Annotated in this window: 41 protein-coding genes, 1 tRNA gene, 1 pseudogene and 1 riboswitch (2 of these 44 only partly in view); of the genes and pseudogenes, 10 read left to right on the top strand and 33 right to left on the bottom strand. The window is 49.7% G+C overall.

The genetic code is table 11. From position 1 onward, the window contains the following. From BLU99_RS06555 to BLU99_RS06545, 3 genes and pseudogenes are all read left to right on the top strand, one after another. Window positions 1-459: the end of an AraC family transcriptional regulator gene (locus BLU99_RS06555; protein ID WP_091900375.1), read on the top strand. 702 nt of this gene lie to the left of the window's left edge; 459 of the gene's 1,161 nt are visible here — the last part of the coding sequence; the start codon falls outside the window, past its left edge; it ends in the stop codon at window positions 457-459. A gap of 6 nt (window positions 460-465) precedes the next feature. Next, on the top strand, window positions 466-2,124 hold the full coding sequence (locus tag BLU99_RS06550; protein WP_091900374.1) for a beta-N-acetylhexosaminidase: 1,659 nt from the start codon (window positions 466-468) through the stop codon (window positions 2,122-2,124). An 82-nt stretch (window positions 2,125-2,206) separates the two neighbouring features. Then, window positions 2,207-3,283, top strand: a pseudogene (locus BLU99_RS06545) (PIG-L family deacetylase); the annotation flags it as partial. Here the strand turns inward: BLU99_RS06545 and BLU99_RS06540 are convergent. Then, entirely contained in the window at window positions 3,241-4,545 is a 1,305-nt protein-coding gene (locus tag BLU99_RS06540) for an MATE family efflux transporter (RefSeq protein WP_091900372.1), read from the bottom strand. The pseudogene BLU99_RS06545 and the gene BLU99_RS06540 sit on opposite strands and share 43 nt — an antisense overlap. 119 nt (window positions 4,546-4,664) lie before the next feature. Further along, window positions 4,665-4,851, top strand: a riboswitch (cobalamin riboswitch). Window positions 4,852-5,166: 315 nt separating this feature from the next. Here BLU99_RS06540 and BLU99_RS06535 point away from each other — a divergent pair. Continuing rightward, window positions 5,167-5,970, top strand: coding sequence for an alpha/beta hydrolase family protein (locus BLU99_RS06535; protein WP_091900371.1), 804 nt, complete (start codon window positions 5,167-5,169; stop codon window positions 5,968-5,970). Between the two features lie 91 nt (window positions 5,971-6,061). On the opposite strand, the gene BLU99_RS06530 is transcribed toward BLU99_RS06535, so the two are convergent. The 7 genes from BLU99_RS06530 to BLU99_RS06500 all read right to left on the bottom strand — a co-directional run bounded on the left by BLU99_RS06530 (window position 6,062) and on the right by BLU99_RS06500 (window position 19,659). Further along, the gene (locus BLU99_RS06530) at window positions 6,062-8,824 is read right to left on the bottom strand and encodes a porin family protein (protein ID WP_255397476.1); all 2,763 of its coding nucleotides are present in this window, start codon (window positions 8,822-8,824) and stop codon (window positions 6,062-6,064) included. 383 nt (window positions 8,825-9,207) lie between these two features. Next, window positions 9,208-10,467 (bottom strand): DUF2264 domain-containing protein, encoded by a 1,260-nt coding sequence (locus BLU99_RS06525; RefSeq protein ID WP_091900369.1) that lies wholly within the window; start codon window positions 10,465-10,467, stop codon window positions 9,208-9,210. Beyond that, window positions 10,464-12,227 (bottom strand): heparinase II/III family protein, encoded by a 1,764-nt coding sequence (locus BLU99_RS06520; protein ID WP_255397475.1) that lies wholly within the window; start codon window positions 12,225-12,227, stop codon window positions 10,464-10,466. The genes BLU99_RS06525 and BLU99_RS06520 overlap by 4 nt, the downstream gene beginning before the upstream one ends. A 116-nt stretch (window positions 12,228-12,343) precedes the next feature. Then, window positions 12,344-13,492, bottom strand: coding sequence for a glycoside hydrolase family 88/105 protein (locus BLU99_RS06515; protein WP_091900368.1), 1,149 nt, complete (start codon window positions 13,490-13,492; stop codon window positions 12,344-12,346). A 171-nt stretch (window positions 13,493-13,663) separates the two neighbouring features. Continuing rightward, window positions 13,664-15,340, bottom strand: a complete 1,677-nt coding sequence (locus tag BLU99_RS06510; RefSeq protein WP_091900367.1) for a RagB/SusD family nutrient uptake outer membrane protein — start codon at window positions 15,338-15,340, stop codon at window positions 13,664-13,666. A 14-nt stretch (window positions 15,341-15,354) separates the two neighbouring features. Next, window positions 15,355-18,405 (bottom strand): SusC/RagA family TonB-linked outer membrane protein, encoded by a 3,051-nt coding sequence (locus tag BLU99_RS06505; RefSeq protein ID WP_091900366.1) that lies wholly within the window; start codon window positions 18,403-18,405, stop codon window positions 15,355-15,357. A 135-nt stretch (window positions 18,406-18,540) separates the two neighbouring features. Continuing rightward, window positions 18,541-19,659: a glycoside hydrolase family 43 protein gene (locus tag BLU99_RS06500; RefSeq protein ID WP_091900417.1), complete on the bottom strand. Its 1,119-nt coding sequence runs from the start codon at window positions 19,657-19,659 to the stop codon at window positions 18,541-18,543. Between the two features lie 298 nt (window positions 19,660-19,957). Here BLU99_RS06500 and BLU99_RS06495 point away from each other — a divergent pair, with 298 nt between their 5' ends. Then, a complete protein-coding gene (locus BLU99_RS06495; RefSeq protein ID WP_091900365.1) occupies window positions 19,958-23,947 on the top strand; it encodes a hybrid sensor histidine kinase/response regulator transcription factor in 3,990 nt (1,329 codons plus the stop codon). On the opposite strand, the gene BLU99_RS06490 is transcribed toward BLU99_RS06495, so the two are convergent. The 11 genes from BLU99_RS06490 to pyrE form a co-directional block, all read right to left on the bottom strand. Next, window positions 23,940-24,338: an acyl-CoA thioesterase gene (locus BLU99_RS06490; RefSeq protein ID WP_091900364.1), complete on the bottom strand. Its 399-nt coding sequence runs from the start codon at window positions 24,336-24,338 to the stop codon at window positions 23,940-23,942. The two genes, BLU99_RS06495 and BLU99_RS06490, sit on opposite strands and share 8 nt — an antisense overlap. Window positions 24,339-24,363: 25 nt before the next feature. Beyond that, entirely contained in the window at window positions 24,364-25,065 is a 702-nt protein-coding gene (locus BLU99_RS06485; RefSeq protein ID WP_091900363.1) for an HAD family hydrolase, read from the bottom strand. After that, window positions 25,062-25,481 (bottom strand): Fur family transcriptional regulator, encoded by a 420-nt coding sequence (locus tag BLU99_RS06480; RefSeq protein ID WP_091900416.1) that lies wholly within the window; start codon window positions 25,479-25,481, stop codon window positions 25,062-25,064. The genes BLU99_RS06485 and BLU99_RS06480 overlap by 4 nt, the downstream gene beginning before the upstream one ends. A 57-nt stretch (window positions 25,482-25,538) precedes the next feature. Continuing rightward, on the bottom strand, window positions 25,539-27,107 hold the full coding sequence (locus BLU99_RS06475; protein ID WP_091900362.1) for a YifB family Mg chelatase-like AAA ATPase: 1,569 nt from the start codon (window positions 27,105-27,107) through the stop codon (window positions 25,539-25,541). A gap of 27 nt (window positions 27,108-27,134) precedes the next feature. After that, window positions 27,135-28,145: a DUF4369 domain-containing protein gene (locus tag BLU99_RS06470; RefSeq protein WP_091900361.1), complete on the bottom strand. Its 1,011-nt coding sequence runs from the start codon at window positions 28,143-28,145 to the stop codon at window positions 27,135-27,137. Further along, entirely contained in the window at window positions 28,146-29,816 is a 1,671-nt protein-coding gene (locus BLU99_RS06465; protein ID WP_091900360.1) for a tetratricopeptide repeat protein, read from the bottom strand. A 23-nt stretch (window positions 29,817-29,839) separates the two neighbouring features. Further along, window positions 29,840-29,925: transfer RNA gene (locus BLU99_RS06460), tRNA-Leu, on the bottom strand. 113 nt (window positions 29,926-30,038) lie between these two features. Next, window positions 30,039-30,656, bottom strand: coding sequence for a hypothetical protein (locus BLU99_RS06455; RefSeq protein ID WP_091900359.1), 618 nt, complete (start codon window positions 30,654-30,656; stop codon window positions 30,039-30,041). Beyond that, window positions 30,653-31,984 (bottom strand): argininosuccinate lyase, encoded by a 1,332-nt coding sequence (argH, locus tag BLU99_RS06450; RefSeq protein WP_091900358.1) that lies wholly within the window; start codon window positions 31,982-31,984, stop codon window positions 30,653-30,655. The genes BLU99_RS06455 and argH overlap by 4 nt, the downstream gene beginning before the upstream one ends. An 83-nt stretch (window positions 31,985-32,067) precedes the next feature. Continuing rightward, window positions 32,068-32,499 (bottom strand): SRPBCC family protein, encoded by a 432-nt coding sequence (locus BLU99_RS06445; RefSeq protein WP_091900357.1) that lies wholly within the window; start codon window positions 32,497-32,499, stop codon window positions 32,068-32,070. Between the two features lie 83 nt (window positions 32,500-32,582). Next, window positions 32,583-33,212: an orotate phosphoribosyltransferase gene (gene pyrE, locus BLU99_RS06440; protein WP_091900356.1), complete on the bottom strand. Its 630-nt coding sequence runs from the start codon at window positions 33,210-33,212 to the stop codon at window positions 32,583-32,585. A 266-nt stretch (window positions 33,213-33,478) separates the two neighbouring features. Here pyrE and BLU99_RS06430 point away from each other — a divergent pair, with 266 nt between their 5' ends. Next, window positions 33,479-33,853, top strand: coding sequence for a hypothetical protein (locus BLU99_RS06430; RefSeq protein ID WP_218128539.1), 375 nt, complete (start codon window positions 33,479-33,481; stop codon window positions 33,851-33,853). Window positions 33,854-33,882: 29 nt separating this feature from the next. Here BLU99_RS06430 and BLU99_RS06425 read toward each other — a convergent pair whose 3' ends face one another. The 3 genes from BLU99_RS06425 to prmC are packed head-to-tail and all read right to left on the bottom strand — an operon-like array spanning window position 33,883 to window position 35,898. After that, on the bottom strand, window positions 33,883-34,584 hold the full coding sequence (locus tag BLU99_RS06425) for a ComF family protein (RefSeq protein ID WP_091900353.1): 702 nt from the start codon (window positions 34,582-34,584) through the stop codon (window positions 33,883-33,885). After that, on the bottom strand, window positions 34,571-35,065 hold the full coding sequence (locus tag BLU99_RS06420; protein WP_091900352.1) for a regulatory protein RecX: 495 nt from the start codon (window positions 35,063-35,065) through the stop codon (window positions 34,571-34,573). The genes BLU99_RS06425 and BLU99_RS06420 overlap by 14 nt, the downstream gene beginning before the upstream one ends. Further along, window positions 35,062-35,898: a peptide chain release factor N(5)-glutamine methyltransferase gene (gene prmC, locus BLU99_RS06415; protein WP_091900351.1), complete on the bottom strand. Its 837-nt coding sequence runs from the start codon at window positions 35,896-35,898 to the stop codon at window positions 35,062-35,064. Before prmC ends, BLU99_RS06420 begins: the two co-directional genes overlap by 4 nt. Before the next feature lie 58 nt (window positions 35,899-35,956). Here prmC and ribD point away from each other — a divergent pair, with 58 nt between their 5' ends. Next, window positions 35,957-36,877: a bifunctional diaminohydroxyphosphoribosylaminopyrimidine deaminase/5-amino-6-(5-phosphoribosylamino)uracil reductase RibD gene (gene ribD, locus BLU99_RS06410; protein WP_091900415.1), complete on the top strand. Its 921-nt coding sequence runs from the start codon at window positions 35,957-35,959 to the stop codon at window positions 36,875-36,877. 28 nt (window positions 36,878-36,905) lie between these two features. On the opposite strand, the gene BLU99_RS06405 is transcribed toward ribD, so the two are convergent. The 4 genes from BLU99_RS06405 to BLU99_RS06390 all read right to left on the bottom strand — a co-directional run bounded on the left by BLU99_RS06405 (window position 36,906) and on the right by BLU99_RS06390 (window position 41,310). Then, window positions 36,906-37,316: an RNase H family protein gene (locus BLU99_RS06405; RefSeq protein ID WP_091900414.1), complete on the bottom strand. Its 411-nt coding sequence runs from the start codon at window positions 37,314-37,316 to the stop codon at window positions 36,906-36,908. An 80-nt stretch (window positions 37,317-37,396) separates the two neighbouring features. Next, window positions 37,397-39,175 (bottom strand): arginine--tRNA ligase, encoded by a 1,779-nt coding sequence (gene argS, locus BLU99_RS06400; RefSeq protein WP_091900350.1) that lies wholly within the window; start codon window positions 39,173-39,175, stop codon window positions 37,397-37,399. A gap of 173 nt (window positions 39,176-39,348) precedes the next feature. After that, window positions 39,349-39,723: a hypothetical protein gene (locus BLU99_RS06395; RefSeq protein ID WP_091900349.1), complete on the bottom strand. Its 375-nt coding sequence runs from the start codon at window positions 39,721-39,723 to the stop codon at window positions 39,349-39,351. A 12-nt stretch (window positions 39,724-39,735) separates the two neighbouring features. Continuing rightward, window positions 39,736-41,310: a hypothetical protein gene (locus BLU99_RS06390; protein WP_091900348.1), complete on the bottom strand. Its 1,575-nt coding sequence runs from the start codon at window positions 41,308-41,310 to the stop codon at window positions 39,736-39,738. 334 nt (window positions 41,311-41,644) lie between these two features. Between BLU99_RS06390 and BLU99_RS06385 the strand changes: the two genes are divergently transcribed. Beyond that, entirely contained in the window at window positions 41,645-42,736 is a 1,092-nt protein-coding gene (locus tag BLU99_RS06385; RefSeq protein ID WP_091900347.1) for a TIGR04133 family radical SAM/SPASM protein, read from the top strand. Window positions 42,737-42,742: 6 nt separating this feature from the next. Beyond that, on the top strand, window positions 42,743-43,216 hold the full coding sequence (locus BLU99_RS06380; protein ID WP_091900346.1) for a radical SAM-associated putative lipoprotein: 474 nt from the start codon (window positions 42,743-42,745) through the stop codon (window positions 43,214-43,216). Window positions 43,217-43,401: 185 nt separating this feature from the next. Here BLU99_RS06380 and BLU99_RS06375 read toward each other — a convergent pair whose 3' ends face one another. Beyond that, on the bottom strand, window positions 43,402-43,752 hold the full coding sequence (locus BLU99_RS06375; protein WP_091900345.1) for a hypothetical protein: 351 nt from the start codon (window positions 43,750-43,752) through the stop codon (window positions 43,402-43,404). A 345-nt stretch (window positions 43,753-44,097) separates the two neighbouring features. Between BLU99_RS06375 and BLU99_RS06370 the strand changes: the two genes are divergently transcribed. Continuing rightward, entirely contained in the window at window positions 44,098-45,600 is a 1,503-nt protein-coding gene (locus BLU99_RS06370) for a tetratricopeptide repeat protein (protein ID WP_091900344.1), read from the top strand. 115 nt (window positions 45,601-45,715) lie between these two features. Here BLU99_RS06370 and BLU99_RS06365 read toward each other — a convergent pair whose 3' ends face one another. From BLU99_RS06365 to dapB, 6 genes are all read right to left on the bottom strand, one after another. Next, on the bottom strand, window positions 45,716-47,686 hold the full coding sequence (locus BLU99_RS06365; RefSeq protein WP_091900343.1) for a RagB/SusD family nutrient uptake outer membrane protein: 1,971 nt from the start codon (window positions 47,684-47,686) through the stop codon (window positions 45,716-45,718). Between the two features lie 22 nt (window positions 47,687-47,708). Next, window positions 47,709-50,765, bottom strand: coding sequence for a SusC/RagA family TonB-linked outer membrane protein (locus BLU99_RS06360; protein WP_255397485.1), 3,057 nt, complete (start codon window positions 50,763-50,765; stop codon window positions 47,709-47,711). Window positions 50,766-50,924: 159 nt separating this feature from the next. After that, window positions 50,925-54,827, bottom strand: coding sequence for a hybrid sensor histidine kinase/response regulator transcription factor (locus BLU99_RS06355; protein WP_091900341.1), 3,903 nt, complete (start codon window positions 54,825-54,827; stop codon window positions 50,925-50,927). Between the two features lie 97 nt (window positions 54,828-54,924). Next, complete coding sequence (locus BLU99_RS06350) at window positions 54,925-55,533, bottom strand: WbqC family protein (protein WP_091900340.1); 609 nt, start codon at window positions 55,531-55,533, stop codon at window positions 54,925-54,927. After that, window positions 55,520-56,950: a signal peptidase I gene (gene lepB / locus BLU99_RS06345; RefSeq protein WP_091900339.1), complete on the bottom strand. Its 1,431-nt coding sequence runs from the start codon at window positions 56,948-56,950 to the stop codon at window positions 55,520-55,522. Before lepB ends, BLU99_RS06350 begins: the two co-directional genes overlap by 14 nt. A 79-nt stretch (window positions 56,951-57,029) precedes the next feature. Continuing rightward, window positions 57,030-57,671, bottom strand: partial view of a 4-hydroxy-tetrahydrodipicolinate reductase gene (gene dapB / locus BLU99_RS06340; RefSeq protein WP_091900338.1) — the 3' portion only. It continues 72 nt past the right edge of the window; only the last 642 of its 714 coding nucleotides appear in the window; its start codon lies beyond the right edge, outside the window; it ends in the stop codon at window positions 57,030-57,032.

Here is a 57,671-nt window from a genome sequence, read left to right as displayed (position 1 = left end):
GATGTGGAGAAGGCCGGCTACGAGACTGCCGATCTGATCATGAAGATGAAGGAACACTGGGACATGAAGCCCAATGATATCATCGTTCATGATACCGGCATCACCGAGCGGACCTCTACCGACATCTTTGCTACGACCAATCCCAATGTGTTAAAAGCGTTGTGGTATATCCACACAAATATCTCTCATCCAATCTGTGTCGGCGATGTCGTCGCACAGGTGTCAGTGTCGCGTCGCCTCCTGGAACAAGAGTTCCGGGAGGAGACCAGCGTCACCATCTACGACTACATCTCCAAGCTCCGTATGGAGAAACTCGCCCAACTGCTGCTGACAACCAACGAGCCACTCGACATGCTGGCTGTCATGGTCGGCCTCAACGATGCCAAGAACCTGGCTCGTCAGTTCAAGGCATATAAAGGGATGACACCACTGGAATATAAGAAAAAATATAAAATCTGACCAACAATGAAAAGAATCTATTCGCAGGTCTTCCTGACCATCGGCATCCTTTGTTCAACGGTGCTGACCGCCCATGCACAGGTCACCGCAGATTATCAGGTGGTACCTCTCCCTGACCAGATCGTCATGCAGAAAGGGAAACCGTTTGTCCTTGACAAGAACACCGTCATCATAGCCGATAACGACGGAGCGATGACACGCAACGCCCAGTTCCTCCAGGAGTACATCCGTACCAACACCGGTATCGAGGTGCAGATGGGAAGCGGTAAGGTGAAGAACGCCATCACGCTCCGACTGGACCAGACCGTCCCGTCGAAGGAGGGCTATCGTGTCAGCATCAGTCAGAAAGGCATCAGCATCAGCGGTGCCACACCAGCCGGTGTCTTCTACGGCATCCAGATGCTGAGAAAGGCTATCCCTTGCGACACGGTCAGTGAGCAGGTGATCCTGCCAGCCGCCGACATCACCGACAGTCCACGCTTCGGTTATCGGGGCATGCACCTTGACGTGTGCCGTCATTTCTTCGACACGGACTTCGTCAAGGAATACATCGACCTGCTGGCCTTGCACAACATGAACGTGTTTCACTTCCACCTGACAGACGATCAGGGCTGGAGAATAGAGATCAAACGCTACCCCAAACTCACGGAGGTCGGTGGCTACCGTTCAGGAACTGTTCTGGGCCGTAACTCAAGCGTCGACGACCATACCCGTTACGGTGGCTACTACACCCAGGAGCAGTTGCGCGATATCGTGAAGTATGCCGAGGAGCGCCATATCACCGTCATCCCCGAAATCGAGATGCCCGGTCATACGTTAGCCATCCTGGCCAGCTACCCGGAGCTCGGCTGTACCGGTGGACCCTACGAGGTAGGTCATTTCTGGGGTATCTATAGCGATATCCTCTGTGCCGGTAAGGAGGAGACCTTCGCCTTCATGGAGGGGGTGCTCGACGAGGTGATGGACATCTTCCCGTCAAAGTATATCCATATCGGCGGTGACGAGGCACCCAAGACGAAATGGGAGAAATGCCCTCTCTGTCAGAAGCGTATCGATGAGGAGCAGATCAAGAGCGATGGTAAGGTCAGTGCAGAGGATCTGCTACAGGGCTATTTCACCCGTCGCATCAACAAATACCTGACCCAGCATGGGCGCCGTCTCATCGGTTGGGACGAGATTGCCGACTTCGGCATCGACACCACCGCCACCATCATGTCGTGGCAAGGATCGGAGCCAGGCATCAAGGCCGCAGCGAAGGGCTTCGACGTGATCATGGCTCCGTCGGACTATGCTTACTTCGACAAATACCAGATCGATGACGACTACTTCGAGCCGAAGCTCATCGGCGGTTGTCTCACCGTAGAGAAAGTGTACAACTACGAGCCGCTGAGCGATACTGCAGCCCCACAGGATGCCAGCCATATCCTGGGTGTTCAGGCGAACCTCTGGACGGAGTATATCCCCATCAAGGAACTGGCCGAGTATCAGGTGCTGCCACGTATGGCAGCCCTGGCGGAAGTGCAATGGCTGGATCCCGCGAAGAAAGACTACCAGCAGTTCCTCCCGCGTCTCGACAGACTGGTACAGCTCTATCGCAAATACGGCCTTACCTATGGCTTGCATGTATGGCCCGAGCTATACAAACAAAACAGAGAAGTTTTTTAAATACCAAAGCACTATATATATGAACTTAAACCTCACTTCTCAGATTAAGATGCCCGACCACAAGCTGCGCCGCCAGGTTATCGAACTGTGCCAGAAAGTCGGGAAGCCTTTACTCAAGCTGTCCACAAAAGATTATGTGGACAATGGTCTGGGTCAGCTCGTCAAAGAGTTTGACGGTCAGGCCGGTCTGGTAAACATCGAGGTGTTCAACGAACTGCAGCACACCATCACCGGCTGGCCCGGTGGAAAGCCCGACGTCGACGACACCTACCGTCCGGAGCGCGCCACGCCCTACCCCAAGCGTGTCATCGTCTTCTCCCCACACCCCGATGATGATGTCATCTCCATGGGTGGCACCATCCGTCGACTGATGCAGCAGGGACATGACGTGCACATCGCCTACGAGACATCCGGCAATATCGCCGTCGGCGACGAGGAGGTGACACGCTTCATGCATTTCATCAACGGTTTCAACAAGATCTTCGCCAACGGCTCCGACGAGGTAATCAAGTACAGCTACCAGTCGGTGAAGGCCTTCCTGAAACAGAAGAAAGAAGGTGATCTCGACAATGAGACGGTGCTGCGCCTGAAAGGCCTCATCCGTCGTGGCGAGGCCCGACTGGCCTGTGGCTACAACGGCATCAACAGCGATCACATCCACTTCCTCGACCTGCCCTTCTACGAGAGCGGCAAGATCGAAAAGCTGCCGATGTCGGAGAACGATGTGCTACCGATCCAGCAACTCATCGCGGAGGTGAAGCCTCATCAGATCTACGTGGCTGCCGACCTGGCCGATCCTCATGGCACCCACAAGAAATGTACCGACGCCGTTCTGGCTGCTATCGACGAGGAGAAGAAAGCGGGTGCAGAGTGGCTGAAGGACTGCCGTGTATGGATGTACCGCGGTGCCTGGGCAGAATGGGATGTGGCCGACATTGAGATGTGCGTGCCGATGAGTCCGGAGGAACTACGTGAGAAGCGTAATGCCATCCTGCGCCATCAGAGTCAGATGGAGAGTGCCCCGTTCATGGGTAATGACGAGCGATTGTTCTGGCAGCGCGCCGAGGATCGCAACCGCGACACGGCGAAGCGCTATGATGATCTCGGTCTGGCATGTTACGAGGCCATGGAGGCCTTCGTGGAATACCATATCGTCTGAATACCCCCTCTCATGAGTAGATAGATAACCATGGCTAACCACAGGCCATGGTTTTTTAGTATGCCGGCCGTCAGCCCGTAGATGACGAAGAACAATAGGGCCGATACCAACGACGATACCAGCATCCCTCTGGTGGCTGTCATCCCGATGAACAGCCCATCCCAGATGAAGGCCGCCGCTCCGGCAGTTGGTATAAGCCAGACCCACCACAGATAGTCGTACGAGGTTGCCAGCACCTGTGGCTCGTCGGTCAGGATACCCACGATCGCTTGTCCTCCCACCACATACAACAAGGTAAAGAACACGGTCATCAGCACAGCCCAGCCAAACAGGTGGCGGACCGTCTCACGGAACACCAGTTTGTTGCCTGCCCCGTAATAACGGCCTCCCAGCGCTTCTCCGGCATAGGCAAAGCCGTCCATGAAATAAGAGAAGAACAGGTAGAGCTGCATCATTACCGTATTGACCGAAAGAATCACTGCCCCATGACGGGCACCAGCGGATGTAAAGAAGAGGTTCACCAGAACCAGGCACAGTGTACGGAGGAAGATGTCACGGTTGACATGGAAGAAACGGCTCATCGCCGTGCGGACGAACGCGCCTTGCAGAACCAGATAACAGCGCAGACGACCGTAGTAACGGAAGAACAGACCTACCGCCATGAGGAAGCCCGCATACTGTGCGATGACCGTTCCAAGGGCCACTCCCTCGATCTTCATGCCGAATCCATAAACCAACAGCAGACTCACCAGGATGTTGATCACGTTCTGAGTGATGGAGATCAGCATGGGAATACGGGTGTTCTGCATGCCGATATACCAACCCGACAGACTGAACAGTCCCAGAGAGGCCGGAGCGCCCCAGACCACAATGTAGAAATAGGTGGTGGCCGATGGCTGCACGTCGGCTGTCGGACCGATCAACCAGAACATCATGAGCCGCAGTGGCACCTGGAGGACCAACAGGACAAAGGCAATACCCAAGGCGATGGCCATCGAGCGTAACAGTAAACGTCCAACCTCCGGGAGGTCACGCCGACCCAAGGCCTGTGCTGTCAGTCCACTCGAGCCCATCCGCAGGAAACCGAAAAGCCAGTAGACCAGGTTGAAGATCATCGAGCCGACCGCCACCGCCCCGATATAGACGGCACTACCCATGTGTCCCACGATGGCCACATCGATCATCCCGAGCAAGGGCACGGTGATATTCGATATGATCGATGGCAAGGCGATCTGCAAGATCTGTCGGTCTCTCTGATTCATTCGTATGCAAAATTACGAAATATCGCACTCCCACCGCACATTTTGCAAGAAAAAGTGCATTTTTTCTCGTTTTTCTTGTTGAATTAGACAATTTTATCTATCTTTGCACCCGACAGCCCGAAAAGCTGTCCCATCAGGGTTTGCTTAACCGCAATTAATTGGGAACGTGAGTGAGAATCTCCGACTGTCCCGCAGCTGTGAGCTCCCGTATGGCTCTGAAGTGAGAAAAGCCATTGCCCATCAGGGCGAGAAGGTACTTCAGGGTGGAGCGAAGTCAGAAGACCAGCCTTGAATGGAAGAAGCCGACAATCCTCGATGTAAGGATGAGAGGCAAAACGAATGCCTTTGTTGGGAAAAGTCAGTAATAGTTCTGGAGTTCGTGTGGACTCTTTGTAACGTTACATACGTGTATTATTATATAGGTTTGTGAAAGAGACCCAGCCGCGAGGCCCGGTCTCTTTTGATGTTTCTGTATTGCCTTACACGACACGGATGTATCATTTTAATACGTGAAATGACCGCATGACACTTTGAGCATGTCTAATCATACATTCCAGCCATCCTACTCCAACGTTTTCCGCTATCTTTGCAGTATTATTATCTTCACTAATCAATTAACATATGAACTGGAAAAAAAGACATTATCTACTACTGGGTCTGGTCTTCATGACCATCGGAGCATGGGCACAGACAGAAGAGTTATGGGTACAGAATGGGGAGCGTAACATCTATGGTGTGCTGAACCATCAGAAAGAGACAGGTAAAAAACAGCCATTGGCTATCATCGTGCACGGCTTTAACGGTTCACACGATTGGGGTCGCAACTACTTCGACACATTCAGCTCAATGGGTTATATGTGTTACACGTTTGACTTCCCCTGCGGATCGGCAAACAACAGGAGCGACAGCAACACGATGAACATGTCGATCATCGACGAGAAGCACGATCTGGAGGCCATCGTGAACTATTTCAAGAAGCGCCCGGATGTGGATGCCAGCAGGATCGTACTCGTGGGCGAGAGTCAGGGCGGACTGGTGGCGGCCCTCACTGCCGCTGAGATGCCAGAAGATATCAGTCAACTGGTGCTCGTCTTCCCCGCCATTGCCCTAGGCGACAATCACGACACCCGTCCTATAGAAAATATGCCGGACACCACCCGTATCTGGGATGTGCCTTTGGGTAAGCGCTACTTTATGGAACTGCGCGACATACACTCCTTTGATGTGATAGGACGCTACGAGAAGCCCGTCCTAATCATCCAGGGTGACAACGACAATGTGGTACCGCTCTTCAGCACACAAAGAGCCGCGAGGAGATATAAGGATGTCCGTATGCACATCATCCACGGCGCCGGCCACGGCTTCAATGCCAAGGAGTTTGAGGAGTCGCTTCAGCCAATCAAGAACTTTATCAAACACGATTAATTATCTGATTGCGGCAGATGCCATTATCAAAAGAGACCCAGCCTTATAGCTGGGTCTCTTTTGATATTCTATGATGAGCGACAAACAGCTATCATTCTTCACTTTTCTTTTTCGCTTTTACGAGGAAACGCCATGAGAGGGAAAGCATGTAGTACTGCGGGATACAGTTCCGCCAGGTCTCGGTTTTCCCCTGTGCGTTCATGATTAACTGTGTATTGGAGAACTGATGCAGGATATCGAATCCCTGTAGTCGCACAAAGAGTTTTCCTTTGCAAATAGCCTTACTAATCTGGGCATTCCACACCCAGTCGGTGGTGTTCATCTCCGTCTGATGATAGCCCCGACGAGCAAACATCGTAATGTCTGATGTGAGCTGTGCGCCCCACGGTAACTTCACCTGCGCATTAGCCCCCAGGCTGTAGTCGCCAGCCCGGATATGAGTGAAACCACTCCGTTTGCTATCAATGAGATAGTAATCGGCACCACCATGAAGCGTCAGCTCCAGGTCGTCGTTGGCACGATAGTTGAGCTTCAGCTCGTCGCCGATCTTCCAGTTGTTGACAATGCTGCGCACACTCTCCGCATATCCCTCAACACTGGCCATATCTACACAATGGTTATAGTTCACCGTCGATCTGTTCTCAAGGGAGAGCTTCTTATCCTTATCCAAAGGACCATAGATGCTCCAGCCACCATTCAGGTCCCAGTTGCCATTCACGCTGACCGGCCTCATCGTAGAGATACCCGACGACTTATTGAACGAGAGACTATAAGCGACGCTATGATCCGTCTGATGGTAGTTGGCCCACAGACTGAAGTTCAGTTTCTGATTTCTATGGGTTGAGAGGTTCAGATCCACATAGTAACGATGGAGATTCTTCAGATCCGGATTTCCCAAGAAGACAGATAGCGGGTTACTATCGTCGCGATAGTCGATCATCGACGTCAGGTCGGGGAAGTCGGACTTGATGCCAGCCGACAACATATACCCGATCTTTCCACTATGCGAGCGAAGACTGATATCCGGCTCGACGAAAGCCTTACTATGCGGCAGATGATAATGATCTGTACGCGTATAATGAAGGTGAGCATTCACCATCCTGACAGGCATATTAAGCAAGAACTCTCCGTTGATGGCTTTCAGCTGAAAGAGGAAGAAATGCAAGTTGAAGAGATGCTCGTTACGGTATTCGTGGTAGCGATAGCTGTTTCCCCTGTCGATGACCTGAGCGAGAGCCTCTCTGGTTGACGGAAGAACATCAAACCGACTGCTGTCTCTGCCGATGATCTTATCCAAACGATACAGGTCATTATAATGCTTGTTGTAAGTATAACGATATTTATATTGGGGCTGAATGGAGACACTGCGTATCTGCCAGTTATAGCTGAGTCCACCGGCAAGGCTTATCTCTTGCTGTGGCTTATGAAGATAACTATTCCGATAATCCATAGGCCTTCCTTCCCGGAAGAATCTTGCCTGATCGCGCGAGAATGTCTTCTGCTGGCGCCGGTTATAACCAAAGGAGGCTTCCACCCTGAACATGTCTGTCACAAAGGTACGGAAGCCGGTCTCCGTCCCGATGCTTACATTCAAGTCATTGCCGTGATGACTATTGTCGGATATCATCTGGTTGATTTCAGCCATAATATCGGATACCGTCTCTGCAGAATACCCCATACCCTGTGTCCGGGCATAGGAGAGATTGACATGATTGATAGATGTATACTTTTTGTCCTTGGTAGTATGATAGACGAAGTTATTGCTGAGACGATCTGTGCCACTGGTATTTTTCGACTGTCGAAGAAGATACGAATCATCGCCCTGAAGGTATGTCTGTGTCTCCTGCCTGGTCTCATTGTCGGCACCGACATGAGAGAACGTCAGCTCGTTGGTAACCCACTTATCATATCCATCAAGATAGTTGACATATGCCAGACCAGCGGTTTTTGTTGCCAACAGTCCGTCGGGTACGTCCTGCGGTCTCCATTCACCGCTGAGTTCTGCCTTCTGGTTGTCGTTCAGATTATTGATGTTATAATAGGCCCCTATCCGCTCCTTGTCGGAGAAGCGCATACCAAATCCCCGTGTCTTATAACGCTGGTGTGTCCCTACGCCGGCTTCTATATTTCCCATCCAGTTGGTAGCGTATTCCTTCTTCAGGCGCACGTCCATCACAAAAGAGTGATCGCCCATATTGCGCCCCATCATCGTTGAGGTCAGTCCTTCTTTGTTGTATACCTTGATCCTGTTAACCGTATATGCAGGCAGGTTCTCCAAGGCAACCTTAGGATTACCCGCAAAGAAGTCGTGACCATTAACCAGCAGGCTCTCAATATACTGGCCGTTGACATAGATCTTACCATCACTGGTCAGTTTTGCCCCAGGCAGACGGGCTATCAGTGCGTCAAGCATACTTCCTTCCGCCAGATTAAACGCAGTAGCATTATAGACAATTGTATCGCCACGCATGACCATCTTGATCTTCGTAGCCTTCACAAGCACCTCAGGAAGCTCGTGGGAGATCCTCAGCATACGGATAGGTTTAACAGGAATCATCATCTCACGATGACTACGGATATCAATGTTCATATAGGCATCATTATAATCGTCCATCGTCGCCTTCAGGATATAACGCCCTTTCTCCAATACCGTCTTGAGTTCATAAGAAGCCACCTCCTCACCCGTCATGGGATCGGTATAAAAGTTTTCCGCCTGTGTACTATCTATCACCGTACTGTCGGCAGTCATCAAGAAGATACGAGCCTTGAGTGACTTACCCGAGATATTGTCGACAGCCCTTCCGGAGATTGAATACTCATAGTCTTTTCCTTCAGCCTGCAGACTTTGGAACATGACGATCAAGAATGGTAAAATGATGCGAATAGCAGAACAAGAATAATGATACATATTTGGTTGAATGATTGATAATTGAATGCAAATATAGTAAAAGATCTTGAATCGACAAAGATTATTCGTTTCTTTCACGCCAATGAGTTCAAAGAACCACTTCGGTACATCAAACACTTTGAACGAAAAAAAGATGTAGGGAATGAGGGATGTGTATGGTCTGTCTTAACGTAAGAAGGCATCCCTGAGTGTCGTGGGAAGCATTGGTAATGATGTTATCGATGGTTTCTCTAAAAGTAAAACAACTTGTTTTGGTGTGAAAGGAGGCATCTCTTTACTTGTAAAAGACTATCTCCACGACACCAAAACAAGTTGTTTTACTGTAATGACTACCATTTGTCATGGGTACGGATATCATCGGACCAACGGTGATCCTTAGGGAACGGCTGTCCTCCCCATGCCTTCACTTGCGTCCAGGACTCGGGGGCATCGGTCCAGAAAGGATGGTCGGCAGGCAGTCCGAGCGGCATAAAGGCCAGACTGGTCATATAGAGTGAGCCGTTGTTCGTGTACCAGTCGGCGATATCGGGCTGCGAGCCACAGAAGCCGATGGTCAGATAACCACCCTCATTGAAGTTCTTCGGGACATCGAACATCCGATGGAACACCTTCGTGAGAGCCGCACGCACCTGTCCGTTGGAAAGCTCTGCCGGCAGTGTCTGATACCATGCCATCAGTGCCAGAGGCTGCATGACAGCCATCCTGTAGGGTATCGAACGACCGACAACGGGGAATGTCCCCTCCGGGGAGATGAACCGCTCCAGGATAATGGCGAACTTCTGGGCACGCTTCAGGGCACGGTCATGGTATTTCTGATAGTCGAGACGGGTATTCGCCTTGGCATCGACCATGGCCTGCAGCGTCTCCAGATACATGGCATGGAACACATAACTGCTATAGTAGTCGAAGGCGAAGACGGGACCGTCGGCATACCAGCCGTCGCCCACATACCACTCCTCGACCTTCCGGCAGGCGGTGTTCACACGGAACTCATCGTACTGGGCACCGGCCTTCGCCAACAGACTCTCGGTGGTCGCCGAGAAGAGGAACCAGTTGGTATAGGGCGGATCGATCTTACGCATGCCCTGGAACTCCTTGATATAACGCTGCTTGGTGACCTCGTCGAGCGGCATCCACAGGGTATCCCACGCACGGAGGAACGACTCGGCTATATAGGCGGCATCGACAAGATTCTGACCAGCCTTTCCCCAACAGAGGTAGTCGGGAGAATCAGGATCGACGGAGTTCTTATAGGCGGCCAAGGCCCACTCGCGGAGCTGACGGCGCTGCAGACCCTCTGCGGTATCATCGTCGGGCAGCGTGAGCCACGGGGCGATGCCGGCCATCAAGCGACCGAATGTCTCCATATAGACGACACTGCGGTCACGGTTGTCGAACGAGGGAGAGAACTCCGTCTGCATATTCTTCTGCAGCTCTCCTTTGGCCATGTTCTCCAGCACAGGCTGTGCCATCTGATAGGCAAGACTGCACCAGTACTCGCGCTCGGTCTGCACATGCTTCGCTTTCTTAGCGGCATGTAGTGGCAGAAGCAGCACGACGGCTGCTACCAGTAGTAAGGTTCTTTTCATTGGATCGTGTATTTGATTTGATTCTTTGTTTTCTTCGATTTCACCGTCATCACGATGCGATACATCTTCTCCCCCCACATTCCCTTTAGTAGTGGGTCGAGCAGATCGCTAATATCCTCAACGGTCACATCCAACTGACGGGTGTCGTAACGGATATGCTGGATGGCATCAGGACGGGTGGTCATCAGCATCAGTCGTGTTGGTTGGCGGTATGCGTTGAGCTCATAGTCCTCGGTGACAGATATTCCCGATTTCATCGCCTGAACCGTACGCCTCCATGTCTTCACCATGGCCTCCTGCGGATAGGCACCGGCGATGTCGAGCGTCAGTCGACCGTTCTGATGAGCAACCACCCTCGCCGCATAAGACTTCCCCTCTCTCTGGTCTATGCCATTGATCTGCGGCAGATTGTGATAGCCAGACTGCATCGTCCAGATATCATAGCGCCCATCACTGAAGGTCTTAGCGGTATACTCGCCCACACCGGGGTCGATCAATAACGGTTCCTCGCCCTCCCCACCCTTTGGAGAGGTATAGACGACGAACGAGCCCACATCATTGTGGTTATGACTCTCACCGTTGTTGCCACCCTTCATGGCAACGAAGTATGTCGGGGCCGTGGCATTCCCACTGCCACGACGGGCGGTCATGATCTGCAGATCGCTGAGCCACACGTCTTTCAGCAACGGCTCACGCGGCTTTTCTGCGATGAAATCGCGGATATGGCGTAGGAAGAAAAGCTCCCGACCGAGTGTCGGGAAGTTTCCGCTCCTGTCATAGAGGACTGCCGGATCAGTGAGCACCCCTTTGCGGTGACCCAGCCAGGCTCCGAACTCACGCATGGTCTTGTCGCCAAGAAAGAGACCAAAAGGGTAAACGATGTTCACCTGTTGCACAGCCTTGTTCTCGTGTGCATCGGCGAAGTTCACGCAGTAGTCGTTGCCGATATAGGTCTTATAGGCATAGGCGGCCATGTTTCTTATCTTACGGGCCTTCCCTTCTGCCACTACAGGGTCACCAGAAGCCCAACCATCTACCGTCAACAGGTTCAGTACCTCGAACATAGAGGCCGCCGCCCGATCCCAATAGCCAGCTCCCTCGTCACAGCCGCCATCCTCGGGATAGGCATCGATAAAGGCGTTGGTAGCTTTCCGTATCTGAGCGATGGCTTCAGTCCGACGAGTCTCATCCCTCTCACAGAGCAGCACACAGGTGAGCCAGTTGGAACAGATCCACGGGTTCCAGTTCATACCAGCCGTCTTCCACCAGTAGTCCCTTTCAAGAGCAGGCACAAGGATGCGCCGTTCTATCTCACGGTCTAACCGCCGACAGAGGTCGGGCGAGAAGGCGCCGAACGACTTCTCGAGCATATACCTGGTCCAGGCTACCAGACTGGCTGTCTCTGCGTTGAAGAGGTCGACCTCCTGTAGCTCTGGCTGTGGGACGGCCTTGCCATAGTGAGCGGGGATGCCCCACCAGGTCTCCTCGCAGAAACTCCCCATTCCATCGATGATGTCACGCAGAAACCGGCCGTCACCCTCCATAATCTCCGCCATGACAAGAGCCGCCAACTGACGACGCTTTTCGAAACAGAGACTTTCGTAGTTTACCCGGTTGCCCTTTGTCTTGAACTCAGCGAAGACCGTCCAAGGCAGCACCGTCCACGGTCTGTCAAGGTACTGCTCACCATACCTGATATAGCTCTGACGCATCTCCACGGGAATGGAGTCGCGCCAGAACGGGTTATCTGCCTGTGGCAAGAGTCTCGTCTGGGCGCTTGTCTTTGAAACACAGAAACACAGAGATACCAAGAAGAATGTACAGAATAGGCACACTCTGCATCTCCGTATCCCTGTGTTATTCTTGAGTAAAGACATCATCGACTGATATATCTCGTATATTCACATGCTGCCAACAGGAAAGCACCGACACCGAAATTCTGCTGCGAGTCGGCGTTGATGACCTGTCCGGGAATGGCACGGTCGCCGATGGGCTGCACATAGCCGATCTTCCCGTCGTGCTGCAGAGCCGTCTCCGTCAGATATCTCCAGGCTCTCTCTATCACCGGAGCGAACTCCTTCTTCTGGAGATAACCGTGGTTCACTCCCCAGAGCAGACCATAGCAGAAGAACGCCGTACCAGAGGTCTCAGGACCTGGCGCCTGACGAGGATCCATCATCGAACGGGTCCAGTAGCCCTGCGGCTGCTGTAGCTTGGCCACCGTCCGGGCCATACGTGTGAACTTCTCTACGAAGAACGGCTGACGGACATAAGTCTCTGGCGTATCTTGCAGCACCTTAGCCAGTCCGGCGAGCACCCATCCGTCGCCACGCGCCCAGAAATCCTTCTTACCGGCTTCGGTCTTATGCTGCGGATAGACATACCGGCCGTCGCGGTAGTACAGGCCCGTCTCTGCATCCAGCATGATACTGTCGCTGTAGAGGATATTCTCGTAGAGCTTACGGAGATACTTGGTGTCACCCGTCAGACGATACATCTTCGTCATCACAGGCATCACCATATAGAGGGCATCGGCCCACCACCAGTAATCGTGCACCTTCGAGTCGGCCTCATAGCCCATCACTTCCTTGGCACGAGCCACCTTCTTCTCGTCTTTGGAGAGGTTATAGAGATCGATATACGTCTGGAAGCATATCTGCCAGTCGCCGAAGAGCACGTAGTCCTGTCCTTCGCCATACTGTTTGTATTTCCAGTTGGCAGGATCAGGTTCGGCAGCTCCCTTCCACTGGTTGTGCTCCGCCCAACGGATGCTATAGTCGAGCATCTGCTGATCCTTCAGCAACTTATAGACCTCCATATTCCCTGTATGGTAGGCAGCATTGTCCCAGAAAGAGCGGACCTCTGCCGGATTATTCGTCTGCCAGTAGGTGTTCACCTTCCGGATGACATCCTTCACCTCGTCGACCGTCCATACCTTGCTCTGAGAAGATAAAGGCCGACGGGCATAGCCCGGGGATAGCGCCAGTACAGAAAACAATGCAGTAATATATAATAATTTCCTCATTTCTGTTATGATTAATGTCTAGTCTCTGCAAATATACAAATAATCTGCAGAAAAAACGTGTCATCAGAAAACTGTTTCCTTAAAAAGGGACAGTCTACATCACGCAGACTGTCCCTCAGCCTTAGAAATGCTAACTAATAACCTAATTATGTATGAACTTAATGTATATGCTTAATAGCCGGGATTCTGCTCCAGCACAGCATCCTTGTTCAGCTGGATCTCTGACAGAGGTATCGGCAGCAGGGTGTGCGTGGCGGGATCGAAGCCGCTGATAGCCTTGCTCGGTGTGGTCTCTGCCCATTCCGGTTTCATCATCATCTGAACACGCTCGGCCAACTTACCTGTGCGACAGAGGGTGTAACGACGGTTCTCCTCACCAACCAACTCACGGATGCGCTCGTCGAGCAGGAAGTCCATCGTCATCTGTGCAGCAGTCACCTTACCAGCCTCAGCCTTGCCAGTCTCTGCACGATAGGTCTTGAAGGCACGGTCGCGCAGCACATTGATGTCCTCAGCAGCACCAGCGGTATTGTTCTGCTGGATACGAGCCTCGGCACGGAGCAGATAAGCATCGGCAAGACGCATCAGAGGCCAGTCCTTGATCAACGACCATCCGAAGTCGTCGGTCTCGTCATAGCCGCCCCACTTGGTGGTGTGCGGGTACATCACAGCAAGCGTGTCACCCACCGTCCAGTAGATACGGTCACCGGTCTTGATCGTCACCTTGGTAGCACCTGGCGTATCGTCGCTGACCCTGAATCCATCCAGCACCGAGATCTCCTTGTTGATGTCAGGCTTGTTGCAATAGAGGATACGACGGATGTTATGGTTCGAGTTGCGGATATCGCCCTCTTCCCAGATACCATACTTCACATAGTTGCTCAGGCGCAAACGACCGTTACCACGTCCACCGATAGAGTCGGCGTTCTGCATGAAGTCTGTCAGCTTATGGAAGCCCGGTACCCAGTTACGACGCTGCTGCGGCGCATTGATGGTACCACCGGTCACGTCGCGCTCATACTCCATCTGGAAGACCCAGATACCTTCGGTGTTACCCTCAGAGCGGCGCTGGTTATGCCAGCGGAACATATCGCTGTAGTAGTCACCAGCATCAGCGAGATGCTTACCGTAGCGAGCCTGAATAAGCTTGTAGTTACCACTGTTGATGGTAGCCGACACGGCAGCCTCGGCCTCAGCAGCCTTACCCATGCGGAGGAAAGCCTCACCGGCCAGGATACGGGCACAATCCTTATTGATGCGGTTCTGTGTCTTGGTCTTGTCGACCTCCGGCAGGTTGTTCATCGCATCGATCAAGTCGGAATAGATGACAGCATCCACCTCGGCCACAGCATTACGGGTAAAGTCGGTACGCGGCTCTGCCTTGCTCTCAGTGAGCAGGGGCACCGGTCCCCACAAGGTTACGAGCATATTATAGCTGTAAGCACGGAAGAACTCCGCCTCTGCCTTTGCGGCCGCATCCACATTTTCAGTGTTAATGATGATATTCGCACTGTTGATGATGCTGTAGAGGGAGTTCCACAACTTACTGACACCACTGTTCTCAGCATTCAGAGAACCGTACTGATAGAAAGGCACCTCTACGCCCTGTGTATCACCAGGGGCACCTACGTCTGTTCCATCCTGCCAGCAGCCGGCAAAGCCCTGTTGGTCGCTCCAACCCCAGAGGTCGGCATATTTGTAATGCAGACCGATGACCTTTGCCTCGACATCGGACACATCTGTACCATATTTCGAGAACATCTTCTCGTCCAGATAGCTGTCGCTGCAGGAAGCCAAAGCCAGGGTGCTGACAGCTAGAACCGAATATATTGTATTTCTTAGTTTCATAATTGTAGCGTTTTTTAGAATGTGACGTTAAGACCGAATACAAAGCTCTTGGTCATAGGATAGTTGTTCTCATAACCGCTCCATCCGCGCTGGGTAATATTTGCCTCGGGATCCCATCCCTTCCAACTGGTGAAGGTATAAAGGTTACGACCACTGACATATGCTGTCAGAGCGTTGATATGGAGAGCATTGGTGACTACTGCCGGGAACACGTAGCTCAGCGTCACGTCCTTGATACGGGTGTAGCTGGCATTACGTGGGAAGCCATAGCCCCAACGGTTAGAGGTCTTGCTCAGTGAACGGTATTCGTTACTGCGGTTCTCGGCGGTCCAGTAGCCCACCTCGGTGGTTGAGTTACGACGGCCCTGCTCGTCGGCAGCCATTGCCAACAGTGAGTTGTTGCGCTTCAGTCCCTGAGCAGTCTGGATAAAGACACTCAGAGTGAATCCCTTGTAAGTGATCGTGTTCGTCAGACCGGCAGTCCACTTCGGAGTGGTCTGTCCCTGGATGGTCTTGTCGCCCTCCGGTGTAATCTTGTGGTCACCATCGATGTCGCGAAGCTTCACGTCACCGGGCTGTGCCTGCGGATCCTGGTTGAGGTGGTCGCCACGCTCAATCTCGTCCTCCTGCCAGATGCCTTCCATCTCATAGTCGTAGATTACGCCGATGGGTTGTCCGATAAACCAACGGTTGCCGATATCGTCCTTTCCATCACCATAGAGGTCCTTGATCTTGTTCTGGTTCCACGACCATACAAGCGATGTGCCCCATGTGAAGTCCTTCGTCACGATGTTCTTAGAGTTAATCGTCACCTCCAGACCCTTGTTGGCGGTCTTACCCATATTCATAAACACATCCGAGAAACCGGAGATCTTCGGCAGATTACGCTTCAGAAGAAGATCGTAGGTTCTAGAAGTGTAGAAATCAATGTTACCATTGATGCGGTTGTTCAAGATTCCAAAGTCAACACCGACATTAAACACCTTGGTAGATTCCCAACTCAGACCAGCGTTACCCATGCGAGCATTCGGATAGAGAGCGGTAGAAGACGACCCATCCATCGTAATGGGCTTATTATCCATCTTAGCAAGGGTCTCATATACGCCAATTGCCTCATTTCCAGTCTTACCGTAAGAAAGACGCAACTTCAGATTGTTCAGCCAGTCAACGTTCGACATAAACTTCTCGTTGGCGATGTTCCAACCAACAGCCACTGAGGGGAAAGTTCCATACTTGATGTTATCACCGAACACGGAAGAACCGTCACGGCGTGCTGTGATAGAGAACAGGTAACGGCTGTCGTACGAATAGTTCAGACGACCCATCTGCGAAACAGTCGAATACAAATCTGTGTAAGAACCTGCTGTCTGTGTGCTACCGCCACCGAGGTTGTGCCAGAGCAGTTCATCGTTAATAAACACACTGGCAGTCGCCTTATTCTCATGGTACTTCTTACGTGAAGAAGCATAAAGCAGGGTTACATCGAAATGGTGCTTCTGGATATCCTTAGCATAGGTCAGAATATTCTCTACCGTGCGGTTTTGAGTCTCTGCATTATAAACATAACCATAACCACCAGCATTGTTATACTGAGCCACACCATTATAGTAATCCTCACGTCTAGGAATATACGCATAGCCGACATTAAATTTATAGCGAAGTCCTGCCAGTGGTTTCCAGACATTCTCGAAGTTAATCTCTGCGTAAGCATTCAGATTTATATTCCAACGACGACGCTCATGATCCTGATCGATATACTGCATCGGGTTAAAGAAGAGGGTCTCGGAGTACATCGGATATTGTACATAATTGCCTTCGTCATCCTTAACCTTGGCATAGGGTGACATGGCCTCAGCCATCAGGAAGTTCACACGACCACCGTCGCGATTGTGCGATACAATATAGCTGTTGGTACCAACCTTCATATAATCGGTTACATCAACATCGATATTCGTACGCAAAGAGTAGCGCTTATAGTTAAAGCCCTTCAGCACACCCTTCTGATCCATATAGTCGCCCGAGACATAATAGGTAACTTTCTTGGCTCCGCCTCTTATGGTAACATTATGATCTTGGATAATACCAGTCTGAGAGGCAATATCATACACCCAGTCGTTTTCAATACCTGCGGCCTGGTTCTCGGCCTCGTTGGCGTACTTCACATAATCATTATACATGGTCTCACCAGCATTCTGGGCCACATAGTCCTTATAGCGCTGGGTGATCTGTGCACCATTGGCAAACTTCAGTTTCTTGGCAAAATCCTCAATACCCAGATAACCGTTGTAGCTGATGGTGGGTTTCTCATCCTTACCACGCTTGGTCGTAATGAGAATAACACCGTTGGAACCGTTGGTACCATAGATAGCGGTGGCAGTTGCATCCTTCAGGATCTCTATCGACTCGATATCGTTGGGGTTGATATCGTTGAGCGAACCATCATTCTTCGTCATGGGAATACCATCAACAACAACATAAGGAGTAGAGTTCGCTCCAATAGAGTTTTGTCCACGGACTAACGCAGAAGGACCATCGCCTGGGATGGAACTGCCCTGCGTGATAGTCACACCGGCAACAGCACCCTGAACGGCCTGCAGCACGTTGGTCACTGGCAGCTTGCTCAGACGATCCTTATTAACAGAGGTGACAGAACCGGTCACGTCCGACTTCTTCTGCACACCATAACCGACAACCACCACCTCGTCGAGAGCCGTCTCGTCTTCCTCAATCGTGATATTCAAGGTCTGTCCGACAGTGAAAGGCACTTCCTTTGTCAGATAACCGATGTAAGAGACAACGAGTGTTCCCGAACCTTGTACGTCCACAGCGAAGTTTCCGTTGAAATCGGTTACAGTACCTGCCTTTGAATTCTTGACCTTCACAGTGGCACCGATGACGCCCTCACCATTCTTGTCTACAACCTGACCTTTCACGACTCCAGTCTGCTGGACGGTCTGAACGGCCTGTGCTGCCATAGTTGGCAATGGAATGGCAATCATTCCTGCAGCCAACACCATCACGAAACATCGTTTACGAAATGGAATAGTTAGATTAGCATACTTCATTTGATAATGTTTTTAAGTTTTATTATTAGTTGAATGATAGTTCTTCTTGCATGTACAATGATGCTCTTGCCTGCAAAATTCGGAAATAATTCACGAAGGGGCGTCTCCTCATTGTGATTTGAGGGGCACAAATCGTTATTTCTTGTTAAACTGATCGAGCGACCAAGCATCTTGCCACCTGACGACAGGCTTACCGTCCTCGAACGCGATAGGCAGCCAAATATAACGGGCGTCACTCGGATGCCTCGGGCGCCAAATATCGGCCATGAAGATAAACTGATCTCCGACAGGCAGGATAAAGGTTGACTGTCCCTCAAAGGTAATCTCAGCCTTCGGTCCGACACAGGGAGTTGGATGCTGTGTCCACGGGCCCCAGATGCTGGGGGCGGAGAACATTCTGGCCTCGTTGGGTGCCCAACCAGTACAGCCCGAGGTAATCATCCAATAAGTACCGTCTTTCTTGAAGATGGCCGGAGCCTCGTTCTGTCCACCAGGAGCCACACGGGTATATCGGCCGGAGTGGTGCAGGAAGTCGGGTGCCAGCTCAGCAATATGGAGCGTGAGGTTATCCTCAGAAGAAAAGATATGATAGGCTTTCCCGTCGTCATCGACATAGAGGGTCATATCCCGGGCCATCTGTCCCGTCCCGAAATCGCGTTTCAGGAAAAGGCCCTCCTTGATGGCCTCACGCCATGTCAGTGTCCACCACTCTTTGAAATGCTCACCATCGAGGGTGTCGACGACTGCCAGCTCTTTCTCTCCGAACTCCACGGGGTAGATGCCGGGGTTGGCTCTTTGTGAATAAAGGAACCGATAAGGTCCTTCCGGACGGTCGCCGACGGCTACTCCGTAACGAGCGGCACTATAGCCCCGTCCCTTCAGTTCCAGATGGAACCACATACAGAACTTTCCCGTTACCTTATTATATATAACTTTCGGGCGTTCCAGAACGCAACCGCGCTCGATCTCACTACCCGGCTCGTCGGAGACGCTCAGTGCCACCCCGCAGTTTCGCCAGGTCGTCAGGTCTTCTGAAGCGTAGCACGTCACACCGACCATCGCCGACGAGGTGGTGTCGGCCTTATGCTCCCCGAACCAGTAATAGGTGTTCCCGAACTTCATGATACCACCGCCATGGGCGTTGATATGCCGGCCGTCGGTATCGGGCCATAGTTCACCGGAACGGATGGGTTTGTTATCCGCTGATGCGGACGCTGCTATGAAGAGTGCAGATAGTAAAAGTAGTTTTCTCATATTGCCTGTCATTGGTTTTGATGGCAAAATTAACCAAAAAAACGTTTAAGCGCTTCCCCTTATCATGATTTGAGGGAAACATATCGCCTTTTTTCGTAACTCTGCGGTCATTCGACCGCGAAGTTACTACGTCTCGGCAAAAAAAGAAACAAGTTTCTTTGTATTCCAAGCCCTTTTTCGTAACTCTGCGGTCATTCGACCGCGAAGTTACTACGTCTCGGCAAAAAAAAGAAACAAGTTTCTTTGTTTTGCGCTCGACTTTTCGTAACTTTGCCATCGGATAGGTGCTAACTAGTGAATGAAGAAACCATTATTACTAACTGTTGTTCTGACCATAACCCTGTTGACGGGAGCCAATAGCACCCCCGTTCGACTGATGTCACAGACTCCGGTGGCGGGGGCTGAGGAGGCACGTTGTCTGATGTTCGACCATTACGGACTGATGTGGGTGGGAACCGACCAGGGGCTGCGCGCCTACGACGGATACCGCTTCAGGACCTACCGTAGCGACGCCTATTCGCCGGGCATCCTTCCCAATAACTATGTGCGTTGCATGACCGAAGACCATGACGATGGACTTTGGATCGGCACACGCGACGGTCTCACGCGTTACGACCGAAGGCACGGCAAGTTTAAGACCTATCGTCTGCGGAGGAACCAAAGTCGGTCGGTTAATGCCCTGTTCACCACAGCCAATGGTACCGTCTGGGTAGGCACGGATGCCGGCATATCTCGCTACAATCAGGAAAAAGATGATTTCATCGATATTAATCTCAACGCTGGCGCCCGGTCGTTTGCTGAGGATGCCAAAGGGAATCTGTATATTGGCACATGGGAAGGAGGACTATTACGACTCGACCGGAAAAGCGGGAAGATCGTGAGCTACCCTCGGATGAACGAGCGTAACACCGCGTCCTCACTGCTGATAGACAGTCGTGGACGACTCTGGGTCGGCACCTGGGAGCACGGTATCGTACGTCTGGATCATCCTGAGAACGAGCAGGCACCAGGGATGCATAAGACGAACGAGGGAAGACTGGATTTCCGCACATTCCACCGACTGATTGAGGACAGCGTGAGCCATGCCGTCTGGGGATGCTGTATCGAAGGTCTGACACAGGTGGACATGGACGACGAGACGCTCATAGAGAACCATCCCGACTTCAGTTTCTGCTACGACATGCAGACCGACGGACGAGGCAACCTCTGGGTGCTCACCCGAAACAACGGTATCGTGCACCTGAGCACCAAGACCTCCCCCTTCACCTTCTGTCAACTCGACCCGACAGGACAGGTGCTGCCTGTCAACCGTGTCCAAACGGTGTTCACGAACGACGGACAGTATTTCTGGCTGGGACTACAGCCATACGGTCTGGCCTTATACAACCGAGAAACGCGACAGGTAAGCTACAACAACCGTATTCCCGGCATGGAACAGATCACAGGTCAGCAGGGAATTCACGTACAGACTATCTCCTCGATACAAGAGTGCAGAACTGGAGAAATCTGGATGGCCAGCACCGTCGGTATCATCATCTGGAAAGAAGGACAGCAGGCTGTGATACTGCCACGTAACAATACGCCATTCATCGGCCATAACGACGTTAACACCTTCCTCTGCCGACAGGACGGAATAGTGTGGGTGGGCACAAGCGGCGGCGTAGGATTGGCTTTTACCGACAGACAGGGACGTATGTTAAAGATGGAGGAAGACGGGCACGACCTGAGTAACTGTTATGTACGTGCCTTCTCCGAGGACCACTTGCACCGCGTGTGGATAGCCACGGATAATGCCGGTATCATCCGTGTCAGCGGCGACATACGTAAGCCACAGTCTGTCAGATGTCGACAATATGCTCCTGTCAACGGCAATTACCCCATCGACGATGCAACTGCCGTCTACGAAGATAAGGACCATCGGATATGGGCCATCTCCGGCAGTGGCGGTCTGTTCCTATATAACCCCGATGAAGACCACTTCGAGGCAGTCAACCTACGCTTCCATATCGGCATCAGTAGCGTCTATGCCATCAAAGGCGATGAGAACGGCCGACTCTGGCTGTTGACCGACAAAGGACTGGTGTGCCTGAAGGTCAACACCGAGGGGGAGGCCATCCCAACCTATTATAGTATGGAAGACGGAATCAATACCGTACGTTTCTCACCAAACGGCATGTCACGTTATGGCAAGGAACTGTTCTTCGGCAGTGCCAGCGGCTTCTTCTCCTTCGAACCACTCCTGATGGAACAGTGGCAGCAGACAGGCAGTGCCCAACTGGTGGTGGTTGACCTCCGCATCGACGACCGGCCTTATCAGTGGCTCGACTCCACCATGCGCAGCAGAATCTCAGAAGAACAGCCTTTCTTCTCGAAGAAAATAACCATTCCATCGAACGTGAAGAAGTTCTCCGTGGAGTTCTCCCTGCTCACCTACATGAATCCACAGCAATGCCGTTATGCCTACTGGCTGGATGGTTATGACCATAACTGGCACTATACCGATGCGGAGAACCGGATGGCCACCTTCCAGAACCTGCCCCCTGGCACCTACCAACTGCGACTGCGTGCTATCGACAGCTACGGACAAGCCGTAGAGAATACTGATTCCATCGAAATCGTGGTGCTGCCACCCTGGTACCAGACATGGTGGGCCTACCTCATCTATGCCTGTCTGCTCGGTGCCATCGCCTATGGCATCATCCGCTGGTACAAGAACTACCTGAAGACCAAGAACCGCTTGGCGATGGCTGTCGTCTTCACCAACATCACCCATGAGCTACTGACACCGCTCACCATCATCTCCGCATCGGTCGACGAGATGCGGCAGAAAGCACCGCAGTTCAAAGAGAACTACGGTCTGATGCAGAACAACATCCAACGACTGACCCGACTGCTCCGACAGATTCTGGAGGTTCGTAAGTCACAGGCCGGTCAACTGAGACTACTCGTTGCCCAGGACGATCTCTCAGCCTTCATCGCCCAGGAATGTGAGAATATCCGTCCGATGGCAGGCGCTAAAAACGGCGAACTCATCGTCAACTGCCCGACTGGCCCCATCAACGCTTGGTTCGATAAGGACAAGGTCGACAAGATTCTCTATAACCTCATCTCCAACGCTATTAAATATAACAAGGAAGGAGGACGGATCAGCGTCACGCTGACCACGGAGCCGGAGAAGGCCGTGCTCACCGTCAGTGATGAGGGCATCGGCATGTCGAAAGACAAACTCAAGCATCTCTATACGCGTTTCCTGGATGGCGACTACCGCAGGATGAACACGCTCGGAACGGGCATCGGTCTGTCGCTGACCCGCGATCTGGTGCTCCTTCATCATGGTAAGATTGACTGTCAGAGTGAGGAGGGAGTAGGCACCACCTTCACCGTCACCCTGCCGATTGACAGGAAACACTTCAGCGAGGAAGAGATTGATGTGACAGCTGACCACCGACAGACAGATAACCAACAGATAGAACATGTGGAAAATGCTGGTTCCATCGAAACAAACGATATCGATGGAGAAGAGAAGAAGGAATATGCCATGCTGATTGTCGAAGACAATAGTGAGCTACTGGAACTGATGCGAAAACTCTTCTCCCAACAATATAATGTATATACAGCATTGAACGGTCAGCAGGCCCTGAACGTGATCCACCGCCGTGACCTGGATATTGTGGTGACCGACGTGATGATGCCCGTCATGGACGGCATCGAACTAACCCGCCGGATTAAGGAGTCGGCAGATTTCGGACAACTACCCGTAATCATGCTTACAGCCAAGACCACTGACGAGGATCAGAACATGGGCTACGAGACCGGTGCCGACGCTTATATCACGAAACCCTTCAAGATGACGGACCTACAACTTCGTATCGACAATATCATCCGTAACCGGGAACGTATCCGACGGAAGTTCAGCATTCAGACAGACTTCAAGGTGGAGGAGCAGCATTACTCTTCGCCTGATGAGCTCTTCATCAGGAAGGCGATGGACTGTGTGAAAGCACATCTCGACGACGGCGACTACGACCGTGAGCGCTTTGCCTCCGACATGTGCGTGTCGTCATCGACGCTCTATAATAAGCTACGTGCTTTGACTGGTCAGAACGTGACGGGCTTCATCAATGCTATCCGTCTGAAAGAGTCCTGTCATATCCTCCAGCAACAACCAGGCATCAGTATGACAGAGCTCTCCATGCGTGTGGGCTTCAATACGCCGAAATACTTCACCAAATGTTTCAAGAAGGAATTCGGCATGCTTCCCAGCGAGTATCTGGAAACGGTCAGATAAAATCCTTGAAAGCCTCGTCGTACTGAGGACTGACGGCCAGACGACCATTGACGAGACATACCAACTCGAAGTCGCCTTGGAAACAGAGCACCTCGTCCGAAGCCCGGAAGATGGCTTGATGGAACACATATTTGATGCCTTTCTTTGTCAAGGCAAGACGCGAGATAAACTCATCATCGCAGCGGAGAGGTTTCTTAAACTGAAGGTTCATCCTTGCCACGACAGCATCGATGCCCTGCTCATGAAGGGCAGCAAAGCTTGCACCAAGACTACGGAGGAAGAGGTGACGGGTATGCTCGGCATAATGCAGATAATTGGCATTGTTTACGATGCCCTCGATATCGCACTCATAGTCGCGCACCTCCATCTTTGTTTCGAAAATATAGTTCATATTCCTTTGATCTTTTACTTTTCAACTAACTGTTGACGTTCAATAGCTTAATGATTTCACTGAAACGGTCAATCTTGACGAGTCGCTCATGTTCGATATCCTCAGCATGCTCCAACTGCCAGGTCACATGGAATGGTATATGGATGGCCTGCGCACCAATGGTGAGAGCCGGAGCAATATCGCTCTTCAGTGAGTTACCCACCATCAGTAATTCTGAAGGTAGGATTCCCAGATGCTCACAGAGCTGCTGGAACTCCACTTCGGTCTTGTCGGACGTGATCTCCACATGTGAGAAATACTTGGCCAGTCCGCTGCGACGGAGTTTGTTCTCCTGATCTTGAAGCTCACCCTTAGTAAATACCACAAGACGATAAGGATAAGCCTGCAGGCGCTGGAGGGTCTGCTCTACCTCCGGCAACGGGGTAGCAGGCAGATGAAGCAGAGCCTTACTATCGGCGAGTAGGTCGCCCAAGGCATCGGCCGTGAGATGGTCGCCGCCCACTCGCAGAGCCGTCTCTATCACGGAAATGGTGAAGGCCTTACAACCATAGCCAAGATCAGCCATATTTCCCGACTCGGTCAGGAAGAGCTCACGGGCCGGCTCTTCGCAATAGGGCGCTATCAACTGGTAGAGATGGTTCTCTACGAGCTCAAAGTGTGACTGACAGTCCCAGAGGGTATCGTCGGCATCAAAGGCGATAACACGTATCTGATTCGTTCTGATCATTTCTTCCTACAGTGCGGACATATTCCTTTGACCATACAGTTGACGGTATGCATCTCAAAACCCTCGGGCAGATCAAACGACGGCATCTCCAGATGGTCAAGACAGTAAGTCTGCTGACACTCCTCACAATAGAAATGGGGATGCTGGTCGTCATCATGCTCCTGACTATGACTGTGACACAGTTCATATCTCGTCCCGTCGCTGCCGCCTTCGATAGCATGCACCAGATGATGCTCACGAAAAAGAGTGAGGGCACGGAACACGTTCGACTTATCGATCGTCAGAATCCTACGCTCCAACTCCGCCAATGACTGGGGCTGTATAGAGGCACAGAGCGCCTTCAGCACAACGATACGGTTGGCTGTTGGCTTGATGCCATGCTCCTCAAGCATGCCGGTATAGGTCATCTCGTCCATCATACATGATAATAAATAATGTCGCAAAGGTACATGTTTTTTCTTAAACCACCAAATTCATATACCCCTTTCTGCCCAGTCACCGCGGTCGAGGTTCCGATAACCAATTGCCTCGGCGATATGCACAGACTCCACCCTGTCACTGCCAGCCAGGTCGGCAATGGTACGGGCCACTTTCAGGATACGACTGTAGGCACGGGCGGAGAGTTTCAGCCGTTCCATCGCTATACGTAGCATCTCCATAGATGCCGAATCGGGCTCAGCAAACCGGTGAAGCATACGCTCGGTCATCTGGGCATTACAATGGATGCCTCTTCCTCCGCCCTCGTCCAAGGTGAGAGAGCTGAAGCGCGCTGTCTGTATGTTTCGGGCTTTGATGACCCGTTCGCGGATGACGGCACTCGGCTCACCAGGTGCCATCTGCGACAAGTCTTTGAACGGCACATTCTGCACCTCAACCTGTATATCGATGCGATCCAGTAGCGGACCACTGATCTTAGAGAGATAACGACCAATTTGCCCTGGGGTACAGACACAACGATGTGACGGGTCACCGTAATAGCCGCACGGACAAGGATTCATCGAGGCGACAAACATAAACGAGCAGGGATACTCTACAGTATATTTCGCACGGGAGATAGTGATCTTCCGGTCCTCCAGCGGTTGACGAAGTACCTCCAGGGTCGTTTTGGAGAACTCTGGTAGCTCATCAAGGAAGAGTACCCCGTTATGAGCCAGCGACACCTCTCCCGGCTGCGCCTTGTTAGTGCCACCTGTCATAGCTACCTGTGAGATGGTGTGATGAGGACTGCGGAAAGGGCGCTGTGATATGAGCGACGTTCCATTGCTGAGTTTTCCAGCCACGGAGTGTATCTGTGTGGTCTCCAGGCTCTCCGCCAGCGAAAGTGGCGGGAGGATACCAGGAAGTCGCTTGGCCATCATCGACTTTCCACTGCCCGGACTGCCAATCATCATGAGGTTATGACCGCCGGCGGCAGCCACCTCCAAGGCACGCTTCACGCTCTCTTGTCCCTTCACGTCGGCAAAGTCGAGGTCGAAGCTGTACTGCTGCTCATAGAATTCCCGACGGGTGTCCACCAGCGTCGGTTCATACTGTCCGTCTCCGTTCAGGAAACTGATAACATCCGACAGGTTGTCCATAGCGTAGACCGCCAAATCGTCGACGACGGCGGCCTCACGAGCATTCTCACAAGGAACGAGCAGTCCCTTGAAATGCTCCTTCCTGGCTCGGATGGCTACAGGAAGAGCCCCACTGATGGGTTTCAGTTTCCCGTCCAGACCGAGCTCGCCGATCATCATATAGTCGGCCAGCATCGTCTCGCTGATCTTACCGTGAGCAGCCAAGATGCCAATGGCTAACGGCAAGTCGTAGCCGCTTCCCTCTTTGCGGATGTCAGCAGGACTAAGGTTAATAGTCAGGTCGGCCGTCGGCGGCTTAAAGCCCACATTGACCATCGCTGCACGGATACGATCATAACTTTCCTTGACGGCGGTGTCGGCGAGACCCGACAGATGGAACATGACACCCCGTGTCATGTTTACTTCGATTGTGATGGTTGTTGCCTCCAGCCCCATCACGGCTGCGCAGAATGTTTTGACTAGCATAGTATCAGTGGTTAAGAATTAATTCGGTCAGTCGGTTTTTATCAGCATCTCTTCTATCTGCCTGACAATCTCCTGAGTGGATCGCGTTCGCAGGACGATGGTGCCTTGACTATCGGTGATGATCACATCAGGCACATACGAGAGTCCTGTCTTCTGTATGATGGGACTCTCCCACATCTTCCCGTCGCAGATATTACTCCATGGGATGGAGTCGCGTTTCACCCAATCCTGACAGGTCTTAACGCCGGCATCCATACAGATACTGATAATCTTCAGTCGGTCGCTACCAAAACGTGTCTGCATGGAATGAAGTTGGCGCTGTACATTATGACTCTCATAGTTCCATGTAGCCCATACAGAGACGATGTTAGCCGATGCATTCAGATCAGCCGACGATACACTTCTCCCCTGGATGTCCATACCCGTAAAGGACGGTAACTTTCCCTTAACCTTCAAGGCCTTCAGTCCTGGGAGTTGTCTGATGAGCACAGCGATGTCGCTCCGATTGGGATTGGCACGTCGTAGGGTTTCTGCAAGTTCACCAACTTTCTGGTAATCGGGATTAGGCACCTGAAGGAAATATTTCTGGAAAAGATAGAAAGCCACGGGTGACGTGGCATTCTCCTTGATATACTGTGTGGCAGCCTGTGCCACCTCGGGCAATGTCTGTTCTCTCGTCTTCAACCGGAAAGCAGTCATCTGCTCGTTTTCCTTGGTTCCCTTGATCTTCGTCTCCTTCAGATGCGATGCATCGGCCGTAATCTCCACCTTTGTTCCTGACGTGCCGAAGACGGGCAGTTCGGAGAAGTTCGGGAATACCAGCACGAAGGTGGCGGGAGCGTCTAAGGGAATCTCATAGCGGAACTCCCCTTTGCTGACACTGATCGTGTCGAGCTGATGGGAGCCATTCAACTCGTATATATACAGTTCACCCTGGTTGAACCCTTTGAAAGTACCCTCAAGGCGGAACGTATCCTTTTTGGTACTGCAAGAGACAGCAACCAGCGTGAACAATATATATCCGAGAATTTTTCTCATTTACTTAGCGATGTTCTTCAGCTCCAAGTCATTGGCAGCGTACTTGGCGAAGAAGCTGTCCTTGACGGCATTACGCAAGGCCTCACTGGCATCGGTGGTGTTACCCTGACGAGCGTTGAGCAGAGCCTTCAGGTATTCCGTCGTGGCATCCGGGTTCTTCACATTCTTCAGTGTGACGGCTGCTGAAGCATAGTTCTTATTGAGGATTTGTGCCAGAGCAGCACTGTTCGAGTAGATCTCTCCGAAGTCCTGCTCAGCCTGTGCGAAGTTGCCCTTGGCGAGGTTCAGGTTACCCACAACCTCTGCAAGTCCGTTGGCACCAGTAGCATTGGCGATATACTGCTCGGCAGTCTGCACATCACCTTCCACCAAAGCAATCATACCAAGGTTGGCATTTGCCTCCGGCAGGTTGGCGTTTACACTCTTGGCCTTCTGGATATAGTCCTTAGCTGCCTCGTAGTTACCCTTCGCATACTCGATAGCTGCGATGTTGTTGAAGGCACGGGCATCATTCGGATACACCGTTGTAGCAGTCTTATAGATAGCCTCAGCCTCATCACCGTTACCTTTCAGAGCAGCACCATAGAGCAGTTCCTCAATACTCAACTTGGTCGGATCGGCCTGAATCTGATCAGCAATCTGCTCATCGCTTCGACCAATAGTCTCGTAGTTGATTGTCAGACGTGAACGGCGCAACTGTGGCAGGATGCCGTCAGCGAGTTCACGGAAGGCAGCCGAGATATTTCGGATCTGCTGCTCACGCTCCTCGGGATCCTTATACATAGAGAGGACGCGCAGGATGATGTCCTTATCCTGGATATCGCTGGCCTTGACCAACTCCTGGAAGCCGTCCCAGTCCTCTGCTGTGTACTTCGCATCTACGGGAGCGTTCATCTTGATTTTCTTCAGTTCCTTATTGACATACTGCTCCGACACCTTCTGGCGCTGACTAGCGAGTTTGTCATTGATGTTGAAACCACCATCGGGAGAAGCGTATGCCGACACCTCCACATTCTCGATGTTCAGACCTTCCTGATCATCGTTGATCTGCTTCAACATCTTCACGAACTCCTGTACGGAGTTGTTCTTTAACTCACTCTTACGGAGTGTAGCTTGTTGGATGAGGAACTTGATGTTTGCCTCCTGCTTCTTCTTGTTAATACGCTGGTAGGCATCCGGAGCGATAGCCGCATTGGCAGCGGTTACCGTACGCTTGTAGAGTTCTGAGGTAGCTATTACGCCATCGGCCACCTTCACCTCAGGCACCAATACCTGTTTCTTACCAATACGAGCATCGAAGGTCAGGAACATCTCAGCCTTGTTGTCATCAGCATAGGCAAAGTTGCTCTTCATCGTGTAGTTACCACCCACCTTATAAGGAATGGTCTGATCGTTTCCAGCGACTTTCTCTCCCTGGAAGGTTGCAGGGCTGCCCTTTGCAATCGTTCCATTGCTATAGCGCAACTCAGGAACGACAGTCACAACAGCCTTCTTCTTCATGTACTTTTCGGGGAAGTGGCCGTTAATGGTTGCTGGTACTGTACCCGTCTGTGTCTCCAGCGGGTTAGGAGTTACAGTAAAATTGTCTGCTGACAATGCTCCGAGCTTTGAGCAGGAAGTAAAAAACATCAGTGATGCTGCAGACAGGAGTAAATAGTTTTTTTTCTGCATGTTTGTAAGAGTTTTAGTTCCGGTGCCGCGAGCGGGACTCGAACCCGCACAACCATTTCTGGTCAAGGGATTTTAAGTCCCTCGTGTCTACCAATTCCACCATCACGGCTAAACCAGCGGCAAAGGTAAAATAATTTCCCGGAACCGCCAAACTTTTACATTTTATTTAAAATTTAATAGTTTTCCATAACAAAATTATGGATTCCAGTCTTTCTTGTTTCTTCAGTTCCACACCCGGAGGATGGACCCGTCGAAGGCCGCCTGATACCTGAAGAGCGCCTTCCCCGCTCTACCGGCCGCCACGACCCCATTGTTCACATCGTAGGAGCGACCGCACTTCGCACAGTTGAGATGCAGTCCATTGTTGGCCCACATCAGGGGATAGCGTGTTCCACCCAAATCTGTCAAACAGTTCGGACATTGTCCTTCGTAGGCCACCAGCAGATGATCGTCATAACTGCTGACACCCACGATGATACAGTTATTGGCTCCCAAAGCATAGCGCCATTGCTGCTCCATGGCATTCCGGAGCATGATATCCTCCGTGGCATTATCATAGTTACGGTTGGTTCGCACATGACGGACACCCTGTTCAATAGTTGTCTCAATCTTCACAAACTGACCGCTGTTACGGAGAATGGCCGTCAGCTGACAGGGCAATGGATGGAGTGTTGTGTCGAAAGTAAAACTACACGGATAGTCGCGGTAGATACTATCGTCACCATCGCAAGACAGGAAGAGAAGGGGTAACAGGAGACAGAAGGAGATCAAAGGTCGCAATCTTCCTTCTTTGTGGTAACAACCATCAGTCTTCACCAGTCTTCTCTTGTCCTCCATCATCCAAGCAGGTTCTTTTCCGCCTTGAGCATGCGTTCGAAGTGGAAGTCATCGAAAGTCTGCTGCATCAGCATCTGTATCTGCTCATTGCAGAGATTACCGATACTTCCTTCATGGGTATGGTGGATATGCTTATCGGGTGTGAACTGTCCCGCCTCGATGTCAAGGCCCACCTTCTTATAGGCGTCACGGAACGGCATGCCGGCAGCGGCAAGTCTGTTCACCTCTTCCACGGAGAAGATCGGGTCGTACATCGGGTTGTCGAGGATATGCTCGTTCACCTCTATTTTATTAATAATGTAGGCAGCCATCTGCAGACAGTCTTTCAGTTCACCGAAGGCAGGCAGGAACACCTCCTTGATAATCTGAAGGTCACGGAAATAGCCCACGGGCAGATTGTTCATGATCAACATCACCTGCTGGGGCAGTGACTGCAGCTTATTACATTTCGCACGGATAAGCTCGAACACATCAGGATTCTTCTTGTGTGGCATAATCGACGAGCCTGTGGTACATTCCTTTGGCAACTTCACGAACGAGAAGTTCTGTGAGTTGAACAGACAGGCATCGAAGGCCATCTTCGCAATGGTGCCGGCAATGGTGGCAATGGCAAAGCCAACATTACGTTCCATCTTTCCACGCCCCATCTGGGCATACACCACATTATAGTCCATCGAGTCGAAGCCAAGCAGTTCCGTGGTCATCGTACGGTTCAAAGGGAACGACGAACCGTAGCCTGCTGCCGAGCCGAGCGGGTTACGGTTGGTCATCTTATAGGCTGCCTGCAAGAAGAGCATATCATCGCAAAGGCTCTCGGCATAAGCACCGAACCACAGACCGAAACTGGAAGGCATGGCCACCTGCAGGTGGGTATAGCCCGGCATCAGCACGTCCTTATACTGATTACTCTTCTGGATCAGTTCGTCGAAGAGGCTCTTCACTTCGTCGACAATCTCCTTCAACTCATGACGGGTAAAAAGCTTGAGGTCGACAAGCACCTGATCGTTACGTGAACGACCAGAATGTATCTTCTTTCCCATATCACCAAGCTTACGGGTGAGGAGCATCTCCACCTGAGAGTGTACATCCTCCACGTCGTCCTCGATCACGAACTCACCCCGTTCACAGAGCCGATAAATATTCTTCAGTTCTGCCAACAACTGTGTCAGTTCTTCCTTCTCCAGCAGTCCGATACTCTCAAGCATCGTGATATGTGCCATCGAACCAAGCACGTCGTACTTTGCCAAATAGAGGTCCATCTCCCGGTCGCGACCAACGGTGAACCGTTCTATCTCCTTGTTGATCTCAAAGTTCTTTTCCCAGAGTTTCATTTTCTCTTGTTTTTTTGAGTTCCGGCAGGCTCAGCTGCCGCAATTCACAAACGCGGCCTCTGAGTTTGTCGAAGCGTTATTTTCTACACATAATGTACCTGTGCGAGGGCATCAGCGATCTTCTCGACCCCCTCTTGTAGCGGTTTCTCGACCATGCTCTTGATAAACGGATTCAACTCGGCCTTCACCGTTACCTTCATCTTGGAGTTGTTCTCGTCGACGGGTAGCACCTGAACCCACACATGAAAAGGCACAGGCGACTGTACCGTCTCAAACTTCACGCACTTCGGCTCCTCACGCTCACAGATACGGAGTTGCAGCTGTCCAACAGGAGCCACACTGATGCTCACGGTATCTTGGTCAAAACTAAAATCGTTGACCTTGTCCTCAGGCACACGGTCGCGCACCTTCTCCAGATTACGAAGATCGCAGATATTATCGTATACAGCCTGCTGCGGGTAAGGAATCTGCTTCACGCTACTCTCAAACTTGCTTTCACCTCCGAATAATCCCATTTCTTTCTAGATTATTGATTTGATAAATAATTATGATTTACCTGAGTTGACAGGAATCACAATTTATAATTCTTTATTTATGATTAAACCTTCCAGGTAGAAGGACTCTTGCGCCACTCTGCGAGCACCGCCTTGTCTTCTTCCTTAATATAACCAGTCTTGGCAGCCTCCTCAATCACAGCCTCGTAATTGCTCAGAGTAATCAGCTTAACGCCTGCCTCACGGAAGGCCTCCTCAGCCACAGGAAAGCCATAGGTGAACGAAGCCACCATACCGACCACCTCCACGCCATAGTCACGCAGGGCAGCAACGGCCTTCAACGACGAACCACCAGTGGAAATCAAGTCTTCCACCACAACGACCTTTGCCCCTTTCTTGATCTCGCCTTCTACCTGATTACCCATACCATGATCCTTCGGCTTCGGACGTACGTAGCTATATGGCAGCCCCAACTGATCGGCCACCAACGCACCTTGGGCTATGGCTCCCGTGGCCACACCAGCCACAGCCTCAGCCTCAGGGAACTGTTCCTGAATGACATGACAGAGCTCAAGCTTCACGAACGAACGCAACTCAGGGAACGACAGAGTCTTCCGGTTGTCGGTATAGATGGGTGACTTCCATCCCGATGCCCATGTAAACGGGTCGTTGGGTTGCAGTTTGATGGCCTTGATATCCATCAGCTTTCTGGCAAATTGATTCTTGATTTCCATAACGTTATGATAATTTGCATGCAAAGGTACGAATAAATGAGTGAAATGCAAAAGGAAAACTTGTTTTTCTTTCCATTTCCGAATGCAAGTACTTTCTGCAAAGCAGGAGGTACGAATAAAAGAATGAAAAGCAAAAGAAAACAGGAAGAGAGATTGGACGCGGAACAAAAACAGTTCTTTTTTTCAAAAAAAGAGGGAAATACGAGACGAATCACAGAATTTCATTGTACCTTTGTGCACTCAACATATAAACATTCTGACCGATAATGGCAATCATAGCTGCATTTTTACTGATAGTCGCGGCGCTAATAGAGGTCTTACTCATATTAGGCTTCCCTCTAGGTGAATTCACGATGGGTGGTCAATACAGGGTTTTACCGCCGACATACAGAGCTATCGCCGCCATCTCCATCATCGTACAGTTAGCGGCAGCCGCTATCGTGCTTCAATGTGGAGGATACATGGACATGTGGTTTTCGACAAGCACATCAAAAGTCATCTGCCTGATCTTGGCAGGCTATTTTGTTCTCAACGCATTCATGAACTGCTTTTCAAAGAGTCAGAAAGAGAGAATAGTCATGACGCCGCTCGCGATCATTGAGGCCATTTGTTTCGCGGCAACAGCCCTCCAGATGCCATAAGCAGCATTAAGAATGCGCGTTAATAATATTCAGGTTTTCGCAAATCCCAGGGAGAGAACACTGACTCTGACATCACCAGCTTTGGCAAGTTCCTTGGCACAAGCAATAGCTGTGGCACCCGTCGTGACCACGTCGTCGACAATTAAGATATGCTTACCATGAAGAACCTTTCCTTCACCCAGTTCAAAGACCCGTTCCACATTCTCGTTACGTTCCCACCGTCCCCGAGTGGTCTGACTACCTTTGAAGCATATTCGTCTGACCGCCTTATCGCAGACCGTTAGTCCTGTGACTGCCCGTATACCGCGGGCGATCTCCATGCTCTGGTTGTAACCACGTTGATGTTGGCGACGTCGAGTGAGCGGCACAGCTACGATTCCATCGATTCCATCAAAGAATCCGTAATTTTGCAGCTCCCTAGCTACCAACCGCCCCATCACCTCGCCCACCTCTGGGCGATTTTCATATTTCAGTTTATAAAGGATCCGGGCAACTTCCGACTGTGCTTCATAGTAGAAAAGAGCCGCAGCCCGTTCGATGGGAATCTGTCCCCAAAACAGTCTGGCCATTTCGTTCTCATAGGGATCTTGTCCGAACCCTGTTCTAGGTAGGTGAAGATAACATGAGGCACAGATAACCTCCTCCGTGACCGTCAGCCTACGACCGCACACCACACAGAGCCGTGGAGATATCAGATCGAGCAGTCGATGCCAAAAACTAATCGGTTTCATCGTCGATAACCATCTCTTCATCGACATCCAAACACTGTCGGATGATATCGAAAGTAAAACCACGACCAAGGGCGAAGCGCATCAGTTTCTGATTCATCTCATAGTCGTTGGCCGCCTTAGTGCTCTTACGTTTCTGTTTCAGCAGAGGGCGCAGCACATCAAGATACTCTGTTTCGTCGATTTCATCGAGTACCTGTTGCTGAATCTCTTGGTCAATATGCTTCTGCCAAAGCGCCTGCTGCACCTTTCGTCGCCCCCACTTATTGTAACGGATCTTATCTCTGACAAAAGCACGGGCATAGCGCGTATCGTCAACATAGCGCTCCTCGACAAGCCGTTTAATAATACTATCCTGCGCAGCCTCATCGACTGCCCAACGTCTCATCTTCTCGAACATCTCCTGTCGACAGTGCTCTGCCTGTGCGCAGAGCGTAGCCAATCGCAGATAGGCCTCCTGTTCGGTCATCTCTTTCTTGTTCATATCTTCATAGCTTTAAGGAACCGTCGTTTGCCATATTGGTCTACACGAATCTCTATTTTCTGTAAGCCAAGTCGCTTTAAATAGTCGCTGACCTCATCAGCCGTCAGAGGATTGAGTTCGAAATAGAGTTGCCCACCAGGCGTCAGTGTCCGGATAGCATAGTCGCCAATACGCTTATAGAACAAAGCCGGATCATCAGCTGGTCCAAAGAGGGCCGTCTCGGGCTCATAGTTAAGCACATTTTCTGCCATTCCATCGCGTTCTTGCAGCTTGATATAAGGCGGATTGCTGACGATAATATCCCACTGTCGACCGTCGTCAGCAGAGAAATGAAGAGCGTCCTGCCGCTCAAAGACGATGTTTGTCCCCTGCGCCTCAGCGTTCCCCGCAGCTATGCGGAGAGCCTCATCAGAGATATCCCAGGCTGTTACCTTAGCCGCAGACAGCGCCAACGCCAGTGTTACCGCGATGCAACCACTACCCGTCCCAATGTCCAAAACTGATCGCACAGCGAAACTATTCTCCCGTATAATCCAGCGACAGAGTTCTGCAGTCTCGGGACGCGGTATCAGCACGCCAGGTGCTACATGAAACTGCCGTCCGCAGAAGTCGGCACATCCCACGACATATTGCACAGGCTCCGCCTTCTCTAGGCGCTGCATGATTTTCTCCAGTTCCGCTTGGTCGTCTGCGGATAATTGTGTAACTTTGCCGCAGAGAATATCTGTCAACGACAGACCAAAACGTACGTCAAGCACCCAACGGACGATTGCCTTCGCCTCGTCCGCCTCGTAGATACCTGTCAGCCTATGCCAGAGTGTCTCATATGTCATCGTGCTTGCAAAGATAGTGAAAAGTAAAAAGGTAAAAAAGTAAAAAGGTAAAAAAATGATGATAGAAGACGAGAAATACATGCGCCGTTGTATACAACTGGCAAAGAACGGGCAACAGAACGCGAAGCCTAATCCGATGGTGGGTGCGGTGATTGTGAGTGCCGACGGCCGAATCATCGGCGAGGGCTATCATGTACGTTGCGGCGAGGGACATGCTGAGGTAAATGCCTTTGCCTCGGTACGACCAGAGAATGAGCCCCTGCTGTCTGAGGCGACCATCTACGTGAGTCTGGAACCCTGCTCCCACTATGGCAAGACACCGCCCTGCGCCGATTTGATTATCAAGAAAGGTGTCAGGCGTGTGGTGGTTGGCACCATCGATCCCTTTGCCGAGGTACAGGGGCGCGGTATCAAGAAAATCCGCGACGCCGGCATCGAGGTAACGGTGGGTGTGCTCGAAGAGGAATGCCAGTGGCTCAACCGCCGTTTTTTTACATTCCATCGAGAGAAACGACCCTATATCATCCTGAAATGGGCACAGACAACCAACGGCTTCATCGACGACCATTTCAAGCCGACAACCATCTCAGACAACTTCACGAAAATGCTTAGTCATAAACTCCGTGCCGAGGAGGACGCCATCCTTGTGGGCCGCGTCACCGACGAACGCGACCATCCCCAACTGACGGTCCGCGAGTGGGTGGGTCCAGACCCAAAGCGACTTGTCATCGACCGCAACCACCCATTGAACATCGAAAGCCTACATGCTCACGGCATTCAATCACTCATTGTCGAGGGCGGTGCGAAGACGCTCCAAACCTTCATCGAACAAGGACTATGGGATGAGATACGGGTAGAAACAAACCTGGCAATGACCGTTAGCGATGGTACCCGTGCCCCACAAATCCCCGCCGAAGTCGCTGTCGCAAAGTGTCAGACATACGACGGCCATGTGATTGTCAACTACAAGAAACGATAATCCCCAGTCTATAGAGGTTAAGGAATATCTACTTCCTGCCGAAGTCGGCAGGCACCTCACCCCATTTCTGGGTCTCCCATTTAATAATAGGGTTACGATAGTTATGTGTCTGAAGCCAGTTCTCCGCACGAGCAATAACCTGGAAGAGCGGCTCTGTCTGCGGAGTGTGCTCTAATTTCGTCTTACACTTACGTTTCTGTACCCAGAGAATTGCATTGTACGAATCGGAATAGATGGTCTTATCGTGCAAGCCTTGTTGCCAGCAAAGGGCAAGGGCATGGACGATGGCGAGGAACTCACCTATATTATTTGTCCCATGAACAGGGCCATAGTGGAAAACACGATAGCCCGTCTGCAAATCGATGGCCTGATACTCCATCGGCCCGGGGTTTCCAGAACATGCAGCATCCACGGCCCATGCGTCTGCCCTTACCTCCATAGGCAAGGGCAGTACGGTGTCGTTACGGTAATCCGGTGGATTTGAACTATCTGTCTTCAATTCTCTCTTCTCAATTAGAACTACATACGCTCAGGCACCTCGATGCCAAGCAAGCTCATAGCACTCTTGATGATCTTTGCGACATTCTTGGCCAGAACGAGACGGAAGAGGCGTTTCTGTTCATCGGGCTCGTTGAGGATGCTGTAATCATGATAGAACTGATTGAACACCTTCGTCAACTCGTAGCAGTAGTTGGCGATGCCCGAAGGTGAATAGTCCTTACCAGCCTGCTCCACGGCAGCACCAAACTCGTTCATCTTCTGGATGAGCTCAATCTCCTTGTCTGATAGCTCCACATTCTTTGGACACTCTGCCACCTGTGATGCCTTGCGCAGAATACTGCGGATACGGGCATAAGTATACTGAATGAAAGGACCTGTATTACCGTTGAAATCGATACTTTCCTCAGGATTGAACAGCATGTTCTTCCTGGCATCGACCTTCAGAATGAAATACTTCAGGGCACCCATACCGACGATGCGTGCGATCTCTCGGCGCTCTTCCTCGGTCATATCGTCGAACTTACCCAGTTCCATCGAGGTCTTATAGGCATCTTCCACCATCAGTGCCATCAGGTCATCGGCATCTACTACCGTTCCCTCACGGCTCTTCATCTTTCCGTTGGGAAGTTCTACCATACCATAGGAGAAGTGTGTCAGTTCCTTACCCCACTTGAAGCCCAAGCGGTCAAGAAGGATCGAGAGCACCTGGAAGTGGTAGTTCTGCTCGTTGCCCACCACATAGATCATCTTGTCGATGGGATAATCCTGGAAGCGCATCTCAGCCGTACCGATATCCTGTGTCATATAGACACTGGTTCCGTCGCTACGCAGCAGCAGCTTCTGATCAAGGCCCTCATTGGTGAGGTCGGCCCATACGCTATTGTCCTCATGTCGCTCAAAAAGTCCCTTGGCGAGTCCTTCCTCTACCTTGGCCTTACCCTTCAAGTAGGTCTGTGACTCATAATAGATCTTATCGAAGCCGACACCCATCTTCTTGTAAGTCTCGTCGAAGCCGGCATACACCCAGTTGTTCATCTTCTCCCACAGGGCGCGCACCTCGGGATCATTCTGCTCCCATTTCACCAGCATCTCGTGAGCCTCTTTGATGAGCGGAGCTTCCTGCTTGGCCTTTTCCTCGTCCATGCCCTGAGCTACCAGTTCCTTGATCTCCTCACGGTAGTGCTTATCGAAGGCCACATAGTAGTCACCAATCAAGTGATCGCCCTTCTTGCCGCTCGACTCCGGCGTCTCGCCGTTTCCGTACTTCAGCCAAGCGAGCATCGACTTACAGATATGGATACCGCGGTCGTTCACGATATTGGTCTTCACCACCTTGTTACCATTGGCTTCCATGATCTGTGCCAACGACCAACCCAGCAGGTTGTTACGCACGTGTCCGAGGTGGAGAGGTTTGTTCGTATTAGGCGATGAATACTCAATCATCACGAGGGGAGAATTGTCTGTAGCCTGCTTCGTGCCGAAATGGTCATCGGCATCGATGGCACTGAGCAACTGCAACCACGCACCATCACCGATGCTGAGGTTCAGGAATCCCTTCACCACATTGAACTTCTCGATTGCTCCACAGTTCTTCTGCAGATACTCGCCCAACTCCTGCGCTGTCTGCTCAGGCGACTTCCGCGCCATCTTCACGAAGGGGAACACCACAAGCGTCAGGTTACCCTCAAACTCACTTCTCGTCTTCTGCAACTGCACCATCTTCTCCGGCACTTCCACGCCGTAGAGAGCCTTCACGGCCTCTTGTGCAGCCTTGCTGATCAATGCTTCAATATTCATATCCTTACAAATTTGGGTGCAAAGGTACTATTTTTAATTGACTTATCACAGAAAAACAACAGGAAGTTTTGATTTTCAGGCAGATTTACACAAAACAACTGGGACAGATTTTAACTGGTTAAGCAGTCAAAACCTGTCCCTTCGAGTATTATTCCCTTAGCGCAGCACCGTCTTTAATACAGATACGGTCCTTTACCCTTCAGACGCTCGCTTGCCACCACATAGGTATTTCCATCGACAGATGCTTTGAGTTTATTCTTGACATACAAGTCAATATGTATGGCGGCCTTGCGATCTTTGCAATGGACTTCCACATATGCAAAAAAATCCGTAGTATACATCTCTTTCTCAAAGTCTCCTTTTCTATGAAAGCCTTCTGCTGGTAAGCCATTGCCAAATATAAGAAGCTCTGCATCAGGTGTATCCGTAGTTATACGATACTTGATCAAAGTCTCCTTTTCTTCTATGGGTGTATCATCCCCATCACAGCTCTGAAATACAAATAAGGTGCTAATAGAAAGCACAATCAATGCAATAATCTTTTTCATTCCTTTAATTGTTTATTTTGCAGTTACACCAAACAACACGTTGCCTGTATTGTATATTTTCATTTGATACTGCGAACCAGATTTCCCCTCTATAATCGGGTCATAAAAATAAATTGATACATCCCCCAAAGGATCATCATAGTTGGTCCGAGTTACCGAAATAACTTTAGTGACTTTTTTTGTTGTCGTCGTTTCGTTCTCGACACCCACATCTGTAGTAATATTACTTTTGCCATCGTTTAATCCTATACCTATTTTGACATCACCATTGACCTTCGTCCTTTTAACCGTTTGTGTTTCATACTCATATTTATCAGAATAAGTATCTCCAGGATCCGTCTCTGTAAAGATGATATCTCTGGAAAGAGACTCATTTGACAAATCCCATTTGCCGAAAGAAATGAAATTACTAGCCAAATAATACCTCTTTGCTGTGAATTTTCTAGGGTCAATCCTATATGTATATTTGCTGTGTCTAAGTGCTGTAGAATGGCGATATGTTCGATCCAAGTTGAAATTCCAAATATCTTCAGGTAACAACGCTAAGTATTTTACTGTTGGTACGTTTGAAGTGGATCTTATCACTTCTATTTTTAGATTATAACACCCTTCCGTCCAAAATTCATTGATGAGTTCTTCTGTCGTGAAGTCACGCTTTTTTCTGCTTACTTCCTTCTTTTTTAATTCAGGATCATCCTTTTGTAATTTTTTGTTCTCACTAGGAATATTGTCAGAAATTTTAAAATAGGCCACAGGATCTATTTCGATAAAACTCATATATTCTGAAACGCTCTGATTTAGATTTCCTTTTTGCGAAGTTGGAGTCATTCCATAATAAATATAATCTCTTTGCAAGGCTTTCGATTGATTGGAACCATCATCCTTGTAAAAATACGAATAAGCCTTAATAGCTTTCTCACCAACGACAGATGCACTCTCTAAGCTGCCACGTGTCACTGCTCTTAAATTGCTTGTATCAAATTCAGGGTCAATAAAACGGAAGCGCTTACCCACAGCGCGCGTTTTTGCATCCACGACAACCCTACTATTCTTATTGATAACAAAGACATGGAAGTCAGGAACATTTCCCTTTGCAATAGAATCTACAATCACTCCGTTCACATACAATTTGTTGTCTGTTTCCCCAGGCAGGACTACAGGAATCTCCTTATCCTTGCAATCCAAGTTCTCTGGCAGAACGTCAAACAATGAAATTTTGGGAATATAGATATTGATTGTCGGAACTGCATTTTCTATACTCTCCAATTCTCCAGAAGTTGCATAATAATTCAATATATCACCAAACGTTTCATTCCCAATATATGAATCTTTGACATTAACGTAAAGAACATCATAGTTCTTGTCAAATTGCTTAATCGCTTCTCTTTTCAAGAACTCCCGTACCTCCGGTCTATTATATGTAGCCACAGAAATAATCTCTGCAAATCTGCTCATCGCAGTCTTTTGGTCAATTCCCAGACTCAAAGATTTTGAGTTCTCAGTTTCAATAATTTCCGTGTCGTTGCAACACGAAGCAAACACGATGATAGCAGACAACACTGCTACAATTATTACATTTTTTTTCATTCTTTAATGCTTTGAATTTGTTAATAAACGAATTTGTTGACTCGATTAATCTATTTCAACGGTTGATATCGTCTGCAAAAATATCAAAAAAAAGCACATGTTCCAAATAAACAATAAAGTTTTTTCATTCAAGAACACATAAAACGCCCAAAATGCAAGATAACAACCAACTGATAATTAGCATATTACAAATTTTTTAAAACAAAAATACAACAAAGCCGCTTTCATGGCCTAAAAGAGGCGGGAAAAAGGCGAATAACACACTGTTTATGGTTTTTTAACTGAGAAAAGAGCAAGATTCCTTGTGCTTCGCAGTTATAGGGAAAAGACAAATATGAAAGCGACCCCACTATCATTCAAGAAGGCCGTTGCTCTCGAGCTCTGGCGGAGACAACAGGCAATCACCTGCAAGGAGCACCCGCTCAGGCAACTCTTCTGGGAGTGCACGCTCCGCTGCGACCTGAGATGCCGCCATTGCGGTAGCGACTGTAAGATGCTTCCAGAAAACAAGGACATGCCCAAGGAAGACTTTCTGCGTGTACTCGACAGTATTGCTCAGAAGACAGATCCCCACAAGGTGTTTGTGGTTATCTCTGGCGGCGAACCCCTGATGCGGCGCGATCTCGAGGTATGCGGAAGGGCCATTTACGAAAAGGGGTTCCCTTGGGGAATGGTGACCAATGGGCTTCATCTCACACCACAACGTTGGCAAGGACTCCTGAAGGCGGGCATCCACTCGATGAGCATCAGTCTCGACGGCCTGGAAGAGGCGCACAACTGGATGCGTGGTAACGAAAAGAGCTTCCAGATGGTAAGCCAGGCACTGGATATGCTCGTTGCCAAAAGCGATTTCCTGTTCGACATCGTTACCTGCGTGAATCGACGAAACTACGCCACCCTTGATGAGATCAAGGATTTCCTGATTACAAAAGGAGTCAAACGCTGGCGACTCTTTACTGTTTTCCCCGTAGGCCGCGCTGCCCTCGACCCCATGATGAGACTGACAGATGAGGAGTTCCGTGGTGTCTTCGACTATATCAAAAGGACACGTGAAGAGGGGCGTATACGTGTCGATTACGGCTGTGAAGGGTTCCTAGGCAACTATGAAGGCGAGGTACGCTCTCGTCTTTTCTCATGTCAGGCTGGCATCACCGTAGGCTCTGTGATGGCCGACGGCGCAATCGGCGCCTGTGCCAGCATCCGCGCCGACTACCATCAAGGGAATATCTACGAGGATGACTTCATGGAGGTATGGGAGAGACGCTACCTCCCCTATCGCAACCGCGAATGGATGAAAACAGGTGAGTGCGCTACGTGTAAGTATTTCCGCTACTGCCGAGGCAACGGGATGCACCTTCGCGACAAAGAAGGCAAGTTGCTGTTTTGTCATCTCCATCGCCTCAACTCAGAAAACAACAAAAGATAATATCATATGAAAGTAAGATTCAATTATTGGTACAATGCCGTCTTAACGGTCCTCCTGTCAATGTTAGGTTATAGTTGCTCATTATCAGACCCTGACGGCCCAGTGGAATACGGAACACCCTCTGCCAACTTTGAGGTAAAGGGCTGTGTGACGGACGAGGCAGGAGTCCCCGTTCAGGGAATCAAGACCCTCGTGAAACTTGTAGAAACCTATGGCAACAAAGTACACGTCGAAGGAATGGATTCCGTTCTGACAAGCGAATCAGGCAACTATCAGCTGAAATATGGTGGCAGCGCCTTCGATCGGCGGATGAAACTGATTGTGAAAGATATCGATGGTCCTGCCAATGGCGGACAGTTTAAGAGCGATACGCTTGACATAGACTTCGACAAAGCCGTGAAAGTGAAAAACGGCGATGGACACTGGTTTATGGGCGATTATGAGATTACCAAGAACGTTCAGTTGAAGAAAGAACAATAAGACACATAAGACCGATCATCTCTTCTTAGACTTTCCTCCTGGTAAAGTCCTACTTTCCTCCGAGGAAACCCTGACTTTCCTCGGAGGAAAGTCTATGGAGCATTTTCCGGATGCGTGACAGAAGACAAAAAAAGTGCCACTCCAGCATTACGGAGTGGCACGCAAAATGGTTAACAAGTTTTGGGTCAATCGTTTGTTATTATAATCACGTAAGAGGAAATCACTTCACCATTACCTTTCTCCAACGTCAAGGTATACTCCCCTTCGTCATAATCACCCAGATAATCGGTATAGACCTGATTGGCAGGAATAGAGACCGTAGCCTCGCTGTAGACTATACCATTGGATGAGATTATCACATGTAGCCCCACAACATTGTAGTTCGGACTGATGGACAACTCCCCCGTTTCTGCGTCAAGCCAAACACCGATACGGTATCTGGCAGGTGCCATAACAGGTGGCTTTGGGAATGGTGTCAGTTTTTTCAATACATGATGCTTTGCAAACGACGACGATGGCAGCATCAAGAATGCCATTAAGATTAATAAAAAAAGTCTGTTATTCATAATTAATTTATAAATAAAATTCGCCACAAAAGTAAGCCAGATTACCAGAAAACGTATAGAATTCTTGTTTTAATTTTGACGGAGTTATTCCACTGTTACACAGTACCTTACATTTTATTATACACCAAAAACAGTCAATATTGAAGCCCTTGTTTCTTTTCTATTCGTTTCATGAGACATGGGCAAAAGCGATATTAGGAATAATTAACCCTGAACGTGGGCCATTTAGCGAATAATTTTGTAAATTTGTACATTATGAAAATAATACCCTCTATTTTATTATTGACACTCGCAGCTGGGTGTCATCAGAGGTCTATGGTAGGACAATTGGAGGAGATAGACTCCCTGATCAACCATGACCATTTCAACAAGGCCTTCGTCAGGATAGATGAGGTAGACACAGCCTCGCTCAACCAGGAGGAGTATGCACACTACAACCTGCTCGTGGCACAGAGGTGCTGTATCAAGCGACAACGGGACACGACGGGATTGCTAGACAAAATCGTCATTCCTTACTACCTCAGTACCAATAATCATGAGAAGCTTGCCGAAGGCTATTACTACCAGGCCTTCGGCAGACTGCTTAGTAATCAACTGTCACAAGCTGTTGTCCTCTACAAAAAGGCAGAAGAACAGGCTGCAAAGACAAACAATGACCGCTTGCACTATAAGATTGCACAGAGTTTATCGTATGTCAATGAAGTCTGCGGTAACCACCTCCTGCAGTTAAACTATGCCAAACAGGCGCTGGCGATAGCCCTCGCCACAGGCAAAGAGAAATGGCTCGCATATTCCTACACCAGGGTAGCTATGGCCCACTCCGAGTTACAGCACGAGGATAGCACTATCACCTACATGCGACAGGCATTGCCCTACTCACACCACATGGAGAAGGAGGACCTGCCGGCATTCCTAAACAATGTAGCTTTTACTTTCAAATATAGCCAGCCTGATTCTGCCAAGAAATACCTATGGGAATCGTTGGCACTGCAGGAGCACTCGAACACCTTGCAGCACCTAGCTGATATCTACTATGAGGAAGGGAGACGAGACGAGGCCTACCGACTATGGAAGAGAGCCATTGCCGTAGACAACGGAACAGCAAAAGACAATATTCTTTATAACCTCCTGGAGGAGGATGTAAAAAACGGGAGGACGGACAGTGTATGCGACATGGTGAGCGAGATTATCCAGATTAAGGACAGTCTGCTCGGCCAACTGATGAACGACTCCATTAAAGACCTTCAGCTGCACTTCGATCATGAGACGGCCATGCGCAGACAGGAAACGATGACAACCTACTGGATGTGGGGAGTGATAGTAACAATCATCCTCATCCTACTGCCGGCAGTGTTCTATATCGGCAGAAGGAAGTATCTTGAGAAGATTAAGACACGGGATGTACAGATGCAAATCAACAACTATATGAACTACATCAAGGAGTTGGAAGCGACAGAAGAGGGCGCATGCAAAGAGATAGAGGAACTAAACAAAGAGATAAAAAAAATGTTGGACAACGAAGCACCCAAACTGAAAAAGGGGCTGTTACTCTATGAACACGTCAAACAGAACGGCACTCTGTCGTTGTGGTTGAAAAAAGATCAAAAACTTTTCATCGACTACTATGCAGCCATCGACTTCAGGACAGTAAATAGGCTCATCAAGACACCACGGAAAGAAAAACTCACCACACATATGTTGTTCTTCCTCCTTTTGGAGGAAATGGGTAAGAGTGATGATGAGATTGCCCATATCCTCGGCATCTCTGTCAGCAGCATCCGCACACTTAGAAGCAGGACAAGACCTATTGAAAAATAAGCAAAAACACCGGTCGTCACCCAGACGACCGGTGCTGCAGAAAAGATAAACGAGAGAGTGTTTCTACAATTATCCAAATCTTTTCACCTCAACTAAATTCATCTTTTGGTTTATATCAATTTTGATACTCAGGATTCTGATATGCTTTCTTAGCAGCATCTTCCATAATCAGACCATCGATCTGAGTCTGAGGAATCGGGCGAAGATAATGACCAGGATTAATGGTACGAGTAACAGTTTCGAGATCCTTATCAGTATATCCGCTACCTGCGATACGATACTGACCAGCCTTTTCATTCCATGTCTGAGTACGTACAAGGTCGAACCAGCGATAACCCTCACCCCAGAACTCACGCATACGCTCATCAAGGATGAAGTCGATGCTGATTTCAGCAGGTGTCGCGTCAGTCATTGCCTTACTGTTATCAATGTTAACAGCTACATTATCATTCTGGTTGAAGGTCTGCTTACCAGCACGAGCGCGAAGTACATTGACGAGCTCACGAGCGGTCCAAGAACCAGAAACAGAGGCTCCCTTCACAGCTGCTTCGGCAGCAATCAGATAGAACTCAGAGAACTTAGCGATGCTCCAAGGACGCGGGCTACCACCGTTAGGAGAGCCGAGACCACCATTATTGTCTGTACGATACATACCAATCTTCCAGTTGATGGGGTACTTCTTACGGCTAATATGATTTACAGCTACTACGAAGTCAGGACGACCGGCCATCACACCCAGACCGAGGTTACCATTTCCATTACCTTCAGAAACAGTATAGTCAATCTTGCTGTCCTCGCTCTCGGGAACCCAGCTAAAGAATACATCATTGGGATAAATCTTCATTCCATTAGCACCCAGAACATACTCTTCTGTGCTTCCTGCCTTAGCGAAGTTGGTATGGTAACGCAAGGTGAACGTTGCATCATAACGAGAGTCAATTACCTTGACTGCATCATTCCAAGCACCACCTTCCATGAAGTTGTCGGCGATAGCAGCCATACGTGTCCAAGGACGACCGAGAGCCTGAACAGCCTCACGCTGTACGGGGTTGATATCAGCACCAGAAGCAGCCTTAGCTTTCAACTCGGTGTAGTTCCATGTCTCCATCCAGTAAGCAAAGTTCTCAGGTGCGTTACCGCCACCCCAACCGTAACCGGCGCCACCATTACCATATTTCTCATTCTCATCGTGATCAGCCACCAGCATAATCTCTGAGTTGCGATCGTTCTGAGCGAGGTTCACATCGTAGAACGTTGGTTGCAGAGCATAGGGAGTTGGATTGTTGATAGCCTCGATGGCAGTAGTATAAGCCTTCTGGAAATAAGTAGCTGCCTCAGCAGAGTTACGGGTGCACTCCGGATAAGTCGGAATATTCTTCGGGTTCTCCAGCCACCACGCATAAGTAAGGTAAGCCTTTGAGAGATACAGACGAGCCAAGTTCTTCGTAGCTGTTCCGGGCAGGCGGGGGCTTACAGGCAGATCTGCCACAGCCTTCTCAAGGTCGGGGAAGATACACTTAGTATAAACATCTGCCACTGTATTACGCTCAGAGACACGTACCGGGGAGGTGTTGAATTTCAAAGGACCTGCACCCAGATCGAGAGGTACACCACCGAAGGTCTGCACCAACAGGAAGTAATCGAAAGCACGGAAGAAGTATGCTTCTGCAAGCAGCGATGCATCGATACCGGCAGCCTCACCATTCTCAATAACACCACTAGCAGTATTGATATAAGTGAAGGCACGATTCCAAAGACGGTCACCACGGCTAGTAGAGGCATTGAGTACACCTGCACCAGAGAGGTCGGCCGACTTGAAGTTATCATCGGCTGATTGTGCATAGGTGTATTCATCGGTACCTGTCTCATACATATTGAGAAGATAACCCTCGCCATAGAGATAGCGCAGGTGAGCATAGAGTGCGGTCAAACCGCCTTCGATACCCGTCTTCGTGGTGAAGAATGTCGGGTCGAACTGGCTGCGCGGCTGCTCGTCGAGCACGTCAGAGCAAGAGCTGAGGGTTGTAGAGAGACCACAGCAGAGGAGTCCCGCAGCGATAATATATTTGATACTTTTAGTTTTCATAACTCTTAATTCTTTAATGATATTAGAATGTGACGTTAAGTCCGAACAGGAAGTTGCGGGTTGCAGGCGTGTTGTAACCTACGATCGGCATCTTGTGCTTACCCGTGTAACCTTCCACAGCCACAGCAGTATTAGTATTATCAGTAGCAAAAGAGTTGGTCTCTGGATCGAGTCCACTCTCGTTGTTAAACGGAGAGAAGAGGACAAACGGGTTCTGAACCGTTGCATAGAGGCGCAGACGGCTGATTCCAAAGTCCTTAACAGCCTTCAGGTTATCGAAGTTGTAACCGAGGGTGATAGCACGCACCTTCAGATAGCTTGCATCAAAGTAACCAAGAGTAGTACCATACTTCGGGTTATCACTTGACATAATGCCACCGGGTTTCGGGTACTTAGCACCTGTGTTCTGCTCAGTCCAATAATCTACGTCAAGGTTACCACGACGACCAGAAAGCATGTTCAGGTAACCGTTAGAAGAGTGGATGGCACTGATAAGCTTACCACCAAACTGGAAGGCACCAATCACGGTGAGGTCGAAGTTCTTATAACCCACTGTGGTGTTGAAACCTCCAATGAGGTCGGGCTCCATGCTCATAATCTCACGATCCTCAGGACCGATAGCACGTGTAGGTTTGCCATTAGCATCCAATGCACGATCGTGCTTCACCTTAATCATACCAACATTACCACCTGGCTCCAGGACGTTCATCAACTCCTCTTCACCAGCCTGCCACAGACCTATCTTCTTATAGTCATAGATGACATCAATAGGATGACCTACGAACCAACGGTTAGCCTCATCAGGAGCCGGTTTGCCGTTCTCGTCAAGTGCACCTGTCAGTTTGGTCAGTTTGTTGCGGTTAGCGTAGAGGTTGATACCAGCCTCCCAGTTCCAGCCGTTCTTATTGTCGATGATGATACCATTCAATGTGAACTCAAATCCCTTATTCTCGGTGTTACCGATATTTCCTGTAAAGCTGTTCACACCTGCAGTTGACGGCAGAGAAACATCAAGAAGAATATCATTGGTCTTCTGGATATAGTATTCGAACGATCCCGAGAGACGACCATTGAAGAGCGAGAAGTCAAGACCGAAGTTCCAAGTCTTACTGTACTCCCAACCCAATTCTGTGTTTGGCAGTGAGTTTACATAGTAACCAGTCAGATAGGTAGAACCGAAGTTATAGTCGAGTGTACCGAGTCCACCGAGGGTAGAATACGGATTGATACTCTGGTTAGAGGTCTCACCATAACCAACGCGAAGTTTCAGGTTGTCAATCCAGGTGAGGTTCTCCATAAAGCTTTCACGGGCGATATTCCAACCTGCGCTGATAGCGGGATAGGTATGCCACTGATGACCCTTGGCCAGACGAGAAGAAGCGTCGGAACGGAGAGCAACTGACAGCATATACTTATTATCATAAGAGTACATCACACGACCCATCCAAGAGATCAGACCACTCTGCCAATAATTCTCACTCTGGATGTTCTTATCGCCCAGAGCAGAACCGAGATAATAATACTGGAAGTACTCTGCGGGAATATCAACACCCTGATAGCCTCCCTGCTCGAATGTAGTCTGCTCAGCAGAGTACATACCTACGACGTTAATGTTGTGCTTCTCAGCGAAAGTGCGGTCGTATGTGAGGATATTCTCAACAGCCCAGTTACGGGTCTGGTTATCAATGACAGAACCTGAACTGCGATAGTCGGGATTAGAGTTGTCAATACCCTTACCTGTAAAGATACCCGTCTTCTCAGAACGGAAGTTCAGACCAACGTTGATGCGATAGCTCAGGCCCTCCACCCACGGACACTTCACCTCAGCGAAGAGAGTGTTGTAAGAACCAATACCTTTCTTCTCATTAAGCCAGTTGTCCTCGATTTGCTCAGCAATATCCTTGGTGAGTACCCACTGCTGGTCAGCTGGCAGAGTAATCAGGCGCTTAGTTGTGCCGTCGGCATTATACGGACTAGAAATCGGGCTCATACTCAGAACCTTATAGAGGTTCATGTTAGAACCCTTAGAGTTACGGAAACTGTTATTGGTGGTCAAGCCAAAGCGGAACCACTTACCAACAGTCTGATCGAAGTTTGCACGCAAACTAAGACGATCGTAGCCCTGTGTAGGAACAACAGCCTCATCATGATAGTAACCAGCACCAAAACTGTAGCTGCCGCCCTGTGTACCACCGGCAACGCTTACATCGTGATTATGGCTAACACCTGTCTTATAGAACTCATCCTGCCAGTCAAAGTCTTTCACGTTCTCATCCTCGGAGTTTTGGTAAAGTCCGGCATAATCACGCATCTTCTGGAAGGTGGGACCATCCATCATAGGATACTTGTGGAAGAGAGTCTTAAAGCTCACATAGCCGTTATAGCTCACCTTGGCAGGTGTACCCTGGTTACCCTTGGCAGTTGTGATGATAATCACACCATTGGCACCACGAGAACCGTAGATAGCGGTTGCAGAAGCATCCTTCAGGATGTCCATCGACTTAATGTCTGTGGGGTTGATATCTGACAACTTGCCCATGAAGGGGATACCATCGAGTACAATCAGCGGGTCGTTAGAAGCACTCAATGAGCGCTGACCACGGATGCGGATCTGCATCTCAGCACCAGGTTGTGAAGAGGTCTGTGTCATAAGCACACCAGCTACACGACCCTGCAGGGCCTGAGCAGCATTGGTGGCTGCGATTTGATTCAGTTTCTCGCCACCGATGTTGGCTACAGAACCGGTCACGGCCTCACGACGCTGCGTACCATAACCGATAACCACCACCTCGTTGACTAGGTGACCATCTTCTTTAAGGTTCACACGCATATTATCACCGGCCTTGAGTTCCTGGGTCTCATAACCGACATAAGAGATGACGAGCGTTGCGCCCGGCTTGACATTGAGTGAGAAGTTACCTTCGAAATCAGTAACCGTACCATTATTAGTACCTTTCTCCATGATCGTGGCACCAATCAGCGGACCCTGAGAGTCCGAGACCTGACCAGTAACCTGCTTCGTTTGCTGAACGGAAGCTACAGATTCAGTAGCTGCCAAAGCCTGCTGTGCGGAAATCATGCCCCAAAAGCACAATCCGACCAACATGGCTGTTTTCTTTGCTTTGAAACTCATACGTTTTGGTTTTGATTAGTTAATAATATAAAATTTTAAGAAAAATCTGCTGCAAAGATAAGCAGATTTGCGTTTCATGGCTTGTACGTATGTTTCGTTTCGTTGTTATTTTGTTTCGTCCTGCATAATTTGGTCCACATATTCCGTGGGAGAGACTCCAAATTGCTTACGGAATACGGTAGAGAAATGTGCCAAGTTACTAAAACCGACGGTGTAGGCAACCTGTGTTACATTGATTTTCTGTTCCTTCAACAGACGCACCGCCTGCTCTAGACGGATATTACGGATGAATTCACTGATAGACAAACCCGTCATCTCTTTCATTTTACGATGAAGTTGAGCTCGGCTGATACCTACTTTCGCTGTCAGCATCTCTACATTAAAGTCACTGTCGGAGAGATGTTCGTTGATTACTTTCATGACCCGTTCCATGAGCATTTCGTCATTGCCTTTGACCTTCTTTTCCTCCAGCTTATCCTTCTGTTGCTGGCTACCGGAGTACTTTCCCTTCAAACGGAGGTTCTTACTGATGAGATTATTGATGATCACATGCAGTTCGTTCATGTCGAACGGTTTAGCCAAAAAAGCATCAGCTCCCTTTTCCAAACCCTCCAGACGGTTAGCCACATCCGACTTCGATGTGAGCATCACCACAGGGATATGGCTGAGATTCATGTTCGTCTTTATCATCCGCAACATCGTGAAACCATCCATCTCAGGCATCATTACGTCGCTGACCACCAGATCATACTGGCGATCCGGAGCGGCTGCCAACAGCTTATGCAGAGCTTGACGACCACAGGTCACCGCGGTGATATGATAATAGCTGCCAAGTTCCTGAGAGATGTAGTTGCCGATTTCCGCATCATCATCGACCACCATCACCCGATAACTCGACTGTGGCTTCATCTTCATCGTATGGCCAGTCTCACTAGCCTCAAGCATCTCATCCTTGGCAAGATGTGCACTGCCAAGTGGCAAGCGGACCGTAAAGATACTTCCTTGTCCTTCTTCACGATTGGCCGCCTCGATGGTTCCGTGATGCATTTCGACCATCATCTTGCAGAGGTTCAGTCCGATGCCCGTCCCCTCTATATGAAGTGTACGCGACGTGCTACCCTGATAGAAACGGTCGAAAATCTTCCGCACATCACCCTTGATTCCCATACCATTGTCCATGACCTGCAGCACAGCCGTATCATCGTCTCCCTTGTCGACGCGAACCTCGATGACACCACCGTCATAGGTATATTTAAAAGCGTTCGACAATAAGTTGTCGACCACCTTGTCGAGGGCCGTCCGGTCAAGCCAAACCTCCAGAGAGTCAAGAGCCGGCACATAGCGAAACTCCATATTCCGTTCCCGAGCGGTATACTCATACGACTTCAGGATATTCCCTACATATTGTACCATGTCCGTCGGCTGACACTGTAGCTTCATCTGCTGCTTGTCAATCTTCCGGATATCAAGAATCTGATTGACAAGATTCTGCACCCGTTGGGCATTATGTTCGATGGTCTTCAGCTCTGCCTTTACATCGCTGTCGAGATCGCGCCTCATCAGTTTGTGAAGCGGACTCATTATCAGTGTCAACGGCGAACGGATGTCGTGAGTGGCATTGATAAGGAATTTCATCTTCTCTTCGTCGAGTTCTTGACGGCGACGACGGATATAAAGCCACAACATTGCTGCCAGTAAACTCAGTAAGACCAGAATATAAATCACATAGGCCCAGGAGGAACGATACCATGGTGCCTTGACTATGAGGTGGTAAACCTCAGGCTCAGTATAGGTACCATTATCATAGGCACGCACCTCGAGGGTATAAGCTCCTGGCTGCAGATGGTTGAACGACACAACATTCGTACCTGCTGCCGTCTGTGCCCACTCCTTCGCCCCGTTCAGTCGGTATTCGTAGATAACATTCTCAGTATTAGCATAGTTGAACAACGAGAACTCCATAGTAAAAGCGTTGTCGAGATAGGAGAGAGTGAAGTAATGGCTCTCTGCCAATGGTTCAGTTGTCACGTGTACTCCATCGGACAAAGTATTACAGTTGACCGGATTACCACCGATGAGCAGACCTGTCAAGTGGACAACACCCGGCTTCGGATGACTGGCACGTAGAGCAGCCGGCTGGAAGGAGGTAATGCCCTCGCTGATGCCAAAATACACCGTACCGTCAGCACCTGCCATCACCACTCCACTGATATATTCACGGGAGACCAGTCCATTGCCATAGACATGGGCGATGAAACGGTGTCGGTCGCGCTGGTATTGCCAGATACCCATTGATGTGCTACACCATAAATCACCAAAGCGATCCTGTGCCATACCACACACCACTTTATTGGCCAGAACTTCCGATCCAGGAAAAGCCATTACATCTCCTTTCTTTTTGTCATACAGATAGAGTCCATCAGCGGTGCCAACCAGGATGCGGTGCTGACTATCCTCATAGATAGATGTTACGGACTTTCCTTCCAACAACACTTCCCATCCATAGGGGCGGAAGGTATCATTCAACGGATCATAACAGCACAGGTTAGACGAGGTCCCTATCCACAACATCCCCTGAGTATCTACTAACAATGACATCACCCAGTTGTTATGTAGTCGCCCTCGCTCACCATCCTCTTGGAACATATTGAAATTACGCAGTTCACCAGTGTTCAAATCATAGGAATAAAAACCTTTCGAGTATGTGGAAAAGAACAAATGCCCCCGACCGTCGTCAACCAAGGCATTAATATAGTTACTACTGATACTGACCTCCTGATGGTATACACCAGTCAGAGGATTATAAGCATATAGTCCCCTGCCCGTTCCGAGCCAGTAGTTTCCCCGACTGTCACGGAAGATGGAATAGGTACCAGACGGCGATGTCGGATGTGCCACAATTTTTCCGTTGGCATCGAAGCCATAGATACCGTTGTTCTGCACGGCACACCACGTTGTGCCGTCATCACCTGAACAGATGGTGGTCACAGAGCCGCCAATGCTGACATTCTGTGCAGAGAATCGCCATGTGCTGAACTGCGGTTCTCGCTGCGGTAGCATCAACAGACCACGGCGCAGACAGCCCACCCACAGATTGTCCTGATTATCCTCGAACAACGCCCATGCATTGGAAGTATTCAGATCGAACGACGAACTAGTATGCTCATAGCGCTGCAGACGGTGCTCTCCCCGAGGAATCATGCACAATCCTTTCCCCATCGTACCGATAAAGACGTTTCCTTTCCTATCACATAGTGCCGTACGAAACTGTACAGTCTCGCCACCCAACACAGAGACATCGATGAAATCAGGAATAAGTTGTCCGCTACGATAGAAGAGAAGACCGTTCTGACACACCATCAGCAGACCGTCCTCATAGTTTAGGAAGGCCGTCACAGTCCCATAGGGTGACTCAAACACACGAACGCTCTTGTCCGGTCGCCGACAAGAGAATGTCGATCCAGAACCTGCCTTCCAGAAATTCCCCCAGCTATCAATGTGGATATGACTAAAAAAATCGGTATCGCCCTGTGCATAGCCTTCGAGCGTCTCTACTTCCCAGGTATTCACATCTAACCTGAATAGACCGTAGCCAGCAGTACCTATCAGCAGATGATCATCATCTTCCTGCACCATGTCATTTACCCGATGAGGGGCCCGCTCGGTAAGCGAAATCCTTTCAAAGTTATCGTTTGCATCATTATATCTCACTAGACCGACACTTGTACCCACCCACAGAGTACCTTTTCGATCGACAAATAAGGTCGTAACGTTGTTGCTACTGATACTATGGGGATTATTCTTATCATTCAGGTAGTTGGTGAACCGATAGCCGTCATATTTGTTCAAGCCATACTCTGTACCAATCCAAATATAGCCTGACTTATCTTGACAGATGTGATTGATTGTGTTACTCGACAGTTTATCCGAAGTATAGAAATGCCTCATCTGTCCCATTGATATAAGACATGACATGAAACACAGCGCCAGCAATACAAATTTCTTCATAAGGGTAGCAAATAGACGCTGCAAAGATAAGAAGAAAAAACGGAAAGGATGATAATCAACGTTGTAAATTGTTTCAAATATGTATCATCCCTATATTTCAAAGATAGAAAATGCTCTCCGGTCCCATATTAAAGAGCAGGTCGAGAATGGAGAGATTTGGAAGGAAGCCATGCTTCTCCTGCCATACCTGATAATAAGGTTTGAAGGAAGCAGTTATTTCCCCAACAGGCAATGCCTCTGCATCGGTCAGACCACCTTGGACAAATGTTGTCGTATAAGAGACAACCGGATGAATATCGATCAATTCGCACATTTTCTCACGGATGGCCTCATTAAAGTCGAATAGATAGGCCCAACGATTAGGATGGATATTTTCAAAAAAAGGATGGAGATCATCTTCGTAATAGTCAAAGAAGGGTGACTTACCATAAGCGCTCCGCAAGGCATTCCAATGCAGATGACGCCAGTTACCGTGATCACTGATACGGACATCCTTAACGAGACAGTTGCCTGCAGAATGCTCTACAGGCACCGTGAGTGCCTGTACACCATTAGCCGATGCGATGAGACAGCGATTGCGAAGCGTCTGCTTCTGGAAACTCTCCCACCGTTCTATCCACACCTGTTCAGGTTGGCACAGTCGCTGATACCACTGTACTGGCCCGAAGTATGTAGTGGATAATGGCTGTCGGCTATTTGATTCCATCTACAAAACGACCAAGACGATTCCATCGTATACCGCTCAGGCCCCGACGGTCTGGATCGCTCGACCACCAGATGAAGATCGGCTTTCCCACAATATGATCCTCAGGCACAAAGCCCCAATAGCGCGAATCGGCGGAATTGTGGCGATTGTCACCCATCATCCAGTAATAATCAAGCTTAAAGATATAACGTTTTGCCTCCTGTCCGTTAATCAAAATTTTCCCCTCGCGTACCTCAAGGTTATTATTCTCATACACCTTGATAGGTCGCTCATAAATAGGAAGGTTGTCCAGAGTCAGTTCGATGGATTCTCCTTTTTTCGGAATCCAGACGGGTCCGTAATTGTCACGTGTCCAGTGTTTGTTGCCGTTCAGCGGATAGATATCCAGATCGCCCGCCTCTCTATTCAGAGTTATGCTCTCTACGATATCTTTCCGTGCCTGTAAGACCGTGACAGCTTTATTCGTCAGTGGCATATAACCAGCCGTGTTCAAACTCGTCAAATCTTCCATGGAGATACCCAGTTCCTGCATCAAATCGTCGGGAATTCCCTGTCGTAGCTTGACATAGTAGGTGTACTGCACGTTCTCAGGCTCTTTATTAGCTTTCCCGTCGAGATATACAATGCGATCCTTAATCTGGAGTGTTTGTCCAGGCAGTCCCACACAACGCTTCACGTAGTTTTCGCGACGGTCGGCTGGACGTGTAATAATCTCACCATACTCACCCCGGTTATGCCATAACTCGTAACGTCCGGTCTCATAGAGCGTCTCAAAATATCTCATCCGTTCCTCTGCTGTCATAGAGTCAGGGTTAGGACGGTTTGGATAGATCTGGTAGGCGATGCCATAGCACAACTGATAGTAATCTTGCGCCTGCCATTTAGGTGACGAGCAGAGCGTATCGCCGGCAGGGAAATTAAAGACCACGATATCATTCAGTTGCACTTTACCTAAACCTTTTACACGACGGTAGTCCCAATGGGGCCAGTCGAAATAGCTCTTGCACTCCACCACGGGCAAGGTGTGCTGGGTCAGCGGCATCGTCAACGGGGTCTGCGGGATACGGGGTCCGTAGGAGACTTTCGACACAAACAAATAGTCACCCGTCAACAGCGATTTCTCCAAAGAGCTCGATGGTATCACGTAGTTCTGGAAAAAAAACTGATTGATGAAATAAACGGCCACGAGGGCGAACACGAGGTCATCGACCCACGACATGATGAACTTCACGGGCCTCTCAGCTTCCTTCCACCATTGCCACTTGATCTTCTTCGTGATATAGACATCAAAGATAAAAGGTACCACGAGGAGTCCCCACCAACTCTTGACCCAACACAAGAAAAGCAGATAAAGTATCAGTACGACAATAAACTTTGCCCACTGTACCTTAGGATTGAATTCTTTCTTTTTTACCATTATCGATAATAATATTCACACAGGTTTGACGCAATGATATTTCGGCAAGTTGCAACCTATTAATATATTAACCTACGTTTCAAAATTTAAACATATCGCTAATCGTTAGCAAACCCTGATGATCCCTTGTATATTCTGCAGCCAAAACTGCTCCGAGAGCAAAGCCTTTACGATTATGAGCATCATGGGTGATAGTTATCAAGTCTGCCTCAGAATCATAACGGACCGTATGGATGCCTGGTACCTCTCCACGGCGGATATGATCCACACGGAGATACTTCTTGTCTGTCGTATCCTCCTTCCACGCCTCCTTACGATCGATATTTTCCACGATTTCATCAGCTAAGGTGATGGCAGTACCACTAGGATGGTCGAGTTTATGCACATGGTGCGTTTCCTCCATCTCTACATCATACTGCGGGAATTGGTTCATAATCTTGGCCAGATAACGGTTTACGGCTGAGAAGATGGCCACACCAATGCTGAAGTTTGAGGCCCAGAAGAGTGTCTTACCATCGCTGCAGGCCTTACGCACCTCATCGCCATGCTCCTTCATCCAACCCGTAGAGCCGCTGACCACCTTGACACCCTTGGCCCATGCTTTCTGATAATTACCATAGGCTGCCTGAGGAGCCGTGAACTCAATAGCCACGTCAGCCGAAGCGAACTCTGGACTATCGAAGTCCTGTTGGTTATCAATGTCAACAATACTCACAATCTC

The organism is Prevotella sp. lc2012, from assembly GCF_900107065.1.
Classification (GTDB): Bacteria; Bacteroidota; Bacteroidia; order Bacteroidales; family Bacteroidaceae; genus Prevotella.
The sequence above is the reverse complement of the archived record's forward strand: the minus strand, read 5'-3'. Positions and strand labels throughout refer to the sequence as shown.

Excerpts from the sequence above, each read along its gene's own strand:
- BLU99_RS06550 (WP_091900374.1), top strand. The coding sequence starts at position 466 with ATGAAAAGAATCTATTCGCAGGTCTTCCTGACCATCGGCATCCTTTGT.
- BLU99_RS06540 (WP_091900372.1), bottom strand. The coding sequence starts at position 4,545 with ATGAATCAGAGAGACCGACAGATCTTGCAGATCGCCTTGCCATCGATC.
- BLU99_RS06535 (WP_091900371.1), top strand. The coding sequence starts at position 5,167 with ATGAACTGGAAAAAAAGACATTATCTACTACTGGGTCTGGTCTTCATG.
- BLU99_RS06530 (WP_255397476.1), bottom strand. The coding sequence starts at position 8,824 with ATGTTCCAAAGTCTGCAGGCTGAAGGAAAAGACTATGAGTATTCAATC.
- BLU99_RS06525 (WP_091900369.1), bottom strand. The coding sequence starts at position 10,467 with ATGAAAAGAACCTTACTACTGGTAGCAGCCGTCGTGCTGCTTCTGCCA.
- BLU99_RS06515 (WP_091900368.1), bottom strand. The coding sequence starts at position 13,492 with ATGAGGAAATTATTATATATTACTGCATTGTTTTCTGTACTGGCGCTA.
- BLU99_RS06510 (WP_091900367.1), bottom strand. The coding sequence starts at position 15,340 with ATGAAACTAAGAAATACAATATATTCGGTTCTAGCTGTCAGCACCCTG.
- BLU99_RS06505 (WP_091900366.1), bottom strand. The coding sequence starts at position 18,405 with ATGAAGTATGCTAATCTAACTATTCCATTTCGTAAACGATGTTTCGTG.
- BLU99_RS06500 (WP_091900417.1), bottom strand. The coding sequence starts at position 19,659 with ATGAGAAAACTACTTTTACTATCTGCACTCTTCATAGCAGCGTCCGCA.
- BLU99_RS06495 (WP_091900365.1), top strand. The coding sequence starts at position 19,958 with ATGAAGAAACCATTATTACTAACTGTTGTTCTGACCATAACCCTGTTG.
- BLU99_RS06490 (WP_091900364.1), bottom strand. The coding sequence starts at position 24,338 with ATGAACTATATTTTCGAAACAAAGATGGAGGTGCGCGACTATGAGTGC.
- BLU99_RS06485 (WP_091900363.1), bottom strand. The coding sequence starts at position 25,065 with ATGATCAGAACGAATCAGATACGTGTTATCGCCTTTGATGCCGACGAT.
- BLU99_RS06480 (WP_091900416.1), bottom strand. The coding sequence starts at position 25,481 with ATGGACGAGATGACCTATACCGGCATGCTTGAGGAGCATGGCATCAAG.
- BLU99_RS06475 (WP_091900362.1), bottom strand. The coding sequence starts at position 27,107 with ATGCTAGTCAAAACATTCTGCGCAGCCGTGATGGGGCTGGAGGCAACA.
- BLU99_RS06470 (WP_091900361.1), bottom strand. The coding sequence starts at position 28,145 with ATGAGAAAAATTCTCGGATATATATTGTTCACGCTGGTTGCTGTCTCT.
- BLU99_RS06465 (WP_091900360.1), bottom strand. The coding sequence starts at position 29,816 with ATGCAGAAAAAAAACTATTTACTCCTGTCTGCAGCATCACTGATGTTT.
- BLU99_RS06455 (WP_091900359.1), bottom strand. The coding sequence starts at position 30,656 with ATGATGGAGGACAAGAGAAGACTGGTGAAGACTGATGGTTGTTACCAC.
- argH (WP_091900358.1), bottom strand. The coding sequence starts at position 31,984 with ATGAAACTCTGGGAAAAGAACTTTGAGATCAACAAGGAGATAGAACGG.
- BLU99_RS06445 (WP_091900357.1), bottom strand. The coding sequence starts at position 32,499 with ATGGGATTATTCGGAGGTGAAAGCAAGTTTGAGAGTAGCGTGAAGCAG.
- pyrE (WP_091900356.1), bottom strand. The coding sequence starts at position 33,212 with ATGGAAATCAAGAATCAATTTGCCAGAAAGCTGATGGATATCAAGGCC.
- BLU99_RS06430 (WP_218128539.1), top strand. The coding sequence starts at position 33,479 with ATGGCAATCATAGCTGCATTTTTACTGATAGTCGCGGCGCTAATAGAG.
- BLU99_RS06425 (WP_091900353.1), bottom strand. The coding sequence starts at position 34,584 with ATGAAACCGATTAGTTTTTGGCATCGACTGCTCGATCTGATATCTCCA.
- BLU99_RS06420 (WP_091900352.1), bottom strand. The coding sequence starts at position 35,065 with ATGAACAAGAAAGAGATGACCGAACAGGAGGCCTATCTGCGATTGGCT.
- prmC (WP_091900351.1), bottom strand. The coding sequence starts at position 35,898 with ATGACATATGAGACACTCTGGCATAGGCTGACAGGTATCTACGAGGCG.
- ribD (WP_091900415.1), top strand. The coding sequence starts at position 35,957 with ATGATAGAAGACGAGAAATACATGCGCCGTTGTATACAACTGGCAAAG.
- BLU99_RS06405 (WP_091900414.1), bottom strand. The coding sequence starts at position 37,316 with ATGGAGGTAAGGGCAGACGCATGGGCCGTGGATGCTGCATGTTCTGGA.
- argS (WP_091900350.1), bottom strand. The coding sequence starts at position 39,175 with ATGAATATTGAAGCATTGATCAGCAAGGCTGCACAAGAGGCCGTGAAG.
- BLU99_RS06395 (WP_091900349.1), bottom strand. The coding sequence starts at position 39,723 with ATGAAAAAGATTATTGCATTGATTGTGCTTTCTATTAGCACCTTATTT.
- BLU99_RS06390 (WP_091900348.1), bottom strand. The coding sequence starts at position 41,310 with ATGAAAAAAAATGTAATAATTGTAGCAGTGTTGTCTGCTATCATCGTG.
- BLU99_RS06385 (WP_091900347.1), top strand. The coding sequence starts at position 41,645 with ATGAAAGCGACCCCACTATCATTCAAGAAGGCCGTTGCTCTCGAGCTC.
- BLU99_RS06380 (WP_091900346.1), top strand. The coding sequence starts at position 42,743 with ATGAAAGTAAGATTCAATTATTGGTACAATGCCGTCTTAACGGTCCTC.
- BLU99_RS06375 (WP_091900345.1), bottom strand. The coding sequence starts at position 43,752 with ATGGCATTCTTGATGCTGCCATCGTCGTCGTTTGCAAAGCATCATGTA.
- BLU99_RS06370 (WP_091900344.1), top strand. The coding sequence starts at position 44,098 with ATGGTAGGACAATTGGAGGAGATAGACTCCCTGATCAACCATGACCAT.
- BLU99_RS06365 (WP_091900343.1), bottom strand. The coding sequence starts at position 47,686 with ATGAAAACTAAAAGTATCAAATATATTATCGCTGCGGGACTCCTCTGC.
- BLU99_RS06360 (WP_255397485.1), bottom strand. The coding sequence starts at position 50,765 with ATGATTTCCGCACAGCAGGCTTTGGCAGCTACTGAATCTGTAGCTTCC.
- BLU99_RS06355 (WP_091900341.1), bottom strand. The coding sequence starts at position 54,827 with ATGAAGAAATTTGTATTGCTGGCGCTGTGTTTCATGTCATGTCTTATA.
- BLU99_RS06350 (WP_091900340.1), bottom strand. The coding sequence starts at position 55,533 with ATGGAATCAAATAGCCGACAGCCATTATCCACTACATACTTCGGGCCA.
- lepB (WP_091900339.1), bottom strand. The coding sequence starts at position 56,950 with ATGGTAAAAAAGAAAGAATTCAATCCTAAGGTACAGTGGGCAAAGTTT.